This is a genomic window from Erythrobacter sp. NE805, assembly GCF_046452355.1.
In the GTDB taxonomy this organism is placed as follows: domain Bacteria; phylum Pseudomonadota; class Alphaproteobacteria; order Sphingomonadales; family Sphingomonadaceae; genus Erythrobacter.
The window spans coordinates 109,266-164,134 of sequence record NZ_JBKFDI010000001.1; the positions used below are offsets into that span (position 1 = coordinate 109,266).

Here is a 54,869-nt window from a genome sequence, read left to right on the forward strand (position 1 = left end):
GCGACCGGCTGGCCAAGGGCGCGATCGAACTCGCGCTGGTCGGCGATCTCGACGAGGCGGCGGCGATCGCCGCGGTCGCCTCGACCCTCGGCGCGCTTCCGCCGCGCGAGCCCGCCTTCAACCCGCGGCCCGAAAGCCGCACCCGCAGCTTCACCGCCACCCGGGGCGAGCACCGCATCACCCACAAGGGCGAGCCCGACCAGGCGCTGCTCCAGTGGGTCTGGCCGACCCGCGACGACCGCGATTTCGCCGAGGCGCAGCGGCTCGACCTGCTGGCGCGGATCGTGCGGCTCGAACTCACCGAGCGGCTGCGCGAGAAGCTCGGGCAGGCCTACTCGCCTTCGGCCGGGTCGACCCTCAGCCACTATTACCCCGGCTACGGCACTTTCACGATCTCCGCCGCGGTCGCCGCCGACAAGGTCGGAGAGGCGCGCGCCGCCATCGATGGGTTGGTCGCGGACCTCAGGAAGGCCCCGCTCGATCCCGACGTGATCGCGCGCGCGCGCAAGCCCTGGGTCGAGGAATACAACAACATCCTCAAGGACATCGGCGGCTGGCTGGCGCTCGCCGCGCGCGCGCAGAGCGAGCCCGAGCGGATTGACCGCTTCCTCGCCGCGCCGGGGGTGATGACGGCGATCACGCCCGAGGACCTCCACCAGACCGCCTTGCGCTACCTCGTGCCGGAGGGTGCGGTCACCTTCGTCGTCGTCCCCGAGGCCGCCGCCGGTCCGCAATAGAAGAAGGGCCGGCAGGTCGCCTCCTGCCGGCCCTTCCAAGTGATCGGCTGGGTCCCCCGCTCAGGGAGACGCAGCGCCGGCTCAGTACTTGACGCTGAACATCGCGCCGATCACGCGCGGATCGTTCACGAAGGCGGTGTTGTTGTTGAAGTCGATCACCCCGAGCACGTTGTCCTCGTCGGTGATGTTGCGCGCGAAGGCGGCGAGTTCCCACTGCCCGTTGCCGCCCGAGTAGCCGACCTTGAGACCGCCTTCGAAGCGGCTGGAGGCGTTGAACTCGCGGCTGGTGTAGAGCAGGAAGTTGGTGTCGCCGAGGTAGACCCAGTCGGTGAAGATGAAGAACTCGCCCGACTTGCCGACCGGCACCGAATAGCGCGCGGTCAAGTCGCCGCTCCACTCGGGCGCGTTGGGGAAGGGGTTGCCGTCGATCCGGGCGAAGCGGCTGACGCTGCCGTCCGGGTTGTTCACCGATCGGAACGGATCGGTGATCGTGCATTGGCGGCAGGCGCCCACTTCGAGCGTGGCGTCCTCGATCTCGGTGTTGTTGTAGGCAACGCCGAGGGTGACAAGAAGGCGCGGCGTGACCTGGAAGGCACCGTCGAATTCGAAGCCCCAGCCGGTGCTCTTGTCGGCGTTGATCAGGCGGACGAGGTTGCCCGCGCCGCCCACGGCGGTGAACTGCGGATCATCGACGGTGTAGTAGTAGGCCGCCCCGTTGAGGCGAACGCGGCGATCGGCGAGCTCGGTCTTGAAGCCGACTTCGTAGGAGGTGATGTTCTCCGACTGGGCGACCGAAGGCGCCGAGAAGAAGGCGACGTCGCGGCCCTGGATGGTCGGCCCGCGGAACGAGTTCGCCGCCTTGGCATAGACGCTCGCGTCCTCCGACAGGTCGGCGAAGAGGCTGATATCCCAGTCGACGTTCTTGTCGCCCACGCTGCGCGGCTGGCGCGCCGCGCCCGACTTGACGAAGAAGTCCTTCTGGTCGTCGGTGTAGCGGATGCCGCCGGTGGCGCGCAGGGTCTCGGTCAGCTGGTAGCTCACCTGCCCGAACAGCGCCCAGGCCTCGTTCTGGTGGTTGACCACGGCTCGCGGCGGGAAGTTGAAGCCGACCGTGCCGACATCGAAGTTGCTGCTGAAGTAGAAGCCGCCGACCTGCCAGGTGAGCGGGCCGTCGCCGTTCGAGGCGAGGCGCACTTCCTGCGTGGTCTGCTTGAGGTCGATCGAATCCTGCGTGTCCGAAGGGAAGGGAATGAAGCCCGGCCCGCGGGTGAGGCTGCCGCCGTCGATATCGCCGCGGCCATTGCCCTCGCTGGTCCAGTGGCTGGTGATTGAGGTCAGGGTGGCGCCGTCGAACTCGTAGCTCGCGGTCAGGGTCGCGCCGAACTGCTGGTATTTCGCCTGGTTGCCGCCGCCGCCGTCGTAGAAGACGGTGCCACGGTCATAGTTGTTGTTGAGCTTGTTGGTGTTGTTTGGCTGCGCGGTGGTCCGCCCCAGCACGTTGGCGCGGAAGATCGTGGTCGAACCGTCGAGGTCGCGGAAGTTGACCGCGGCGAGGAAGCTCGCCCGCTCGCTCGGGGTGTAGAGCAGCTGGGCGCGCGCCGCGATGTCGGCATAGCCGCCGAGCACGTTGGCATCGCCGGTGAAGCCGTTGTCGACCCAATCGCCGCGGCGCTGAAGCTGGGCCGAGGCGCGGAAGGCAAGCACGTCCTTGACGATCGAGCCGCCGACCGCACCCGAAAGGCCGATCGTGTCGAGGCTGGCGAAGGACAGCGAGGCGCTGGCCGAGGTCTCGTGGCTCGGCTTGACGCTGGTGATCTTCACCGCGCCGGCGGGGGTGTTGCGGCCGAACAGCGTGCCCTGCGGCCCGCGCAGCACTTCCACCCGCTCGACATCGAAGATCGGGAAGCTCTTGAGGGTCACGTTCTCGAGCACGACGTCATCGAGCAGCACCGAGACCGGCTGCGAGGCGGCAAGGTCGAAGTCGGTGTTGCCGAGGCCGCGGATGTAGAAGCGCGGGGCGACGCGGCCGTTCGAGCTCTCGACGTTGAGGCCCGGGACCGTGCCGGCGAGCGCGGTGATGTCGGCGGTGCCGCTGAAGACCGCGGTGACGCGCTCCTGGTCGAGGATGTCGGCCGAGACGGGCACGTCCTGGAGGTTCTCCTCGCGGCGGTTGGCGGTGACGATGATCGTCGAGAGCCCGCCGTCGGCCGTGTCGGCGGCGGCGGCGTCCTGCGCGGCGGCGGGAGCGGCCAGCCCGAAGGCGGCCGCGGCGAGCATCGTTGAGCCGGCCAGTGCGGCGCGGACGGTGGAGAAGCGGTGAGACATCGGACAAGCCCCTTTATTGTTGTCGGATGGAGGTGGTCGAGGACCTGCGCGGTGCCATTTCGCAACGATTCGCGCGAGTTCGCCGAGCCGCTTCGTCCCCTCCGAAGCGAGCTTCCCTGACTATCTTGCCGGAGCTGTTGCAACAAGGTTACAAACCTGCGTCCTTGACGACAGTCATGTGACACTCGCGGCCTCGCCAGCGTGCCACGCCGCGCGGTCGAGAAGTGCCAAGTCGGCGATTGCGTGCGCGTCGCCGGACGCTATAGCGGCTCCGCGGCGCCCGGGGCGCCACCCGAAGACATGACGGAGCAAAGTGGCCATGCAAGTGCGCGTCCTCGTTAGGTTGAAGCCCGGCGTGCTCGATCCGCAGGGCCGCGCGGTGCACCACGCGCTCGAGGGGCTCGGCTTCACCGGGGTCGAGGACGTGCGGATCGGCCGCCTGATCGAGCTCGACCTTGCCGAGGGCACCGACGAGGCGACGATCCGCCAGATGTGCGAGAAGCTGCTCGCCAACACGGTGATCGAGAGCTTCACCGTCGAGAGTATCGGCTGATGGCCTTCCGGGCGGCGGTCATCACCTTCCCCGGCTCGAACTGCGACCGGGACATGGCAACGGCGCTCGAGGCGGTGTCGGGCAACGCTGCGATCCGCGTCTGGCACGCCGATGCCGACCTGCCCGAGCGGCTCGACCTGATCGCGCTGCCGGGCGGGTTCTCTTACGGCGATTACCTGCGCTCGGGCGCGATGGCGGCGACCAGCCCGATCATGCGCGCCGTGGTGGCGGCGGCCGAGCGGGGCGTGCCGGTGCTCGGCGTGTGCAACGGCTTCCAGGTGCTGACCGAAGCACGGCTGCTGCCGGGCGCGCTGCTGCGCAATGCCGGGCAGCGCTTCGTGTGCCGCACCGTGGCGCTCACGGTCGCAAACGCGAGCGCGCCCTTCACCGCGGGCTATGGCGAAGGCGAGACGATCCGCATTCCCGTAGCGCATCATGACGGCAACTACTTCGCCGACGCCGAGACGCTCGACCGGCTCGAGGGCGAGGGGCGCGTCGCGTTCCGCTATGCGGAAGGCTGCAACGGCTCGGCGCGCGACATCGCCGGGGTGCTGTCCGCGAACGGACGGGTGCTCGGCATGATGCCGCACCCCGAGCGCGCGATCGAGCCGGCCGCGGTGCCCGCGCTCGGCGGTGCGGACGGACGGCGGTTGTTCGAAGGCCTGCTGGCGAGCTTCGCGACCGCCTGAGGCGCCTCAGGCGCGGCGGGTGTGCAGCATCCGGAACAGCGCCCGCGCATCGGCGGCAGGCATCGGGCGGCCGAAGTAATAGCCCTGGATCTTGTCGCAGCCGAGGTTGCGGATCAGCTCGGCCTCCTCGCTCGTCTCGACCCCTTCGGCGGTGGTGGTCATGTGCAGGCTGCGCGCCATCGCCACCACGGCGTTGATGATCGCGAGGCTTTCCGCGCTCCCCTGCGCCGCCCCCTGCACGAAGGTCCGATCGACCTTGATCGTCGAGAACCTGAGCTTCCTGAGGTAACCGAGCGAGGAATAGCCGGTCCCGAAATCGTCGAGCGCGACCGAACAGCCCAGCGCCATCACCTGTTCGAGCGCCGAGCGCGCGATGCTCGCATCGCGCAGGAAGATGCTCTCGGTCACCTCGATCTCGAGCCGCTCGGGCGCGAGGCCGGTATGGGCGAGCGCCTGGACGACCTCGCTGTGGAAGCCCGGCTCGAGCAGCTGCTCGGGCGAGACGTTGACGTTGACCTTGACGTGCTCGGGCCAGTTGCGCGCCTCCTCGCAGGCCTTGCGCATCACCCACTGGCCGATCGGCACGATCAGGCGGGTGTCCTCGGCAAGCGGGATGAACTTGCCGGGGCTCACGAAACCGTGCTCGGCGCTGTTCCAGCGCACCAGCGCCTCGAAGCTGACCACGCTCTCGCTGCGCGCATCGACCACGGGCTGATAGTGGAGCTCCATCTCGTCGCGGCCCAGCGCCTTGCGGAGCGCCACCTCGAGCTGGCGGCGCTCTTCCGCCGAGGCATGGAGCACCGGCTCGAAGCGGCAATGCTCGCCCCCGCCCGCATCCTTGGCGCGGTAGAGCGCAAGGTCGGCGTTGCGCATCATCTCCTCGACCGTGGCCCCGTCGCGCGGGCCCTCGGACGAGCCGACGCTGGCGCCGACATAGAGCGTGTGGTGATCGACCTGGTAGGGCTCGGAGAGGCGCTCGATCACGCGCTCGGCGAGATCGCGGACCACACCGGGCGCGCTCGCGTCGCGGATCACGATCGCGAACTCGTCCCCGCCGAGGCGCCCGCACAGCTGGTTCTCGCCCATCAGCGTCTGGAGCCGAGCGGAGACCTGCGCGAGCAGCTTGTCGCCGGTCATGTGCCCGAGCGAATCGTTGACTGCCTTGAAGCGGTCGAGGTCGACCATCAGCAGCGCGCAGCGGGTGCGCCACTGCTGGGCATAGCGCAGCGCCTCGCCCAGCGCCTCGGTGAGCTGGAGGCGGTTGGGCAGCTGGGTGAGCGTGTCGAACCGCGCGAGGTAGGCGATCTTCTCGGAGGACTTGCGCTGCTCGGTCACGTCCGAGCCCACGCCCCTGAAGCCGATGAAGCGCCCCTGCTCGTCGCGCACCGGGGTGCCCGAAAGCTCCCACCACCGCTCCTCGCCGAGGATCGCAACCTGCACCAGCATGTTCGAGAAGTTCTCGCGGCTCTTGAGCTTCTCGGCGAGGTCGTGGAGGCTCGCCGGGAACTGCCCGCTCGCCCAGCCGCGCCCGGCGATCAACTCGAGCAGCGGCTTGCCCTCGACCTCGGCCTGCGACTGGCCGAGCGCATAGGCGAACCGCGGCGAGACCGAACGCAGCTTGCGGGCGGGATCGATCTCCCACAGCCAGTCGGCCTCGTTCTCCTCGAACTCGCGCAGCAGCAGCGAGACCACCGCCTCCTTCTCGGCGACCGCCGCCTCGGCGAGCCGCGCCTTCACGAAGGTGGTGCGCACCTCGATCGTCGCGACGAGGCTGGCGATGGTGAAGAGGATCGCACCGCCCGCCGCCTGCCATTCGGCGCCGAGCGCGAGGCTCAGCGCCACGCCCACGCCGAGGATGGCGTTGTAGACGAGCACGCTCAGCGGCGAGGTCGAGAAGACGAAGGTCGAGGAGATCATCAGCACGAGGATGATCAGCAGCAGGGTGATCGCCTGCGCCCCGCCGGACAGCCACGGGAACAGCAGCAGCGCTCCCACCCAGCACAGGGCGGCGGCGATGGCGTTGAGGTTCTGGCGGCGTTCGAGTTCGGGGGGTCCGGCACTCTTCGCAGGATCGACCAGCTCCATGTCGGTCTGGCGCGTGCGCCACAAGACGCAGCCCAGCAGGATCGCCCAGGGGCCGACCACGACCAGCCCGATCAGCGGCGCGAAGGCCGCGGCGATGAAGGCCACCAGCAGCGCATTGGCGAGCATCCGGTGGCGGCTCGCCTGCGCCACCCCGGCGAATTCGTCCCCCCTCAGGCGCGTCGGTTCGAAGGCCGGATTGCGCGACAGGCCGAGCACGTCGGCGATCGGCAGCACGGCAGGAACCGTCGCAGGCGGGGAGGCGGGTTTGTTGGCCACGCCGTCAACATAGCGGCGAATGGTTAGGCTGCGGTAAAGGAGAGCGCGGATTCGCCCGCTTTCCGGGGCTCCGGACCAGGCCTCCGGCTACTCGACGGTCACCGACTTGGCGAGGTTGCGCGGCTGATCGACGTCGGTGCCCTTCAGCACCGCGACGTGATAGGCGAGCAGCTGCACCGGCACGGCATAGACCAGCGGCGCGATCAGCGGGTGGACCACCGGCATCTCGATGGTCGCGATGCACCCCGCGCCCGCCTCGGCGATCCCCGCGGCATCCGAGATCAGCACCACCTGCCCGCCCCGCGCGCGCACCTCCTCCATGTTCGAGACGGTCTTCTCGAAAAGCGGGCCGGAGGGGGCGATGACGACCACCGGAACGGCGTCGTCGATCAGCGCGATCGGCCCGTGCTTCATCTCGCCCGCGGCATAGCCCTCGGCGTGGATGTAGCTGATTTCCTTGAGCTTGAGCGCCCCTTCGAGCGCCAGCGGATAGTCCTGCCCGCGCCCCAGGTAGAGCACGTCGCGTGCCGGGGCGACGAGGTGTGCCATCGCGGCGATGTCGTCGTCATGCGCGAGCGCGGCGTTGAGTGCGGCAGGGGTCTCGAGAAGGTGACGGACGATCTCGGCTTCCTCCTCGCGCGACAGGCGCCCCTTCCTCACCGCCATGTGCGCGGCGAGCGCGGCGAGCACCGCGAGCTGGCAGGTGAAGGCCTTGGTCGAGGCGACCCCGATCTCCGGCCCGGCATGGGTGGGCAGCAGCAGATCGGCCTCGCGTGCCATGGTGCTGGTCGGGACGTTGACGACCACGCCGATGGTCTGGCCGTTGGCCTTGCAGTGCCGGAGCGCCGCGAGCGTGTCTGCGGTCTCGCCGCTCTGCGAGATGAAGAGCGCGAGCCCGCCCTCCTCGAGCACCGGCTCGCGGTAGCGGAACTCGGAGGCGACATCGATGTCGACCGGGACGCGGGCGAATTGCTCGAACCAGTATTTCGCGACCATCCCCGCGTAGAACGAGGTTCCGCAGGCGACGATCGTCAACCGGCGCACGGTGGAGAGGTCGAAGTCAATCTGCGGCAGCGCGACCGAGTTGTCCGACAGGCGCAGGTAGGAGCCGAGCGTCTGCGCCACCACGGTGGGCTGCTCGTAGATCTCCTTCTGCATGAAGTGGCGGTAATTGCCCTTCTCGACCATCGCCGCCGAGGCGCCCGAGGTCTGAATCTCGCGCGTGACCGGATTGTTCGCAGCATCGAAGATGTCAGCCGAACCGTGACGGATCACCACCCAGTCGCCTTCCTCGAGATAGGCGATCCGCTGGGTGAGCGGGGCGAGCGCGAGCGCGTCGGAGCCGAGATACATCTCCGCCTCCGCGCCCCCCTCGCCGTAGCCCACCACCAGCGGCGAGCCGAGCCGCGCGCCGATCAACAGGTCGGGATGCGAACGGAACGCGATGCCGAGCGCGAAGGCGCCGCGCAGCCGCGGCAGCACGGCGCGCACGGCGGTCTCGGGATCGGCGCCGTGCTCGACTTCCTCGGAGATCAGGTGCGCGACCACCTCGCTGTCGGTCTCGCTCTCGAACACCCGCCCCTTGGCGGCGAGCTCGGCGCGCAGCTCCTTGAAGTTCTCGATGATCCCGTTGTGGACGATCGCCACTTCGCCCGTCGCGTGCGGGTGAGCATTGTTCGCGGTCGGCGCGCCGTGGGTCGCCCAGCGGGTGTGGGCGATGCCCACGCTGCCGGGCGCCGGGTCGTCGGCCAGCACGCTGACGAGGTTGGCGAGCCGGCCCTCCGCGCGGCGCCGCACCAGCGCCCCGCCGTCGAGTGTGCAGATCCCGGCGCTGTCGTAGCCGCGGTATTCCATGCGCCTCAACCCGTCGACCAGCCGGTCGGCCACGGCCCTGTCGCCCACGATCCCGATGATGCCGCACATAAGCCTTCGTGTCCCTGGAGTTGCGCCGCCCCTCCTCTAGCCGCACCGCTCCGAACGGCAAGCCCCCGAGGCGCTCGCCCCCGGCAAGGCCGGCGCTGGGGCAAGGTTTAGGAAAAAACAACCATTCCCTTTTAATCAGCTTTTTTCGAGATGCACCAAGCGCTTCCCACCGCGCGGCGTGCGTCGCCCGATTCATGGATTGAGAGCCGCGGGGGCTGGGAATGAGCGCATTCGGCAAGAAGGGCAATGCTGGCGGGATGAAGCCGGGCGCACGGCCCGCCTTCGGCGTCGCACGGCCCATGAAGGGCTCCGGCGTGCCCATGCGCGGCGGCGAGCAGTTCCCGCCGCTCCCGGGCGAGCCTGCACCGCCGCGGCCCGCCCCGGCCCCCTCGCAATCCGCCGCGCGCCCCGCCTCGACCTCGGAGGCGATCGACCGCCTCAACGAGCGCATGGCCGCGGTCAGCGAAGCCAATTCCGAGGTCGGCGGCTTCGAGGCCAGCGTCCACAAGATCAAGGAACAGGTGCTCCCCCGCCTGCTCGAGCGCGTCGATCCCGAAGCGGCCGCGACCCTCTCCAAGGAGGAGCTCTCCGAGGAGTTCCGCCCGATCATCATGGAGGTGCTGGCCGAGCTCAAGGTCACCCTCAACCGGCGCGAGCAGTTCGCGCTGGAAAAGGTGCTCATCGACGAGCTGCTCGGATTCGGGCCGCTCGAAGAGCTGCTCAACGACCCCGACGTGTCCGACATCATGGTCAACGGGCCGGACCAGACCTACATCGAAAAGAAGGGCAAGCTCCAGCTCGCCCCGATCCGTTTCCGCGACGAGCAGCACCTGTTCCAGATCGCGCAGCGCATCGTCAACCAGGTCGGCCGCCGCGTCGACCAGACCACCCCGCTCGCCGACGCCCGCCTCAAGGACGGCTCGCGTGTGAACGTGATCGTGCCCCCGCTCAGCCTGCGCGGCACCGCGATCTCGATCCGCAAATTCTCCGAAAAGCCGATCACCATCGACATGCTGCGCGACTTCGGCTCGATGTCGGACAAGATGGCGACCGCGCTCAAGATCGCGGGCGCGTGCCGAATGAACATCGTCATCTCGGGCGGTACGGGTTCGGGTAAGACGACCATGCTCAACGCGCTGTCCAAGATGATCGATCCGGGCGAGCGCGTGCTGACCATCGAAGACGCGGCGGAACTTCGCCTCCAGCAGCCGCACTGGCTGCCGCTCGAAACCCGCCCGCCGAACCTCGAAGGCCAGGGCGCGATCACCATCGGCGACCTCGTCAAGAACGCGCTGCGTATGCGCCCGGACCGCATCATCCTCGGCGAAATTCGCGGCGCGGAGTGTTTCGACCTCCTCGCGGCGATGAACACCGGTCACGACGGCTCGATGTGCACGCTCCACGCGAACTCCCCGCGCGAGTGCCTCGGCCGTATGGAGAACATGATCCTGATGGGCGACATCAAGATCCCCAAGGAAGCCATCAGCCGCCAGATTGCCGAGTCCGTCGACCTCATCGTCCAGGTCAAGCGCCTGCGCGACGGGTCTCGCCGCACCACCAACATCACCGAGGTGATCGGGATGGAAGGCGACGTGATCGTGACGCAGGAGCTGTTCAAGTTCGAATATCTCGACGAGACCGACGACGGGAAGATCCTTGGCGAGTTCCGGAGCTCGGGCCTGCGCCCCTATACGCTGGAGAAGGCCCGCCAGTTCGGCTTCGACCAGGCGTATCTCGAGGCCTGCCTCTGACGGGACAGCCTCGCGGCTAACCCCTCAGCACCACGGGCAGGCTCATCGCGAGGCATCCTGCGCCGAGCAGCGCGGCGAGCATGAACAGCCCGGTCCACGGCACCCAGCCGATCGCCTCGAGCCGCGCGAGGTCGCGCTTGCGGCGGCGGGTGCGGCGCCATTCCATCAACGCGAAGACCGCCGCGAGCGCCCACAGGCCCGCCCCGATGACGGCCACCTGACCGGCATCGCTCAGCAATTCATATCGTTCGATCAGGCCCATGGCCCCCGCATGTAGAGCCCGCCACGGCTTGCGCAATCCCCGGCGCTCGGCCAAGCGAGGGGCGATGGATGGCTCGATCGCCCGACCCCGGCCCCTGCTCGCGCTGCTCGTGCGGCTGCTGGCGGCCTTCGCGCTGGCGACGATGGGCATGCTGGTGAAGCTCGCAGGGGAGCGCGGCGCGCACCTCATGGAGCTGATCTTCTGGCGCCAGGCGCTCACCGTCGTGCTGCTCGGCGCGGGGCTCGCGCTCACCGGCCAGCTCGCGCTGCTGAGGACCCGGCGGCTCGGCGCGCAGGCGCGGCGCGCGGCGAGCGGGCTGTTCGGCATGGTCTTCACCTATGGCGCGGTGCTGCTGCTGCCGCTCGCCGAGGCGACCACGCTCGGCTTCACCGCTCCGGTTTTCGCGGTGCTGATCGGCATCGTGCTGTTCGGCGAGAAGGTCGGCCCCTACCGCTGGGGCGCGGTGGCGATGGGCTTTGCGGGCGTGCTGGTAGTGATGCAGCCCTTCGCTGGCCTCCACGAGGGCGTGACCGTGGCCGGCATCGCGGTCGGGCTCGTCGCGCCCTTCATGGTGGCCGTCATCAGCTACCAGCTTCAGGACCTCAACACGACCGAGAACCCGTGGAGCATCGTCTTCTGGTTCGCGGCGCTTACTACCCCGGTCGCGGCCCTCGCCCTTCCCTTCGTCATCGCCGCGCACGATCCGCTGACCTGGGCGCTGATCCTCGGCATGGGCCTCGTCGGCGCGGCGGCGCAGATGCTGCTGACGACCTCGCTGCGCTTCGGCTCGGCGGCGGTGATCCTGCTGATGGACTACACCGCGCTGCTGTGGGCGAGCTTCTACGGCTATGCGATCTTCGACCGCGCCGCGCCCGCGAGCCTGTGGCTCGGCGCGCCGCTGATCATCGGGGCGGGCCTCCTCATCGCCTGGCGCGAACGGCAACTCGCCCGGTCCCGGGTGCATTCCGCCGAATAGCATGGACCTTCGCGCGCGCAGGCCGGGTTGAGGCTGTCAGGTTTGCACAAAGGAGCACCCTGACATGACCACTCCCAAGCTCATCGCCACCATCGCGCTCGGCGCCATCGCGCTTGCGACCGCCGCCTGCAACACCGTCGAAGGTGCGGGCGAGGACCTCCAGTCGGCCTCGCGCGAGGTGAAGAAGGAAATCTGACGCGCACTTCGGCGCAGGTGCGCTTCGGCTCGCCGCAAGGTCTGTAAGAATCGCGGGCATTCCTCGGCATTGATCGGGTTCGATCACTGCAAGGGAATGCCCGTTGATGCTTCGCCAGATGCTTGCCGCCGCCGCCCTCGCCGCGCTGACCCTCGGCGCCGCCGCCTGCAACACCGTCGAGGGCGTGGGCGAGGACATCAAGTCGGTCGGCCGCGCCGGCAAGCGCGCGATCGATTAGGCGGCTCCATACACCAGCATGATGTTGTTCGCTGGCAGCGCATGGCGTGCTGTCCGGGCCATTCCGTGCGCCGCGGCGACGGCATCGAGAGCCTCGGCCTCGCGCAGGCCCCACAGGGGGTTGCGCGCCTTAAGGCTCTGATCGAATGCGAGGTTCGAGGGCGCGGTCTCCACCCCCTGCTCACAAAACGGGCCGTAAAGGATCAGCGGTCCGTCGCTGCTGCCCAACAAGCGCGCAGCCCCCCGGAACAACCCGAGGGTCGCCTCCCAGGGGCTGATGTGGACCATGTTGATGCACAGGATCGCCGCTGCCTCAGCAATGGGCCATGCCTCCGGATCGGCGGCATCGAGCCGCAGCGGCGGCGCGAGATTGTCCCCCGCATAGTCCGCGCGATAGGCGGCGATCGAGGCGAGCGCCTCCTCGGAAGGGTCGGTCGGCTGCCACGAGAGCGCCGGGAACCTCGCCGCGAAGAACGCCGCGTGCTCGCCCGTCCCGCTGGCGATCTCGAGCACCGTGCCGCTTGCCGGAAGCGCGCGCGCGAGCACCTCCGCGATCGGCTCGCGGTTGCGCGAGGTGGCGGGCGCGTGCTGCTTCACCTTGCGAGACCTGCCGCTAGCCGACCTGCCGTTCCTGCCCCTCCCAATAGGGCGCTCGCAACTCGCGGCGCAGGATCTTGCCTGAGGCGTTGCGCGGCATGACCGAGATCACGTCGACGCTCTTCGGCGCCTTGAAGGCGGCGATCCGCTCGCGCGCCCAGGCGATCACGTCGGCCGCGTCGACCTCGGCACCGGGCTTCGCGACCACAACGGCCTTGACCTCCTCGCCCCACTTGGCGCTCGGCACGCCGATCACCGCGACCTCGGCGACCGCCGGGTGACCGTAGATCGCGCTCTCGACCTCGGCGGGGTAGACGTTCTCTCCCCCTGAGATGATCATGTCCTTGATGCGGTCCTGGATGTAGACATAGCCGTCCGCGTCCATCACCCCCGCGTCCCCGGTGTGGAGCCAACCGTCCGGGTCGATGGTCTTGGCGGTCGCCTCGGGGAGCTTCCAGTAGCCCGCGGTGTTCGAGGGCGAGCGGATGCACACCTCGCCGATCTCCCCGCGCGGCACCTCCTTGTTGTCGGGCCCGCGCACCTCGATTGCGACCCCGGGCAGCGCCTTGCCGGCCGAGCGCATCCGCTGGTTGCCCTCGAGGGTGTGGTCCTCGGGCGGGAGGATGGAGACCGTGCCGGTGGTCTCGGTCATGCCGTAGGCTTGCAGGAACTGGGTGTTGGGCATGGTGACGACCGCCTGCTTCAAAAGCTCGAGCGGCATCGGCGCAGCGCCGTAGATGAGGTAGCGCAGGTTCGTGAAGTCGGTCTCGGCTGCGCGCGGATGCTGGATCACCATCTGGAGCGCGGCGGGGACGAGGAACATGTGGGTGGTCCCCGCCTCGATCGCCTCGAGCACGCCCGCCGGAGTGAACTCGCTCTCGAAGCGGCAGCGGATGCCGGCGATGATCGCGAGGCTGAAGGTGCCGGTGCCGCCGATATGCGCGATCGGCATCGCCACCATCATGCAGTCGCCCGCCCGGTAATCGGTGTAGTAGGTGAGCCCCGCCGCGATCCCCTCGACGCGCAGCCGGGTGAGGTTGGCGTTGGAGAGCACCACGCCCTTGGGATGACCGGTGGTGCCGCTGGTGTAGAGCTGGAGGACAGGATCGTTCTCGCCGCAGGGGGTGAAGGCCGCGGGCTCGTGCGCGCGCGCCTCCTCGAGCATCGCCGTGTCGGCGAGGCGCTCCGGCGGGCTGGCGAGCTCGGCCATCGCCTTGGCGGCAAGCTCCATGAAGTCGGGCGCGGCGACTAGCAGCTTCGCTTCCGTGTCGGCGAGGATATAGGCGATCTCGCGCGGGGCGAGCCGCCAGCCGATCGGCGCGATCACCACCCCGGCGCGCGCGCAGGCGCAGTAGAGGAGACCGTAGGTGGGCACGTTCCTGCCGAGAAACGCGACCCGGTCGCCCGGGGCGATGCCGCGCGCCGCGAGGAGGGCGATGATCTGGCGCGAGAGCCGCTCGAGCTCGCCGTAGCTGATCGTCTCCCCCCCGCCCTCGATCGCCGGCGCATCGGGCTGCGCGGCGGCCCAATGGGTGAGGATGCGGTCCATCGTGAGGAACTGGTGCTGCGCGATTGCGGACATGGCGGTCTCTCCCCTGGGGCCTTTTTGCCCGGGAGAATAGCCCGCTCGCGGGCCTCGTCCAGCCCTCGTTCTAGCGGAACCGCCCCTGGCGCCGCGCGGCAGGCTCGCGGATCAGCAGCCACAGGCCGAGCCCCAGCGGGCCGGCGAGAAAGGTCGCGAGCAGGATCGGCGCCTGGAGGAAGCGCGAGATGTTCTTGGCGTCCGCGTCGCGCGCGATCCACAGGCCGACGAAGAGGTCGAAGGCGAGGTAGTGCGTCCAGCCGATCGCCACCCCGGCATCACTCGCGAAGATCGCGCGCACCCCCGCGATGGTCGAGAAGTCCGCCCCGCCTCCTCCCGCATTGGGGATGAGGCCGCTGAGGAGACCGATGAGACCGGTGGCATAGGTCAAGCACAGGATGCCGACGCCGAGATAGAGCACCGCCGAGAGCAGCGCGGGCCAGCGCGGCAGCAGGATCAGCATGGCCCATGCGACGAGCGCCAGCGTGTTTGTGGCGCTGAACACCAAAGCCCATCCGTTCATGCCATCTCCCCGCTCTCGCCGACCCGGCGCCATTCGCGCGCGGCGCGGCGCATCGCCTCGTTGTCGTGGGTAAAGCGCCCGCCCGCCCGGCGCAGCGCGAGGCCGAGCGCGGCCTCGGCGACCAGCCCGGCATCGACCGAGCGATAGCGCTCCCACGATCCCGACAGCAGCGGGTCGATCAGCGGCGCGGCGATGAGGGCGGCGCGCTCGGCAAAGCGCAGGTCGCCCTGCCGCTCGCCGCGGAGCAGGCCGGGGTGGAGAATGTCGAGCCGCTTGAAGCCGATCCGGGTCAGCGCCTCCTCGGTCTCGCCCTTGACCCGCATGTAGAAGCTCTTGGAGCGCGGGTCGGCCCCGGCGGCGCTGACCAGCACCATGTTGGGCACGCCCGCACGCTTCGCCGCCTCGGCGGTGGCGAGCACGAGATGCTGGTCGACCGCGCGGAACGCCTCCTCGTCGCGGCCCGCCTTCTTCCACGTCGTCCCAAGCGCGCAGATCAGCGCGCGCGGGCGAACTGCGTCGAGCACGTCGCCCCACTTCTCGGGCGCCGAGACGAACATCTCCATCCGCGCGCCGAGCGGCAGCGGCGCCTCGCGCCGGGCGATGCCGAGGATGCGCACCTCGTCGCCCGCGCTGGCGATTGCGATCACCCGCCGCCCGACAAGGCCGGTCGCACCGACCAGCGCCACCCGCACCGGGCCGGTCACGCGCGGCTCATACATTGATCAGCCCCTCCGGCGCCGAACCGTAGATCCGGCTGACCGCCTGCATGGCGAAACGGTCGCTCATGCCGGCGATGAAGTCCGCGATCACCCGGGCACGCTCCGGATCGCGGGCCGGAAGCCGCGCCTGCCAGTCCTCGGGCATCAGTCTCGCATCCTCGGCATAGGCCGCGAACAGTCGCGCGACGACGTCGCGCGCGCGCTCGGCGGCGGCGACCTGTTCGGGGTGATAGTAGAGGCGTTCGTACATGAAGCTCTTGAGGCGCCGCTCCTGCGCGGCCATCGCGGGCGAGAAGCCGGCGAGCCGGCGCCCCGCCGCGCGCACCTCGGCGACCGAACCGAGGCCCCGCACCTCGCGCGCGGTGTGCCCCAGCACGTCGTTCACCATCAACCCGATCTGGTCGCGCACCATCTCGCGCAGCAGACGCTCGCGGGAGGCGCGGGGAAAGCGCTTTTCGACCGCCCGCCACTGGTCTGCGAGGAAATCGAGCGCGAGCAGGTCGTCGAGCTGGAGGAACCCGGCGCGCAGCCCGTCGTCGATGTCGTGGTTGTCGTAGGCGATGTCGTCGGCGATCGCCGCGACCTGCGCCTCGAGCGAGGGCCAGGTGTCGAGCGCGAGCGGGAAGGCGGCATCGAGCTCGGCAAGCGCCCAGTTCGGCGCTGCGACGGGCCCGTTGTGCTTGGCGAGACCCTCGAGCAGGTCCCAGGTGAGGTCGAGCCCGTCGTGCTCGGGATAGGGGCACTCGATCCGCATCACCGTGCGCAGCGCCTGCGCGTTGTGGCAGAAGCCGCCGTGGCGCTCCATCGCCTCGGACAGCGCGGCCTCGCCGGCATGGCCGAAGGGCGGGTGGCCGAGATCGTGGGCGAGACACAGCGCCTCGGTGAGGTCCTCGTCGAGCCCCAGCGCGCGGGCGATCACCCGGCCGATCTGCGCGACCTCGAGGCTGTGGGTCAGGCGGGTGCGGTAATGGTCGCCGTCGGGGGCGATGAACACCTGGGTCTTGGACTTCAGCCGCCGGAAGCTCATCGAGTGGATGATGCGATCGCGGTCGCGCTGGAAGGCACTGCGCGGGCCGCGGCGCTCGCCCTCGGAGGGACCGCCGAACTCGCGCAGTACGCGGGCCTCGGGATCGGCAGCATAGGGGGCGCGGAACATCACGGCGAAGCGATTAGGGGAGCGCGCGGCGCGGCTCAACCGGAACAGGTCGGGAACCTTGTGGGGAGCGCGGGAAAACCTGCGGGCCTCAGGGTTATGGGACCGCTCTCCGGTGATTGGGGGGGAGGAGCGCGGTCCCACGGGCACATCGGTGCGACCCGAGAGCCCGGAGCCTGTCTGGTGACAGGGTCCGCGGGTCAGATAAGGCCATGTTGCGAGGGGTGCAATGCAACAAAAGAGCAAAACGCGACGAACCGAGCACTAGGCGACGCTTTCCTGCCCGAGGATCCAGTTCGCCGCCGCCTCGCAGTGGATGCGGGTGCTGTCGAAGATCGGCAGGACGTTCGCGTCGACGTCGACCACCATCTCCAGCTCGGTGCAGGCCAGCACCACCGCCTGCGCGCCTTCCTGCGCGGTGTTGGTGATGATCGTCTTCATCCGCCGCTCCGCATCCCGCGTGACCTTGCCGACCATCAGCTCGTCGTAGATGATCCGGTCGAGCATCTCGACATAGGCCATGTCCGGCGGGAGCAGGTCGATCCCGTGGGCGACGAGGCGCTTCCTGTAGAAGCTCTCGGTCATGACATTGCGCGTGCCGAGCAGAGCGGCGCTGGTCGTGCCCGCCCGCTTCATCGCGAGGCCGACATATTCGGCGATGTGGAGGATCGGGATGTTCACCGCCGCGGCGACTTCGTCGTAGAGGCGGTGCATCGAGTTCGCGCCGATGATGAGGCCCTCGGCCCCCGCCCCCTCGAGCCGCTTGGCGCTCTCGGTGATGACGGTGCCGGCGCGCTGCCAGTCGCGCTCCTCGACGAGCGCGTAGAGCTGGCAGAAGTCGAGGCTCTCGATCAGCAGCGGGGCGCTCGCCATCGGGGCGGCGCGCTTCTGGACGATGCGGTTGATGCGGTCGTAATAGGTGGCGGTCGACACCCAGCTCATGCCGCCGATGATCCCGAGTTTGCGCAAGGCGGCGTCGCCCCTTCATTTTCCTGTTGCGGATGCGAACGGCTCTAGGGCGCAAGCGTTCCTCGCGTCCAGAGGGCGCGCGCTCATGGGCTAGGTTGTCGGGACTTTGGCGGCGCGGCGTGTTCCACAAGCCACGGTTCGAGCGCGGCGAGGGTCTGCGCGGCCGCCTCCTCCTGCGGCAGGTGGCCGATCTTGGGGTAGGTGACGAGGGTATTGTTCGGCAGGGTCTTCGCCAGCCAGCGCCCCGCCTCGACCGGGATCAGCCGGTCCTCCTCGCCCCACAGGATGAGGGTCGGCACCCGGACCTTTGCGATGTCGCCCTCGGCAAGCGCGTCGTAGGGCTGGCTGAAGCGCTTGAGGGTCGCGCGGCGGTTGCCGGGATAACGCAGCAGCTCCCAGTAGCGGTCGACCATCGCCGGGGTGACGATCGACTTGACCGACACCGACTGCTCGAGGCTCTGCGCGATCAGCGGGCGCGGGGTGATCTGCTCGACCAGCAGGTTGACCCCCGGCATCCGCGCGATCGTGAAGCCGATGTTGCCGCTGCCCTTCTTCTCGTCCTTGGCGGCGAGCTTGAGCATCGGCCCGCCGCTGCCGTCGACCAGCACGAGGCCGGTGAGCCGCTCGGGGTGGGCAATGGCGAAGGCGAGCGCGTGCTTGCCGCCCATCGAATTGCCGCCGAGGACGAAGGTCTTCACCCCCAGCCTGTCCGCCACTGCGCCGATGTCGGCGACGTAGTTGGCGGTCGAGTAGTCGTCCTTGGGGTCCGGCCCGGTGAGGCCGTGGCCGACCTGGTCGAAGCGGATCACCCGGTAGCGCCCCTTGAGCGCCTCGGCCCACGGCTCCCAGGTGTGGAGATCGGCGTTGGAGCCGTGGAGGAGGATGATCGCGGGCGCATCGCGCGGCCCCTCGTCGCGTAGGTGGACGGTGACGCCGTCGCCGATGTCGACGAACTGCGAGGGCGCCCCGCCGTACTTGGCGCGCATTGCGGCCGCGTCGGTGTCGGGGGTGCGGAAGATCAGGAAGGCGATCACCAGCACCGCGACCAGCACCAGAAGCCCGCGCCAAATCCACTTCATCACGGCCTCATCTCCGCAATCCAGCGCCGCACCACCGCGACGCCCTCCCTGTCGATGCTGCTCTTGCCGAGCTCGGGCATGGCGATGCCGGGCTCGGCGCTGTCCATGCGGTAGAGCAGGATCGACTGCTCGGGGTGGCCGGGGACGATCGAGAAGTCGTTGCCCCCCGCCCCGCGCCCCGCGGCGACCGGGCGCTTCATGATGCCGATCGCGTGCGGGTCCGCCTGCTCCCAGCGCAGGTCGAGCCCCGAGTTCGACGCCCCGCCGCCGGGCTGGTGGCAATGCGCGCAGTTCGCATCGAGATAGGCGCGGGCGAGCGGCCCGGCCGGGTCGGAGGCCTTGCGTGCGCTCCAGACCGGCAAGGTGCCCGCCCCCTGCGGCACCCGGTCGAGCGCGCCCTGCTTCACCATCTCGGCGAGCCACTTGACCGAAAGATTGCGCGCCTTGGGGCCGATCGGGATGACCTGCCCGTCCCTGCTATGGCAGGTCTTGCACTGGTTCTTGTTCGGGATCGCGTAGGAGATTGCCTCACCCGCCGGGGTGGTGAGGTCCACGCGCCCGCCGGCGAGCGCGAGCGTCGCGTCGGTCTGTTCGGCATTCCAGCGATAGGGGAGCGCCACCCAGCCCTCGGCGCGGTGGAGCAGCACGCGGGTCTCGATCAGCCGCCGCCCGGCGCCCTCGCCGAAAGCGAAGGTCTTGATGATCGCGGCGCCCACCGGGAATTGCAGCAGGCCCGCTCCGGCCGCAGTCAGCTGCGTGCCGTCGGGCAGGTAGATGAAGCGCAGCTTCTCCGCCCCGTCGGACCACAGCGGGGTATTGAGCGCATAGGGGTGGACGCCGAGGTTCGGCACCTGCTCCCTCGCTTGCGTGAAGAAGCCGTAGTCCGAGAGCTTCGCCGGAAAGCCGCTCCCGGCGATCGCCGCGTCGGCGACCGGGGGCGCCGCGAGCCGCGCGTTCGCCATCACCCCGCCGAGCGTCGCCAGCGAAAGCGCGAGGAGAGCGCCCGCGAGCCTCACTTCAGCCGCGCCTCCAGCGCTGCGGGGGCGCCGACCTCGGGGAAGGTCCAACTTGCGACGGGGGTGAGCGTCAGCGGACCGGGCTTCGCTTCGGCGAGGCTCTGGCCGGGCTTGGTGAGGCCGAGCGTCCAGCCGGACACGCCCCTGGCGATCCTCAGCCCCGTGTCCCCCTCGGCGATCCCGTCCCACAGCACTGGGGGCAGCGCACCGCCGAAGGCCGCGAGCAGCATCTCCTTGCCCTCGAGCTGCGGATCGTCGCCGCCGCGCCCGAAGGCGTTCTCGCCGACGATCACGTTGCGCGCGTAGGGGTTGTAGCGCGGATCGTCGAAGGGCTGGAGATAGGCGACCACCATCACGTGGGCGGTGGGGTTGTTCTCGAAGGCGTTGCCCTCGACCAGCACGCCGTCGTTCGCCATCACCAGCACGCCCGTCCCGCGCCGGACGGAGGCGACAATATTGCCCTTTGGCGCGAAGTTGGGGGTGTCGTTGTCCTTCACCAGGTTCTCGCGCAGGATCACGTTGCCCCCGCCCATCACCGGCAGGCCGGGGAGGTCGAACACCAGCAGCCCCCCGGTGTTGCGGCTCGCGATGTTGCTGGCGACGAGCGCGTTGCGGCTGTTCTCGATCTCGATGCCCGCGACGTTGAAGGTGACGATGTTGTCCTGCACCGTGATGTCGCGGCTCTGGCCGACATAGATCCCCGCGTCCGACGCGCCCGAGACCTTGGAGTTGACGACCAGCACCCCGGTGCTCTCGACCGGGTAGATGCCGTAGGCGCCGTTGGTCTCCTTCGGACCGCCGGTCCATTCGACGCGGATGCCCGAGTAGACGATGTTGTCGGCGCCCTTCGACTTGATCCCGTCGCCCTTGGGGTTCTCGACCGCGAAGTCCCGCAGCGTGACGTTGTCGCTGGTGACCAGCAGCCCCTCGCCCGCGCCCTGCTGGCCGGTGAAGTCTAGCACGGTCCGGTCCATCCCCGCGCCGCGCACCGTCACCCCGTCGACGTCGAGGCTCAATCCGTCGGTGAGCGTGAAGCGCCCCTCGCCCAGTTCGATCGTGTCGCCCGGCGCGGCGAGGATCAGCGCCTCCTGCAAGCGCTCGGCCCCGCCCTCGCCGGGCGCGACGCGGTGGGTTGCGGCGGCGAGCGGCGCGGCCGTGCAGAACAGCGCGGCGGCGAAAGCGATGCGGTTCATGGTAATCTCCCTCTCCGCCGCCGTTGTGGCGCATCGGGGGGCGGCATGGCAAGATTCTCTCCCTTCCCCTTGGGAAGGGGCCAAGGGATTCACCCGATACCCAGTGCGCAAAGCCCCGCGCTGGTGGTGAGCACCGCGACCGCCTCGCCGTCATCGACGCGGCGCAGGCGCTTGACGAGTTCGCCGAGGCCGTAGCCCTCCTCGGGCTCGTCACCTCGCGCGGCCATGCCCTGACGCAGTTTCCACAGCTGGCCGAGGGTGAGCCGGTCGACCATCCGCTCGGCCATGCATTCGGCGCGCTCCTCGCCGATGCCGGATTCGACCAGCGCGCCCTTGACCTGCATTGCCACGAGCGGGTTGGCGAGGCCGGTGAACAGCGCCCCCGCCCCCAGAACCGCGACCAGCAGCAGTCCGATAACGAGCTTCCGCATCAAGAATCTCTATGTTGTCGCATCAACTTGTCCGAAAACCGGTTCCCACTTTTCGGGTTGATGCGATCAGTCGAGCGACTTGACGATTTCCTCGACCATCTTCTTCGCGTCGGCGAGCAGCATGACGGTCTGGTTCATGTAGAACACGTCGTTGTCGACGCCCGCATAGCCCACCCCGCCCATCGAGCGCTTGATGAAGAACACCTGCTTGGCCTTGTCGACGTCGAACACCGGCATCCCGAAGATCGGCGAGGACTTGTCGGTCTTGGCGGCGGGGTTCACCACGTCGTTCGCACCGATGATGAAGGCGACGTCGCACTGGGCGAACTCGGAGTTGATGTCCTCGAGCTCGAAGACCTCGTCATAGGGCACGGAGGCCTCGGCGAGGAGCACGTTCATGTGCCCCGGCATGCGGCCCGCGACGGGGTGGATGGCGTACTTCACCTCGACGCCCTTTTCCTTGAGCTTGTCGGCCATTTCGCGCAGCGCGTGCTGGGCCTGGGCGACCGCCATCCCGTAGCCGGGGATGATGATGACCTTCTCGGCCTGCTCGAGCATATAGGCGGCGTCCTCGGCGCTGCCCTGCTTGTAGGGCCGCTGCTCGCGCGCGCCTCCCGCTCCGCCGCCTGCACCCGCGTCGGCGCCGAAGCCGCCCGCGATCACGCTGAGGAAGCTGCGGTTCATCGCGCGGCACATGATGTAGCTGAGGATCGCCCCCGAGGAGCCGACCAGCGCGCCGGTGATGATCATCGCGGTGTTGCCGAGGGTGAAGCCCATCGCCGCCGCGGCCCAGCCCGAGTAGGAGTTGAGCATCGAGACGACCACCGGCATGTCCGCGCCGCCGATCGGGATGATGAGCAGAAAGCCGATCAGGAAGGCGAGCACCGCGACCGCGATGACCATCCAGCCCTCGCCCGCCGCGCCCTGCGGCGAGACGGTGTAGAGCGCGATCAGACCGAGGATTGCGGCGAGCGTGCCGAGGTTTATCACGTGCCGGCCCGGCAGCATGATCGGCGAGCCGCTCATCCGGCCCGACAGCTTCATGAAGGCGATGACCGAGCCGGAGAAGGTGATCGCCCCGATGGCGATGCCGAGGCCGAGTTCGATGCGGCTCACCGCGAGGATCTGCCCCGCGCCGTCGACGATCCCGAAGGACTGCGGATCGAGCCACGCGCCGAAGCCGACGACGACCGCCGCAAGGCCCACCAGCGAGTGGAAGCCCGCGACCAGTTCGGGCATCTGCGTCATGGCGATGCGCCGCGCGACCACCACGCCGATCGCGCCGCCGATGCCGACCGCGATCAGGATTTCGGCGATATTGGCGATGTCATGGGTGACGAGCGTGGTCGCGACCGCGATTCCCATCCCGATCATGCCGTTGCGGTTGCCGGTGCGCGAGGTGGCGGGGCTCGACAACCCGCGCAGCGCGAGGATGAAGAACACGCCCGCGACGAGATAGGCGAGCATCGCCCAGGCCGGCGTGCCGCCGCCGTGGGCGGCCGCGGCGGAGAGAAGCGAGAAGGTCATGACTTACTTCTCCTTCTTCTTGTACATCGCGAGCATGCGCTCGGTCACCGCGAAGCCGCCGAAGATGTTGATGCTCGCGAGCACCACGCCGAACAGGCCGAGATACTTGGCGATGGGGCTGTTCGCCTCCGCGCTGGCGATCAGCGCGCCGACGATGATCACCGAGGAGATCGCGTTGGTCACCGCCATCAGCGGCGTGTGCAGCGCCGGGGTCACCGACCAGACGACGTAATAGCCCACGAAGCAGGCCAGCACGAAGATGCTGAGAATTGAGATGAAGTCCATCGGGTCAGGCCCCCTGAAGCCGTTCGTTGACGACCTTGCCGCCCTGCGTGAGCCGGATCGCATTGCCGATTTCCTCGTCGAGCACGGGCTTGCCCTGCTCCTTGTCCCAGAAGGCGCTGAGGAAGTTGTAGTGGTTGCGCGCGAACAGCGCCGAGGCGTCGGCGGGGAGGTGCGCGGGGGTGTTCGAATAGCCGATGATGCTGACGCCGTGGCGGACCACCACCTCGTCGGCCACCGAGCCCTCGACATTCCCGCCCTGCGCCACCGCGAGGTCGAAGATCACGCTGCCGGGCTTCATCGTCGCGATCTGCGCGTCGGTGATGAGCCTGGGGGCAGCGCGCCCCGGAATCAGAGCCGTCGTGATGACGATGTCCTGCTTGGCGATGTGGCTGGAGACCAGCTCGGCCTGCGCCTTCTGGTATTCCTCGCTCATCTCGGTCGCGTAGCCGCCCGAGCCCTCGCCCTCGATCCCGGCGACGTTCTCGACGAAGATCGGCTTGGCGCCGAGCGAGAGGATCTGCTCCTTGGTCGCCGAGCGCACGTCGGTCGCCGAGACCTGCGCGCCCAGCCGCCGTGCGGTCGCGATCGCCTGGAGGCCCGCGACGCCGACGCCCATGATGAACACCCGCGCGGCCTGCACCGTGCCGGCCGCGGTCATCATCATCGGGAAGGCGCGCCCATAGGCGTCCGCCGCCGCCAGCACCGCCTTGTAGCCCGCGAGGTTCGACTGCGAGGACAGCACGTCCATCGACTGCGCGCGGGTGATGCGCGGCATGAACTCCATCGACAGCGCCTCGAAGCCGGCGGCGGCATAGGCCTCGACCAGGTCCTTCTTCGCGAAGGGATCGAACAGCGCCGCCACCCACGCCCCGGGCTTCGCGCCCTTCAGGAGCTTGACCTCCGGCGCCTGGATGCCGAGCACGATATCGGCATCCTTGACCGTCGCCGCGGCCGTGCCGACGCTCGCGCCGGCCTCAGCGTAGGCGGCGTCGGGACACGAGGAGACGACCCCCGCGCCCGCCTCGACCGCGACCGCAAGGCCGAGCGCAGCGAACTTCTTCACCGTTTCCGGCGTGGCGGCGACGCGCGTCTCGCCCGGGGCGCGCTCCTTCAGGATGGCGATCTTCACGTGTGGGCCGTCAGCTGGCGATCATCGCGACGACGGCGAAGGCGATCACGAAGATCACCGGGACGGCCCATTTGAGCGTGCCCATGAAGCCGCTGTAGGTGGCCTGGGCCTTTTCCATGTCGTGAACAGTCATCTTGTGTTTCCCCTTGGGCCCCGAACGCTCGGGCGAGCGATTGGTTGCCGCGTGGCTTGAGAAAAGTCGGGACGGATTGCCCCCTGCCGGCTCACGTATCGAAGCTGCGAGGCGATTCCAAGTCACCTTTAGTGAGAGGAACGCCGCCGTCCCCCGCCCGCGCATTTCTCCCCGACTGTCCCGCAGCGGCACAGTCTTAATCCCGTCTTTACCTGCCGCCCCTATGCAGGACCGATGTCGGATCGGGGGCCGCCGCCCCCAAGAGGACGAGGGAACAGCGAGCAGCAGCACCGATGGCCGAGATGGACAGCCTCCCCCACGCCGAACAGGACGCGCGAATCGTCATGCTGATCGACGACGAGCCCGCCCAGGGCCGGCTCATCACCGCGATTGCCGCGCGCGACGGGTGGCGCACCATCGTCGCCCCCGATGCCGAGACCGCCATCGCCATGCTCGGCACCCGCGAGGGGATGCAGCTCTCCGCGATCCTGCTCGACCAGTGGGTGCCGGGCGACGATGCCTGCGCGCTGATCGCCGAGCTGAAGTCGCGCCGGCCCGCGCTCCCCATCCTGATGCTGACCACCAGCGCCTCGCCGCTGCTCGCCGTCGAGGCGATGCGCGCGGGCGCGTCGGACTATCTCGTCAAGCCCGTCTCCCCGGGCCGGCTGATGGAGGCGCTGCGCTCTGTCACCACCCGCGAGGCCCCACGCGACGAGCTCGCCCCGCTTACCGAGAAGATCGCCGCGCATCTCGATTTCGACGCGATGATCGGCACCGCGCCCAGCTTCCGCGCCGCGCTCGCCCAGGCCGCCAAGGCGGCGCGCGGGCACGGCCACGTCCTCATCGAGGGCGAGAGCGGAACGGGCAAGGAAATGCTGATGCGCGCGATGCACGGCGCCTCCCCGCGCGCCAAGGAGCCGCTCAGGATCGTCAACCTCGCCTCGATCCCGCCCGGCTCGATCGATTCGGTGCTGTTCGGCCACGAGCCCGGTTCCTTCCCCGGCGCCTTCGACCGCCAGATCGGTGCCTTCCAGCATAGCGACGGCGGCACGCTGATCCTCGACGAGATCGACCGCCTCACCCCCGCGACCCAGCAGCGCCTCGCCGATGCGCTCGAGAGCGGGATCATCCGCCCGGTCGGCGCGAGCTACGGCTTCCGCGTCGACGTGCGCCTGCTGGTCACCTGCAATGTCGGGCTCGACCGCCTGCTCGCCTCGGGCCAGTTCGATGCGGGGCTCGCCGCGAAGCTCTCGGCGACCCGCATCCACCTGCCGCCCCTGCGCGAGCGCACCGGCGACATCCCCGCCCTCACCCGCCACTTCCTCGCCCGGATCGGCGAGCAGCCGGGTTTGAACCACCTCTCGATCTCGGAGAGCGCGCTGGCGCTGCTCGCGGCCTATGACTGGCCGGGCAATGTCCGCCAGCTGCAATCGGTGCTGTTCCGCGCGGCGGTCTATTGCGAGGGCAATTCGCTCACCGCCGACAGCTTCCCGCAATTGTCGGAAATGCTCGGCGAGCAGGACTTCGGCCCGGTCACCTCGGCCCACGAGGGCGTGGGCATCACGCTCTACACCCCCGACGGCAACCTGCGCCCCCTGGAAGAGATCGAGGCCGACGTGATCCGCCTCGCCATCGGCCATTACCGCGGACGCATGACCGAAGTCGCGCGCAGGCTCGGCATCGGCCGCTCGACCCTCTACCGCAAGCTCTCCGACCTCGGGATCGACAACGCGGCTTGAGGCGACGGCCCGATCGTCCTAGCGCGCGACGCATGACGATCATCAACGATTTCGCGGGGCGCTCGGCGCTCGTTACCGGGGCGGCTTCGGGCATCGGCGCGGCCTGTGCCAGGGCGCTCGTGGCGCGGGGTGCCACCAAGCTGGTGCTGGTCGATGTCGACGGGGCGGGGCTCGATGCGCTCGATCTTCCCGGCTGCGAGGTCCACCGCATTACCGGCAGCGTCGCCGACGAGGCGCTCTGGGTTGGTCTGGACCCCCTCTTGGCCGGTCTAGACCATGCCGTGGTCAATGCTGGCATAGGGTCAGGGGGCCCGATTTCGGCGGTTTCGCTGGCCGAATGGCGCCGCGTGATGGCGGTCAATCTCGACGGAGCGTTCCTGACGCTCGCCCATTCCTTGCGGGCGATGGAAGGCAAGGCGGGGAGCGTCGTGGTGGTCTCCTCCACCACCGGCCTCAAGCCGGTGCCGGGGATCGGGCCTTACGGCGTCTCCAAGGCGGCAGTCGCCCACATGGCGCGCATCGCCGCGGCCGAGAACGCGCGCAAAGGTATCCGCGTCAACGCGATCGCGCCCGGCGGGGTCGACACCGCGATTTGGGAAAGCGGCGCGGATTTCCAGGCCTCTGTTGCCGCGATCGGCCGCGAGGCGACGCTGAAGGCGATGGCCAAGACCACCCCTTCGGGCCGCTTCGCCTCCTCCGACGAGATCGCCGACAGCATCCTCTACCTGCTCGGCGACGGGGCGGCGAACGTCACCGGCCACGTGCTCGTATCGGACGGCGGCTTCACGCTCTGAGCCTTGACAGCGCGCGCCGCCCGCGACAAAGGCGCGCGCCTCAGGCAGGAGTGGGTCAAGTGAACAAGCGTAACCGCTAAGGCGGCAACAGCGATACCGGGTGCGGCTCAGTGCCCGCGTCCTCACGTTCACTTCCCATCCTCCGAGGTTTCCCCATGCCCAGACTTCAAGGCGCGTTCTGCGTCGTCACCGGCGCTGCCCGCGGCATCGGCCGCGCCATTTGCGCCGCCTTCATTGCCGAGGGCGCGCGCGTCCTCCTCACCGACATCGATGACGAGGCGGGCCGCGCGTCGGCTGCCGCGCTCGGCGCCGATTACCTTCACCTCGACGTCCGCTCCGAGGCCGGTTGGGAGGCGCTTTTCGCTCGCCACCCGGTCGCCGACGTGGTCGTCAACAATGCCGGGATCACCGGGTTCGAGGGCGGCATGGTCCCCCACGATCCCGAGCACGCGCGCCTTGCCGACTGGCGCGCGGTCCATGCGGTCAACACCGACGGCACCTTCCTCGGCTGCCGCTATGCCCTGCGGGCGATGCGGGAGCGGCAGCGAGGCTCGATCATCAACATCTCGTCCCGGTCGGGGCTGGTGGGGATTCCGGGAGCGGCGGCCTATGCGGCGTCGAAGGCGGCGATCCGCAACCACTCGAAGTCCGTGGCGCTCTACGCCGCGCAGCAAGGCTGGCAGGTGCGCTGCAACTCGGTCCACCCCGCCGCGGTGCTGACCGGGATGTGGGAGCCGATGCTCGGGCAAGGGCCGGAGCGCGAGGCGAACATGGCGGCGCTGGTCGCCGACACGCCGCTGAAGCGCTTCGGCACGCCGGAGGAAGTCGCCGCCCTGTGCGTCTTCCTCGCCAGCGAGGAGAGCGCCTACATGACCGGCGCGGAGCTGACGCTCGACGGTGGTTTGCTGGCAGGAAGCGCGGCCTCGCCGGGCTGAGGCGGCGCGGGAACGGGGGTGCGTGAGGCCAGGCGGGCTCCACACCCCCTCTACCCCCCCGCTTAGACCCGCTTTAGCCCCGCCCAAGTGCGGTGCAGACCCCGCTTGGAGGAGGCGTCAGAGGCGGTTTTGGCGATGTTTCACGTGAAACATTCGCCGCAGCGGTCATGCCTCGGGGAGCGTGCTGAAATCGGTCAAAGCTGAGTCCCGCAGCCCCCGCCACACGTTCCGCGCCTGCACCGTCTCGGAGACATCGTGGACCCGCAGCAGGTGGACGCCCGCCTCCATCCCCCTGAGCGCCAGCGCCAGCGAGCCCGCGAGCCGGCGGTCGGCAGGCTCCTCGCTCGACAGCGCGCCAATCATCCGCTTGCGGCTCGCGCCCAGCATGAGCGGGCTTCCGAGCGCGTGGAACAGCGGCAGGGCGTTGATAAGGCTGAGGTTCTCGGCGAGCGACTTGCCGAAGCCGATGCCCGGATCGAGGATGATGCGGCTCTCTTCGATCCCCGCAGCCACCGCCCGGTCCCGCGCGGCGGCGAGGAAATCGAACACCTCGCTGACCACATCGGTATAGGTGCCGCCTGCGTGTAGATCCTCGCCCGCGCCGGGGGCGTGCATCAGGATCACCGGGCAGCCCCGCGCCGCGACGACCTCGATCGAGCGGGGGTCATAGCGCAGCGCCGAAACGTCGTTCGCCATATGCGCGCCCGCGTCCAGCCCCGCAGCAAGCACGCCCGCGCGGCGGGTATCGAGGCTGATCGCGGCGCCCATTCCGGCGCAATATTCCACAGCGGGGCGGATGCGGCCGATCTCCTCGTCCTCGAAAGTGGCCGCGGCGCCCGGGCGGGTGCTCTCCCCGCCGATGTCGATGATCGCCGCGCCTGCCTCCAGCATCGCGGCGGCGTGGGCACGCCCCGCCTCGAGGGCGTCGTGCTGGCCGCCGTCGGAAAAGCTGTCGGGGGTCACATTGAGGATGCCAACCACCTGCGGCTGATCGAGCCGGATCGTGCGGCTTCCAAGTTCGAGCGGAGGGTGGACCCGCGTGAGGTTGTCCCATTGCCGCGCGGCTTGTGCGGCGAGCCCTGAAGGAAGCCGCGCGATCGCCGCCCGGGTTTCATCGGGCGTTCCTACAGAGCGCGCGCGAACTTCACCCCCCTCGCGCACCACCAGCGCGAACTCGCGGGCATAGGCCATCGAGCCGCCCAATCGCACCGCCGCGCCGTCCACCGCCTGCGGGCCGGAGACGAGCGTGAGCGGGTGGATATAGACCTTCTGGTCCATGCCGCGCGTCCGTCAGTCCTCCGCCGCGAGGAGGTAAAGCTGGCGCGCGGCGTCGATCGGCTGGACCTCGCCGCCCTGCTCGTAGTGCCAGAAGGTCCAGCCGTTGCACGAGGGCGCGCCTTGCAGGTCCTTGCCGAGCCCGTGGATCGAGCCCGTCTGCCCGCCGCAGTCGAGCGAGCCGTCGGCGCGCACCGTCGCCACCCAGCGGCGCTTGCGGTCGAAGATCTGCGAGCCCGGCGGGATCAGCCCGGCCTCGACCACCGCGCCGAAGGCCACCTTGGGCGCACTGCGCGGCGACTGCATCGTGGTCAGCGCGCTCTCGTCGAGCGGCAGCTCGCGGGCGATGCGCTTCTCGGCGACGGCGCGGTAGAAATCCTCGCGCTCGCAGCCGATCCACGCGCGCCCCAGCCGCTTCGCCACCGCGCCGGTCGTGCCCGTGCCGAAGAAGGGATCGAGCACCACGTCGCCCTTCTCGGTGGTCGCCAGCAGCACGCGGTAGAGCAGCGCCTCGGGCTTCTGGGTCGGGTGCGCCTTCCTCCCGTTCTCCTTCAACCGCTCGCCCCCGGCGCAGATCGGCAGCACCCAGTCCGAGCGCATCTGGAGCTCGTCGTTCAGGGTCTTCATCGCGCGGTAGTTGAAGTGGTAGCGCGCCTTCTCGCCCATGCTCGCCCAGATCAGCGTCTCGTGGGCGTTGGTGAAGCGCGTGCCCTTGAAGTTGGGCATGGGGTTGGTCTTGCGCCAGACGATGTCGTTCAAGATCCAGAAACCGAGGTCCTGGAGGATCGAGCCGACGCGGAAGATGTTGTGGTAGCTGCCGATCACCCACAGCGCGCCGTCGGGCTTGAGCACACGGCGCGCCTCGGTCAGCCATTTGCGGGTGAACGTGTCGTAGGCGGCCATGGAATCGAACTGGTCCCAGTGATCGGTCACGGCATCGACATGGCTGCCGTCGGGGCGGTTCAAGTCGCCGCCGAGCTGGAGGTTGTAGGGCGGATCGGCGAAGACGAGGTCGACCGAGGCGGTGGGCAGCGAGCGCATCGCCGCGATGCAGTCGCCCGGCAGGATGCGGCCCAGCGGAAGAGCGGACGCGCGCGCGGTTTCCTGCGCTTTCTCAACGCGTTTCGCGCGCGTCTTCACCTTTTCCATCACACTCGCCACGGGAGCCTCGCCTGTCATGTCCGCTGATTTATCCACAGGCATGAGTCTTCGAGGAGTCCGCGTCAAGCCCCTCATTTCGCGCGGGGTTTGGTGTGCGACGGGGCGCGGCGGCGGAACGAAACGAGTCCGGCACAAGATGTTGAGTCCGCGCCGCGCTGGGGGACTCCGGATGTGGGGGTGTGGCGGGGAGGACTCAGTTCACCTCAACTTGTCATCCCAGCGAAAGCTGGGACGTAGGGCCGCAAATGCTGCTCCGCGCGGCTCTAGGCCCCAGCTTTCGCTGGGGTGACGAGACGAAGAGGATCGCGACCTAGATCAGCACCAGTTGCGCGACCGGCGCGAAGCTGCGGCGGTGAAGGGGGCTGGGGCCGTGCAGCCGCAAGGCCTCGAGGTGCTCGGCCGTGCCGTAGCCCTTGTTGCGCTCCCAGCCGTAGTGCGGGTGGGCCTCGGCGTATTCGCACATCAGCCGGTCGCGCCATTCCTTGGCGATGATCGAGGCGGCCGAGATGCACGGTTCGAGCGCGTCGCCGCCGACGATCGGGCGGGCGGGCCAGCACCAGCCCTCGCAGCGGCCGTGGGGGGTGAGGTTGCCGTCGATCAGCACCTCTTGCGTCTCGCAGCCGAGCACCTCGGTCAGCCGGGCGACCGCGCGGGTCATCGCCAGCATCGTCGCCATGAAGATGTTGACCCGGTCGATCTCCTCAGGCTCGACCACCGCCACGGCCCAGTCGCAGCCCTCGCGCAGCGCCTTGTCGAGGCTCGCGCGGCGGGTGGGCGAAAGGCGCTTGGAATCGTCGATCCCGGGCGGTATCGCCCGCCCCAGCACCACCGCCGCGGCCACCACCGGCCCGGCGAGCGGACCGCGGCCCGCCTCGTCGACCCCGATGACGACGCGCTCGCGCCCGACCTTGGAACCCGGAGTGACCCCTAGCATGACCCGTTCTGCCCGATTGCTCGCCGCTCTTTCGACCCCAGCGCTGCTGCTGGCAAGCTGTGCCAACGCCGAAACCGGGGAAAGCGCCGCCGGGAGCGAGGGCGAGATCGTCGCCACCACCGGGCCCGCCACGCCCTTCAGGACGAGCGCGGTCGGCACCTTCGAGGAGCCCTGGGCCATCACCTTCGCGCCTGGCACCGCCACCCTGTTCGTCACCGAGAAATCGGGCAAGCTGAAGTTCGTCGACACCGTCACCGGCACGGTCGGCACGGTGAGCGGGGTGCCCGCGGTCGACTACGGCGGCCAGGGGGGCCTCGGCGACGTGGCCTTCCTGCCGGGGGAGACTTCGGCGACTTTGGGCGGGCGGACGATCTACCTCTCGTGGGCCGAGGCCGGCGAGGGCGACACCCGCGGCGCGGCGGTGGGACGCGGGAAGCTGGTGTGTCCGCAGCCGACCGCCTGCGCGCTCGAGGGCTTCTCGGTGATCTGGCGCCAGACCCCCAAGGTGACGGGGCGCGGGCACTATTCACACCGCCTCGCCTTCTCGCCCGACGGCAAGTATCTCTTCGTCGCGAGCGGGGAGCGGCAGAAGATGGCCCCCGCGCAGGACACCGCGGTGACGCTCGGCAAGATCGTGCGCCTCAATCCCGACGGCACGCCCGCCGCGGGCAATCCGCTTGCCGCCAAGGGCGGGGTCTCGGCGGAGATCTGGTCGATGGGGCACCGCAATATCCTCGGGATCGACTGGGACGCGGCGGGGCGGCTGTGGGAGGTCGAGCACGGCCCGGCGGGGGGCGACGAGCTCAATCTCGTCAAGCCCGGCGCGAATTACGGCTGGCCGGTGCGCTCGAACGGCGAGCACTACAACGGCGACCCGATCCCCGATCACGAGCCGTCGGACGGTTTCGCCCAGCCCGCGCTGAGCTGGACCCCGGTGATCGCGCCGGGCGACATGCTGATCTATTCGGGCGCGCTCTTCCCCGCCTGGCAGGGCCATGCGCTGATGGCAGGGCTCGGCTCGCAGGCGCTGGTCGACGTCGCGCTCGACGGGGAAAGCGCGCGCGAGGCGGCGCGCTACGGTTTCGAGAAGCGCCTGCGCGCGCTCGCGCAGGGGCCGGACGGGGCGGTCTATGTCGCCGAGGACGGCAAGGGCGCGCGGCTGTTCAGGCTGACCCCGCGCTGATGGCGACCCCCTCCCCCCTCGCGGCGAGCGCCACCATCATCCCGCTCGAGGCGGTCGATCCGGCGATGGTCGAGGAAGTGCTCGACCGCGCCTTCGGCCCCGACCGCTTCGCGCGCACCGCCTACCGGATCCGGGCGGGGATGGACTGGCTGCCGGGCCTGAGCCTCGCCGCCCTCGACGAGGACGACATGCTGGTCGGCACGATCCAGTGCTGGCCGATCGGGCTCCAGACGAAGGAGGGCCAGGTCCCGCTGGTGATGGTCGGGCCGGTCGCGGTGGTCCCCGAGCGCCAGGGCGAGGGCTTCGGCATCGGCCTCATGAGCGCGATGATCGCCGAGGATGCGCGGCTCGCCGCGACCGGCGGGCGCTTGTCCTCAAGCAGCGAAGCGGTAGGACAGCAAGGACTCCCGCAGGTGCTGATCGGTGACGCCGAGTATTACGGCCGCTGGGGCTTCTCGGCGGCGATGACCGGCGGGTGGCGCTGTCCGGGGCCCTATGAACAGCACCGCCTGCTCGCGCGCGGCCACGGCCTTGCCGCCATGCCCGCCGACGGGATGCTCGGCCCGTGGGGTGGTGCGTAGCCTTACCCCCTTCACCTCGCAGTCCGCATCTGCCATCCCCTGGGATCTCATGCCCTATGAACCGCCCCCGCATCTCGCCGGCCTGACCCTCGCCCAGATCGCCGCGCTGGTCGAGGAGCGCAAGCTCCCGCCGGTCGAGACCTGGACCCCGGAGAAGGCGGGCGAGAGCCACATGCGCATCGCCGCCGACGGGACGTGGTTCCACGAGGGCGCGCCGATCCGCCGCGAGGCGATGGTGCGCGCCTTCGCGAGCCTCTTGACCCGCGACGGCGCGGGGCAGCACTGGCTCGTCACCCCCTTCGAGAAGCTCGGCATAGAGGTCGAGGACGCCGCCTTCATCGCCGTCGACTGCGTGCGCGCCGAGGATGCGCTGGCCTTCCGGCTCAACACCGACGACCTCGTGATCGCCGGTCCCGACCACCCCCTGCGCGCCGAGGGCGAGGCGGAGAACCCCGCCGTCTACCTCATGGCGCGGCGCGGCTGCGAGGCGCGCCTCAACCGCTCGACCTGGGCGCAGCTCGCCGAGATCGCGCTCGCCGAGGGCGCCGAGGCGAACGGCTGGCAGGTCGCCAGCAAGGGCGCGCGCTTCCGCCTCCTCCCATGACGCCGCCGCCGCCGCCGAGCCTCCACGACGCGCTCGCCCGCGCCTTTGCCGAGGGCCATGCGCGCGAGGTCGAGGGGCTGCTGAGCGACGCGCAGTTCGCCACCGACGGCCGCGCCACCCCTGCCGCGGTGCTGATCGCGATCACCGATGTGCCCGACGACCCGCAGGTGATCCTCACCCAGCGCCCCCGCGGGATGCGCGACCACCCCGGGCAGGTCGCCTTCCCCGGCGGCAAGATCGATCCCGGCGAGGACGCGGTCACCGCCGCCCTGCGCGAGGCCGAGGAGGAGCTCGCCCTCCCCCGCTCCGCCGTGCAGGTGATCGGCACCAGCGACATCTACCACACCGGCACCGGCTTCCTGGTCACGCCCGTCGTCGGCCTCGTCCCGCCGGGGCTCGAGCTGAGGCCCAACCCGACCGAGGTCGAGGCGTGGTTCGAGGCGCCGCTCGGCCTGCTCTTCGATCCGGCAAGCTGGACCGCCAACGCGGTGTTCTGGCGCGGCGCGACGCGGCGCTATCTCGAGATGGAATGGCAGGGCTTCCGCATCTGGGGCGTGACCGCGGCGATCATCGCCAACCTGTCGAAACGAATCCGGATGGAGGATCTCGAACTCCCGGTCCGTTCGGCCTGAACAGGCCCAGGGCAGGCTTGTCGAAGCCCTGCCTTTTCTTCTAGCGCTGAATCGAGGTTGAAGGACGACCCTTCGACAAGCTCAGGGTAAACGGGGTTGGTTCTGAAGTCGCTGCAATCTGCCGAATGGACCCGCCGCGAAGGCCTCGCGCGTCTCACGGAGGCGCTCGGCGCGGAGAACCTGCGCTGGGTCGGCGGGGCGGTGCGCGACGGGCTGCTCGGCGTTCCTGTCAACGATGTTGACGCCGCCACCACGCTCCTGCCCGCCGAGGTGATCGCCGCCTGCGCGCGCGCCGGGATCCGCACCGTCCCGACCGGCATCGAGCACGGCACCGTGACCGCAGTCCTCAAGGACGGCCCGGTCGAAGTCACGACCCTGCGCCGCGATATCGCCACCGACGGGCGGCGCGCGACGATCGCCTTCGCGGCCGAATGGCGCGAGGATGCCGCGCGGCGCGACTTCACGATCAACGCGCTCTACGCCCACCCCGAGACCCTCGCCATCGAGGACTTCTTCGGCGGCCGCGACGACCTCGCGGCGGGCCGGGTGCGCTTCATCGGCGCGGCGCGCGCACGGATCGCCGAGGATCACCTGCGCATCCTGCGCTACTACCGCTTCCAGACCCGCTTCGGCGCCGACCTCGACCCGGAGGCCGAGGACGCCTGCGCCGAACTTGCGCACACCCTCAAGGGCCTGAGCCGCGAGCGCATCGCCGCCGAACTCCTCGCGCTGCTCGCCCTGCCCGACCCCCACGCGACCATCGCCCGGATGCGCGCGCGCGGCGTGCTCGGGGTGATCCTGCCCGAAGCCTGCCCCCCGCAGGTCGCGCTGCTCGGCCGCGTCATCGCCGCCGAGGCCGCGCAGGGCTTCGCGCCCGATCCCGTTCGGCGGCTCGCCGCGCTGCTCCCCCCCTCGCCCGAGGTCGCCGAGACCGTCGCCGCGCGCCTCAGGCTCTCCAAGGCGCAGCGCGCCCGCCTCGTCGCCGCCGCCGAGCGCCGCGCCGAGGACGCGGTGCATCCCAAGGGCCTCGCCTATCGCCTGACGCCCCCGGTCGCCATCGACCGCCTGCTGCTCGGCGGGGCGGAGGCGGCGGCGCTCAAGGGCTGGGAGGTTCCCGCCTTCCCCCTGAAGGGCGGCGCGGTGGTCCGCCGCGGCGTCACCGCGGGACCGGCCGTGGCGCGCATCCTCCAGGCGGTCGAGGCGCGCTGGATCGCCGAGGACTTCCCGGAGGAATCGCGCATCGAGACGCTGCTCACCGAGGAACTCGCCCGCGCGGGTGCGTGATCGCGGTTATCGCGCCTGCTTCGGGCTGAACGGGGCATCATGCGCGGTGGCGTGCCGTCGGACGGGTTGTCTCAGGTAAGTCACACAGCTTAGATTCGCCTGCATCGGCGGACACATAGGTCCGCACTCGGCCACAGGCTGCGCGGGCCGCGCCACGGGATCGGCGGAGCGCCAGCGGGCCTCGAGCAAAGGGACGACTTCGCAATGATACCGATGATCCGCGCAGGCCTCGCCGGCGCGCTGGCCTTCACCTCCGCCGCCGCCCTCGCGCAGGACGTCGGCACCACCATCTACGGCGCCGACGGCAAGCCCGTCGGCACGGTCGCCGAGGCGGGCGCGCAGGTGGTGGTGATCGACACCGGCAAGCACAAGGCGCCGGTCCCCACCAACCTCCTGTTCGACGGCCCGAGCGGCAAGAGCGTCAACGCAACCCGCGACCTCGTCGACGCGATGATGGACGAGCGCATCGCCGAGGCGATCGTGAAACGCGACGCGAAGCTCGTGCAAGGCGCGGCGGTGATCTCCGCCGGCGGCCGCTCGGTCGGCACGCTGACGGCGGTCGACCTCGCCGCCGACGCCATCGTGCTCGAGGGCCCGCAGGGGCCGGTGCGGCTCAGGAAGGAGCACTTCGCGGTGAGCCCGCAGGGCGAGCTGATGGTGCTCTACAGCCGCGACCAGATCGCCGAGGCCGCCGCGGGCAAGCTCGCGCAGGCGAGCGACGCGGGTCGCTAGACAGGCCCGAAACCCTCAGCCGAACTTGCCCGACTTCGGGAAGCCCTGCGGCGGCATCCGCCCGGCGGCGCCGCGGGCGACCTTCCACATCCGGATTTCGGTTTCGGTGCGGGTGCGCTCGCCCGAGCCGCCCATCTGCCAGCTGAGCCCGTCGGCGAGGACGAAGGTGGTCGCGTCGGACAGCCCGCCGTCGCGGTAGCGCTGGAGCTGCACCCCCTGCCCGCGCGACATGACGGGCAGCTCCTCGAGGTTGAAGACCACGAGCTTGCGGTTGTCGCCGACCACCGCGACGTGATCGTGCGTGTCGCCGATGGGACGGATCACGGCGAGCTTCGCCCCGTCCTTGAGGTTGACCACCTGCCGCCCCTTGCGGGTCTCGGCGAGGAGCTCGTCGAGCAGCGCGACGAAGCCCTTGCCGTGGCTCGAGGCGAGCAGCAGCTTGCCGCCCGGTTTGTGGACCATCATCGCGCAGACGCTCGCCTCGCTCTCGAGGTCGATCATGGTGCGCACCGGCTCGCCGAAGCCGCGCGCGCCGGGGAGCTTGTCGCAGCCCAGCGTGAAGAACCGTCCGTCGCTGGCGGCGAGCAGCAGCTTGTCGGTGGTCTGCGCGTGGCAGATGAAGGCGAGGCCGTCGCCCTCCTTGTACTTGAATTCCTGGTCGAGCGGCACGTGGCCCGATGCCGCGCGGATCCAGCCCTTCTGGCTGAGGATCACCGTCACCGGCGCCTTCTCGATCATCGCGTCCATGCTGAAGGCGATCGTCGGCGCGGCCTCGGCGATCAGCGTGCGGCGGCGGCCGAGCGGGGTGTCCTCGGCATAGGCCTTGCGCAGGGTGCGCAGGTCCTTCTTGAGGCGGGTGCGCTGGCGGGCCGGGCTTTCGAGGAGCTTCTCGAGCTCGTCCTGTTCGGCGAGAAGCTCGTCCTGCTCCTTGCGCAATTGCATCTCCTCGAGCTTGCGGAGCGAGCGCAGCCGCATGTTGAGGATTGCCTCGGCCTGCCGGTCGGTGAGCTCGAACTCGGCCATCATCACCGGCTTGGGCTCGTCCTCGGTGCGGATGATTTCGATCACCCGGTCGAGGTTCAGAAAGGCGATGATGTAGCCGCGCACCAGCTCGAGCCGGTCGGCGATCTTCTCGAGCCGGTGCCTGGCGCGGCGCTGGAGGATGTCGATCTGCGCGAAGGTCCAGCTTTCGAGCAGCTCCTTCAGCCCCATCACCATCGGCGTGCGCCCGAAGCCGGGGCGCGCATCGAGGACGTTCATGTTGAGGCTGAAGCGCGTCTCGAGGTCGGTGAGCTTGAACAGGCTCTCCTTGAGGAGCTCGGGATCGACGTTGCGGCTCTTGGGGACGATCACGATGCGGATCGCCTCGTCGCTCTCGTCGCGCACGTCCTCGAGGATGGGGAGCTTGCGGTCGGCGATGGCCTGGGCGATCTGCTCGATGAGCTTGCCCTTGGGCACCTGGTAGGGGATCTCCGAGATGACGAGCTGCCACTGGCCGCCGCCGAGGCGCTCGATCCCCGCCGCGATGTCGGCCTCGTCCTTGGCCTCGGGCGCGCGGAAGCGGCCGCGCAGGCGGAAGGCGCCGCGCCCGGTGCGGTAGGCCTCGGAGATGACGGCGGGGCTGTCGATCACGTGGCCGCCGGTCGCGAAGTCGGGGCCGTGGAACAGCTCCATCAGCCGCTCGTGGGTCACCGAGGGGTTGTCGATAAGCTCTAGCGTCGCGTCGATGACCTCGGCGACGTTGTGGCTGGGGATGCTCGTCGCCATCCCCACCGCGATCCCGCTCGCGCCGTTGGCGAGGAGGTTGGGGAAGAGGCCGGGGAAGATCTCGGGCTCGATCTCTTCGCCGTTGTAGGTCGGGAGGAACTCGACCGTGCCCTCGTCGAGCCCCGCCATCAGCTCGAGCGCGGTGCGGGTCAGGCGGGCCTCGGTGTAGCGGTAGGCGGCGGCGTTGTCCCCGTCGACATTGCCGAAGTTCCCCTGCCCCTCGACCAGCGGGTAGCGCAGGGAGAAATCCTGCGCGAGGCGCACCATCGCGTCGTAGACCGAGGCGTCGCCGTGGGGGTGGTACTTGCCGATCACGTCGCCGACCACGCGGGCGGACTTCTTGAAGGCGTCGTTGGGGTTGAGCTTCAGCTGCCGCATCGCCCAGAGCAGGCGGCGGTGCACGGGCTTCAGCCCGTCGCGCAGGTCCGGGAGCGAGCGCGCGGTGATCGTCGAGAGCGCATAGACGAGATAGCGCTCGGAGAGCGCCGCATCGAAGGGCGCATCGACGATCGCGTCGAAGCCGTCATCCGGGGTTTCGGGGGGCTCGTCGGTGGTGGTGGGCGCGGCCATGCCCCCCCTTACCAATCCGCGCGCCGCCGAGGGAGAGGGGTTTCCACAGGGTTGCGAAATAAAGGCGCTGCCGTCACGCCACCGTGAATGAGGCGAAATTGTGGTTGGATTGTGGCGAAAATAAGGCACAAATGGGGCGAAGCCGACGCGGAGCACGTGAGTCGCGCCTCCACCAGTCCGGCTTCACGAGGAGAGACCCATGCGTAAGACCCTGATTTGCGCCGCTTCCCTGACCGCCCTGATGCTCACCGCCTGCAGCAAACCGGCCGACGATCCAACCGTTGCCGAGGCGGCGACCGAAACCGCTGCCCCACCTGCCGCCACACGCCAGGCAGACACCTTCAAGACCCTGCCGAGCCTCGAGAAGCTCCCCGTCACCCTCCCCCAGCTCGCCTATGCCTACGACTACCGCTGGGAATTGCCCGCCGACGCGATCGGCGCGCTCCAGCGCCGCCACGCGAGCCTGTGCGAGCAGCAGGGCCCCGCGATCTGTCAGATCACCGGCATGACCAAGACCGGCGAGGCAGAGGGCGAGGTGACGGGCGAGCTCCAGATGGCGGTCGCCACCCGCCAGGCGCGGGCCTTCGGCGCGCTGCTCGAGGACGAGGCCGAGGACGCCGGCGCCACGCAGATCGCCGCCGAGATCGCCTCGGAGGAGCTCTCCAAGCAGATGGTCGACACCGAGGCGCGGCTCGCCACCCGCATCGCCCTGCGCGACCGGCTCCAGGAGGTGCTGCGCACCCGCAAGGGCAAGCTCGAGGACCTGATCGCAGCCGAACGCTCGGTCGCTGCCGTCAACGAGGAGATCGACCAGGCGAGGAGCTGGATGAAGGAGATGCAGGGCCGCGTCGCCTACAGCCGCGTCACCGTCCGCTACGAGACCGGCGGGGCGGCGGCGCGCGACTTCATGGCGCCGGTCAGGGGCGCGCTGTCCTCCGTCGGATCGATCCTCGGCTTCCTCGCCGCGGTGCTGATCCTTGGGCTCACGGTCGCGGTGCCGGTCGGCGGGGTGTGGTGGAGCGCGCGGGTCCTGCGCCGCCGCCTCGCCGATGCCGCGCCCGATCCGCAGTAACCGCAAGGACCCCGCGCGGGGGAGGGCCGACCCGGCTTTCCCCCGCCGCTCCTTCCTGTTACGCGTGCATCGGGGCGCTTCAGGGGGGAGAGACAAGGCTATGCGATACACTTGGTTGGCGGCGCTCGCCCTGCTGGGCGCAGCGCCCGCGGCGGCGCAGAGCGCGGGCGAATTGCGCGCGCAGCTCGAGGAGACCAAGGCGATGCTCGCCCAGGGCGAGGCCGCAGGGATGGACGCGAGCGTCCTCTCGACGCTGCGCGAGACCCTCGCCATGCTCGAGGAGACGATCCGCGAGATGGAGGCCGAGGAGGGCGCCGCCTCCCCCGCCCCCGCCGCCGAGGAGCCGCTGAACGCGCCCTATCCGGTCAAGCCCAACCTCGCCGCGACCGAGGCCTGCGCGGGCTTCACCGAGCAGAACTACCGCAGCCGCGCGCTCGCCGCGGGGAGCGACGTGCAGCTCGACACGATGTGCGCGCAGGCCTTCGAATACTACGCGATGTACAAGCGCGCGATCGCGCAGGGCTATTCCGAGGCCGACGCGAACCGCACCTACGACGCGCACAGCAAGTCGGCGCTGGTCGCCAACGACTTCTACGCCAACAACCGCGCCGACTAGCCGTCCCGTCACGCCCCGCCGCGCGCCGCTCGCGCCCTGCCCCGCCCGGCGGAACCCGCGCCGGGCCGGGCGGCTATCCCTGTCACACCCCGTGACAGGAGAGCCCCATGCAGCGCGTCCTCATCATCGCCACCGACGGCTTCGAGCAGTCCGAACTCGTCCAGCCCCGCGACCTCCTCGCCGAGGCCGGCGCCGAGGTGACCATCGCCAGCCTCAAGCGGGGCGAGATCCGCGGCTGGGACCAGAAGGACTGGGGCGAGAGCGTGCCGGTCGACTGCACGCTCGATCAGGTCAATGCCGAGGACTTCGACGCCCTGCTGCTCCCCGGCGGGCAGATGAACCCCGACGTGCTGCGCACCGAGCACAAGGTCATCGACATCGTGCGCGAGTTCGACGCCGCGCAGAAGCCGATCGCGGCGATCTGCCACGCGCCCTGGCTGCTCGCCGAGGCCGACATCATCGAGGGGCACACGGTAACCGGCTGGCCCTCGATCCGCACCGACCTCTCGAACGCCGGCGCGGCGGTGGTCGACGAGGAGGTAGTGGTCGACGGCAACCTCATCACCAGCCGCAAGCCCGCCGATATCCCCGCCTTCGCGCAAGCGCTGATGAGCGCGCTCAACATGGAAGGCGCGGACGGCTGACGCGGCGGCGGGGCTACATCCGCCTGAGGTCGTTGCTCTCCGCAGGGACGCTGACGGTGAGGCCGTCGAGTTCGGGCGTCAGTTCGACCTGGCAGGACAGCCGCGAGGTGCGCCGCGCGCCGGCGGCGAAGTCGAGCATGTCCTCCTCCTCCTCCGAGGCCGGGGGCAGGCGCTCGAACCACTCGGCGGCGACGATCACGTGGCAGGTCGAGCAGGCCATCTGCCCCTCGCAGGTCCCCTCGAGCGGGAGGCCTGCCGCCTGGCCGACGCGCAGCAGATTGTCGCCCGGCGCGGCGGTCGCGGCGACGCTCCTGCCCCGCGGATCGACGAAGGTGACGGTGATGCTCACGAGGCCTGGCTCCTTGCGGCGGCGTTGATCGCGGCGGCGGCGGCCACGATGTCGTCCTCGTTCGTATAGCGCCCGAATCCGAGCCGGATAGAGGACTTCGCCTGGGCCTCGGAGAGCCCGATCGCGCGCAGCACGTGGCTCGGCCGGCCCGACCCGCTGGCGCAGGCCGATCCCGCGGAGAACATGACCTGGCGGCAGTCGCTCATCAGCCGGGCGACGTCGAGGCCTTCCCGACGGATGTTCAGATTGCCGGGCCAGCGGTGTTCGGCGCTGCCGTTCAGTTCCCAGTCCGCGAAGGCCTCCCGCGCGACGTTCCACAAATGTTTCACGTGAAACATTTCGCGCTCCGTGTCGACGGCCCGGCAAGCGACTCCGAAGCCGGCGCAAAGGGCGGGCGAGAGGGTGCCTGACCGGAGGCTGGCCTCCTGTCCGCCGCCGTGAAGGAGGGGCTGGAGCGGGCCTGCGTCCGGCCCGATCCACAGCGCGCCGATACCCTTGGGACCGTGGATCTTGTGCGCCGAGACGGCGATGTAGTCGGGGGCTAGAGGGGGTCTAAGGGGGGCCTGGGAGGGGTCTAGGGGCACCCTGCCGAAGGCCTGGACGGCATCGACGAGCACCTGCGCGCCGCCTGCGCGGGCGATGGCGATGGCCTCCTCGAGCGGATGCACCACCCCGATCTCGTTGTTGACCGCCATGATCGCGACAAGGCCGACCTGCGGCGTCATCGCGGCTTTCAGAGCTTCGAGGTCCGCGCGCCCGTCGAGGAGCACCGGGAGCACCGTGAAGCGCCGCCCCTGCGCCGCGACCGCGCGGGCGCAGTCGAGCACCGCGGCGTGCTCGGTGGCGAAGGTGAGGACGTCGCCCCCGGTCCCGAGCAGCACGGTGTTGAGCGCTTCCGTGGCGCCCGAGGTGAACACCACCCGCCCGCCCGGCGGCATCAGCGCGGCGACGTTCTCCCGCGCCGCCTCGATCGCGGCGGCGGCCATGCGGCCCATGCGGTGCGGCGAATGCGGGTTACCGAAAGTGTCGCTGTCAGGCCCGCCGAGCCAGCGCAACATCGCCTCGCGCGCTTGCGGAGCGAGGGGGGTGGTGGCCTGGTAGTCGAGGTAGATCATGCTTCTTCCCTCGTCATTGCGAGGAGCCAAAGGCGACGCGGCAATCCATGGACCGCCATCGCGACAGGCCGCAAGATCTGGCCATGGATTGCTTCGCTGCGCTCGCAATGACGAACTAGCACAGCGACCTCCAAGCCTCGGCAAACCGCTCCAGCTCCTCCGGCGTCGTCGACCACCCGAGGCTCACCCGGATCGTCCGCGCGGCGACGTCGTCGGGCACGCCAAAGGCGTCGAGCACCCGGCTCTTCTTGAGCGTGCCGGAAGAACACGCGCTCCCCGCCGAGACGGCGAAGCCCATGGCGTCGAGGCGGATGAGGAGGGCCTGCGCGCTCATCTTGGGGTGGACGACGGCGAAGATGTGCGAGCATTGCCAGCCCGGGGAGAGCACTTCGCCATCGCGATAGAGCGCATCCTTGAAGGCGGATCGGTGGTCTGTTGTGGTCGCCCAACTATCCCGGTCACCGGCTTCCAGCGCGGCAGCCATGCCCAGAGCACCGGGCAGGTTCTCGGTTCCCGGGCGATAGCCACGCTCGTGTCCGCCCGCAGGTTCGAGCATGGCGAAGTCCCGCACCAGCAGCGCACCCGTCCCGATCGGCCCGCCGAATTTGTGCGCCGATATCACGAGCATGTCCGCGTCCGGCAACGTGATCTTGCCCGCGCTTTGCGAGCAATCGACGAGGAGAAGACCCCCGCGTTCGTGGACCCACTCCCCAATGACATTTCGCACGAAGGGGAGAAGTCCCGTGCCGGTCTCCGAATTGAGGTGTTGAACCGCGACCAAGGCACCGGCGCAATCCCCGAGCGCTTCGAGATCGATGCCTTTCTTCTTCCGGTCGAACGGCACCACCTCGGCATCCGGCGCTGCGCGGAACACCGCGTCATGCTCGACCGCGCTGACGATCCGGCGCTCCACCTTCGCCCGGTTGAGGGCGATCCACAGCGCCTCGCTCGCCCCGGAGGTGAAGATCAGCTCGCCCTCCCAGCCGAGCGCGCGCTTGATCCGCTCGCGCGCGTCCTCGAGTGCCGCGCGCGCCTTCCTCCCCTCGGCATGGGGGCTCGAGGGGTTGGCCCATAGCCGGAACCCCTCCTCCATCGCCGCCTTCGCCTCGGGGCGCAGGGGGGAGGTCGCGGCGTGGTCGAGATAGACCCGTTCAGGGATGGCTCATTCCTCGAATAAATTGCGAATTGCTCGGCGGCGCCTATATAGGCGCGCAATGCCGAGCGCCACCCGGCGCCGCCTCACCTCGTTTGCGATTGGGTCAACCGATGCCGTCCGTGATCTTTCCCGGCCCCGAAGGCCGCCTCGAAGGCCGTTTCTCCCCGCCCCCGCGCCCGCGCGCGCCGGTGGCGATGATCCTCCACCCGCACCCGGAAGGCGGCGGGACGATGAACGACCGGATCGTGCAGCGGCTCTACAAGACCTTCGCCGACCGCGGCTTCGCGACGCTGCGCTTCAACTTCCGCGGCGTCGGGCGCTCGCAGGGGAGCTTCGATTCCGGCGTGGGCGAATTGTCGGACGCGGCGAGCGCGCTCGACTGGGTGCAGTCGATCCATCCCGAGGCGCAGAGCACCTGGATCGCGGGCTATTCCTTCGGCGCGCTGATCGGCATGCAGCTGCTGATGCGCCGCCCGGAAGTGCGCGGCTTCATCTCGGTCGCGCCGCCCGCCAACATGTACGACTTCTCCTTCCTCGCCCCCTGCCCGGCGAGCGGCATCTTCCTTCAGGGCGCGGCGGACACGGTGGTGCAGCCGGGCGCGGTGCAGAAGCTCGTCGACAAGCTGCGCACCCAGAAGCACATCACCATCCACCACGAGGAAATCCCGCGCGCCAACCACTTCTTCGAGAACGAGCTCGAGGAGCTGATGCGCGCGGTCGACAACTACCTCGACTTCCGCCTCTCGCCGGACTGCCCGATCAAGTGACGGTGTGAGGGCCACGCGCGGGCGGGCGGGTCCGGCCGGGCGGCGGCCTGCCCGGTCACTTCTTCGCGGCGGCACACAGGGCCGGAAGCTGCGTCTTCGCTTCCGCGAGCTCGGCGGCGATGTCCTGCGCCTTCCGGGCGGCGTCTGCACGCGGGCCTTCGAGGGCGAGACGCGTGGCGAGCCTTTCGGATTTCCGGTAGTCCGCCAGAAGCGCTTCGACGCGCCGCAGGTAATCGGGCAGGATCGTCGCACAGGCCTCGGCACGGTCGGTCTGCCACAGCGACTCGAGGTCGAACCGGAGGGCGGAGAGTTCCTCCTCCGCAGCGGCGATACGGTCCTGCGTGATCGCGTGCTCGAGCAGATAGTTATCGGGCTGCTGCGCGCGGGCGGGAAGGTGTCCCGTCAGCGCGGCCGCGGCGAGAAGAACGGCTGATCGTGTCGTCGGAGCAACTTTCATTTCCCGGCTCCCCTCTCGCCGTTCCCGCGGCCAGCGCCTCTGATTTGGCCGACAGGACTAGTCGTCTCGTCGCCGAACAACAACCGGTACATGGCACCGATGTGGTTCGATGCACGCTCCGGCGCGAGCAGCAATCGCTTCTCAACTGAATTGATTGAAAAAAATACGGTATTGAATTGCAACGCGAAATCCCTTCGCCCCTAGCAGTCTTCATAGTACCATCGCGGACGAGCGGGCCGGAGGTCCGGCTTGCGACAGGTGCTCCGGCCACCGCTCCCACGTGATGGAGAGAGGAGTGTCTGCATGAACTACGCTTCTGCCAGTCGAAGACCCAACCCCGCGGCCCTCGCCGGGGCGCTCGGCATCCCCGGGGCGCTCGGCGCGCTCATGGTGGTCGGGCTCGCGGTGACGGTGGCGACCGAACCGCCGGTCCCCCCGCTCATCGGCGAAACGATCACCGAGACTGTGCTGCCCCCGCCCCCGCCGCCGACCCCCGACAAGCCACAGCCCGAGGCCAAGGCGACGAGCACCACCACGCTCGATCCCCTCGCCCCGCCGCGTCCGAGCGTGCCGCCCACCGAGTTCACCCTCGGCGAGAACTTCACCGTGCCCCTCGGCACGGGCGAGACGTCCGGCACCGGCACGGGCGAGATCGGCATCCCCGCGCCGACCTTCACGCCCTCGCTGTTCGACCCCGTCGGCGCGCGGCCCAAGGGCAATGCCGGGCGCTGGGTGACCAACGCGGACTACAAGCCCCGCTGGATCATGGAGGAGATGGCGGGCACCGCGCGCTTCACCCTCGCGATCGACGCGGCAGGCAAGGTGACGGGCTGCACCATCACCCGCTCGACCGGCCACGGCCCGCTCGACGCGGCGACCTGCCAGCTGGTGAGCAAGCGCGCCCGCTTCGAGGCGGCGCGCGACAATACCGGCAAGCCCGTCGCGGGAAGCTACACCGGGACGATCACCTGGAAGATACCAGAATGAGGAGGCGCGCCCGTCCGGGCGCGCCGATCCTCGCTCATGCGACCTGAAGGTCGCGTCGCTGCGGGGCGGCCGCGTGGCCTTGCGACGCCTGCGGCGTCGATGGTCTCGATCATGGCGTCGCCGGGGGAGCGCGTTCAGCCTTCCCCGGCGGCGGCCTTGACCTGGTCGATCGGCGCCTCGCCGGTCCTCGTCGGCAGCGTCCAGATCAGCACGTTGACCACCGCGACCGCCGCGAGCAGCACCATCAGCGCGGGGTTCCTGACCTCGCCGGTGCGCCGCCACAGCACCACCGCCCCGGCGACCAGCGCGAGGGCGGCGAGCATCACGATCGACAGCACGGTCTCCATCATGCGTTAAGGCGCTCCCTCGCTGGCCGGAACAGGGCGGTGGGACAAGCGGCAACAGGCCGCCGCGCACCGCACGAGGGAGGCTATGATGGGTATCTTCGCGTCGATCAAGAACGCGATCTGGCATTCGGACCGGGACCACGCCGAGGAGAAGGCCAAGCCCACCGGCGACCCCTACCCCGCCGCCCCCGCGCCAATGGCCACGCCCTCCGCACCCCGGCCAGCTCCCGCCGCCGCCGAGCCCGAGCCGATCAGCCAGGCCGCGATGGAGGCGCGCATCGCCCGGATGCCGGGGGCCGAGGGACGCAACTGGCGCACCTCGATCGTCGACCTGATGGCCGTGGTCGGGGTCGATCCCAGCTACGAGAACCGCAAGGAACTGGCGGGCGAGCTCGGCCTCACCGACTACTCCGGCACCGCCGAGCAGAACATCGCGCTCCACCACGCGGTGATCAACCTGCTCGCGGCCGAGGGCGGGGCGATGCCCGGTATGCTGCGCGACTGACCGGCGATGCCCGGTGCGATTGACTCGGGGGTGGGCCATCGCCAAACCGCTCGCATGAGAGAGAGCACCCCCACCGTCACCCGCCGCCAGACCCTCAAGGGGATCGGCGGCGTCTCCGCCCTTGCGCTGCTGCCGGCCTGCGCCGCGGACACCCCTGAGCCCGCCGCCGCCAGCGCCTCGATCAAGGGCCTCGCTCCCGACGCCGCGCTCGACCGGATCGCCTACCGGATGCTCGCCCACGAGCCGGGCCGCGCGACCGGGCTCGGCGTCGACGTCGGCGAATACGCCGCCTGGCGCTCGACCTTCGGGACGACCGGCGAGGCCGGGCGCAGCGCCTACGAGGCAACCCTCCGCGACATCGTCGCCGAGGTGCGCGCCTACCCGAAGGAGGGCCTGACCAGCGACCAGCAGATCGGCTTCGAGGTGGTCGAGACCGCCTTCACCCGCGCATTGGAGGGCATGGCCCTGCCCTATGGCGAGGTCGCGGTCGGCAGCTGGCGCAACTCGCCCTATTCGGTGATCCAGAACGTCGGCGGCTATATCGACATGCCGAACTTCTTCGGCGCGACCCAGCCTCTGAAGACCCCCGCCGACATCGGCCCCTACATGGACCGCCTTGCCGAGGTCCCCGCGATCCTCGACGCCGAGTGCGAACGCATCCGCGCCGCGCGCGGGCTGGGCGTGGTGCCGCCCGCCTTCCTGCTCGACAAGGCGATCGCGCAGATCGGCGTGGCGATCAGGGCGGCGAGCGAAAGCTACGCCGGCCCGCTCGCCGCAGCGAAGATCGACGGCAGCGACGTCGCCGCCGCGCAGGCCGAGCGGATCGTCGCCAGCGGGATCGTCCCCGCACTCGAACGCCAGCTGGAGGAACTGCGGACCGAGCGCGGCGTGGCGAAGGACCTCGCCGGGGTGTGGTCGCAGCCGCGCGGCGAGGAATATTACGACTGGGCGATCCGCGCCTCGACCACCACCCGCCTCACCCCCGACGAGATCCACCACCGCGGCCGCGAGGAGCTGAAGGCCCTCCACGCCCGGATGGACGCGATCCTCAAGGAGATCGGCTACACCAACGGCAGCGTCGGCGAGCGGATGCGCGCGCTTTCGGCCGATCCGCGCTACCGGTTCGCGGAAGGCGATCCGGGCCGCGCCGAGATCCTCGCCTTTATCGATGACCGCCTCAAGTGGATCAGGGCGCAGATGCCGCGCGCCTTCAACACCCTCGTCGATCCCAACATGGAGGTGCGCCGCATCGCGCTTGCCGAGGAGCCCGGCGCGCCGGGGGCCTATGGCGGCGCGGGGAGCAAGGACGGCAGCATCCCGGGCCGGTTCTGGATCAACCTCAGGACCACCGACCTTCACCGCAAGTATGACCTCGCCGACCTCACCTTCCACGAGAGCATCCCCGGCCACGTCTGGGAGGGCGAATTCTCGAACCGCCTGCCGCTGATCCGCTCGATCCTCGCCTTCAACGCCTTTTCCGAAGGCTGGGCGCTCTATGCCGAACAGCTCGCCGACGAATTGGGCGCCTACGACGAATTCAAGGTCGGACGGCTGGGATACCTCCAGTCCCTCGCCTTCCGCGCCTGCCGGCTGGTGGTCGACACCGGCCTTCATTCCAAGCGCTGGACCCGCGAGCAGGGGCGCCAGTTCTTCGTCGAGGAGAACGGCTCGAAGGTCGAGGAGGTCGCCTCCGAGGTCGACCGCTATTGCTCCTGGCCGGGGCAGGCCTGCGGCTACAAGATCGGCCATTCCGAGATCGTCCGCCAGCGCGCCCGCGCCGAGGCCGAGCTGGGCGCGAAATACGACCTCAAGGCCTTCAACACCGCCGTCGTGCTCGGCGGCAATGCGCCCTTGAGCGTGATGGCGAACACGGTCAGCCGCTACATCGCGCAGGCGAAGGGGTGATGCTGGAGGCCCCCTCCTCTTCAGAGGAGGGGGGTCCGGTTTCGCCAAGCCGAAAGCAGCAATCCCCGCACATCCTCGCGCTTCCCAAAGCGCTACCCCGTCCCCATCTTGCAATCTTTCGCGCATTAGGAGACTGCATGGAGACGCTGGGACAAGACCTTGAAACCATGCGCCGGGTGCCGCTCGCGCCGGCCCATGTCGATGCGATCTGCGCGATCGGGGGCGAGAAGTTCTATCCCGCCGGCTCCATCGTCATGGACATCGGCGATCCGATGGACCGATTCGTCTACATCCTTGAAGGCGAGATCGAGGTCGTGAACCCCTACACCGGCGAGCGGCTGCTCAAGTCGGCGCTCGGCCCGACGCAGTTCATGGGCGAGATCGCCTTCCTCAACCGCGGCACCAATTACCTCAGGATGCGCGCGAGTATGGACACCCGCGTCATCGAGGCGCCGCGCGGGCCGATGCTCGAACTGATGAGCCGCGTGCCCGAATTGTCCGACCACCTCATCACCGTCTTCGCGGCGCGGCGGCGCAAGCAGTTCGAGCTCGGCAATGCCGCGGTCAAGGTGATCGGCGCCGACCGCGATGCGCGCGTCCAGGCGGTCGAGCGTTTCCTGTCGAGGAACCGCATTCCCTTCAAGAGCTTCGACCTCGACGCGACCGACGCGCAGACGCTCGAGGTGTGCTCGGTGGTCGGCAAGGAGCCGGCAGTGCTGATCGGCACCGGCCAGCGGCTCGAGGACCCGACCCCGCGCAAGGTCGCGCAATATTTGGGGCTCGACCTCGATATCTGCTCGCGGCGCACCTACGATCTGGTGATCGTCGGCGGCGGCCCGGCGGGGGTGGCGGCGGCGGTCTATGCGGGCTCGGAGGGGATCGAGGCGCTGGTGGTCGAGGACACGGCCGTCGGCGGACAGGCGGGCACGTCAAGCCGGATCGAGAACTACATGGGCTTTCCGACCGGCATCAGCGGCACCGACCTCACCTGGCGGGGCCAGGTGCAGGCGATGAAGTTCGGCACCCGCTTCGTCATGCCGCGCCGCGTCGAGGCGATGAGCCGGCGCGAGGACGGGGCCTATTGCCTCACACTGGATGACGGGGACGAGCTGTGCGCCCGCGCGGTGCTGATCGCGACCGGGGTGCAGTATCGCCGCCTGCCGATCGACAATCTCGAGGCGCTCGAGGGCGCCGGGGTGTTCTACTCGGCGACCGAGATGGAGGCGCGCTTCTGTTCGCGCACCGAGGCGGTGGTGATCGGCGGCGGCAACTCGGCCGGGCAGGCGGCGATGTACCTCAGCCGCGCCGCGAGCCACGTGCACCTCGTCGTGCGCTCGGGGAGCCTCGCCGCCTCGATGTCGAGCTACCTGATGCAGCGGCTCGAGGCCGATCCGCGGGTGACGATCCACTACCACTCCGAGGTCACCGCGCTCCACGGCGAGCACTGGCTCGAGGGGATCACGCTCAGGACCGGCGAGAGCGAGCGGCGGATCGACACACGGGCGCTGTTCATCATGATCGGCGCGGCACCCAACACCCACTGGCTCTCGGGCCTCGCCGCGACCGATTCCAAGGGTTTCGTGCTCACCGGCGCGGCGGCAGGGCAGACCGACGACTACGCCACCACCGCTCCCGGCATCTTTGCGGTCGGCGACGTGCGCAGCGGTTCGGTCAAGCGCGTCGCGAGCGCGGTCGGCGAGGGCTCGGTGGTGGTCAGCCGCATCTGGCAATATCTCGAGGACACGCTAAATTCTGGGGGGCTGAAAATCCCCCCAGACCCAGGTTGATTCTAGGATTGAGATCGAGCGAACACACCAAAGAGTTGCATTCACATGTTTATTCTTTCGATCATGTGTTGCAGCAACGTGAAGCATCGAAATTCAATCACGGTTTTCTAAACGGGTTGGGAACTTCCACGATCTCGCACTCCGGCGGCTCGCAAAAGATAATAATTGGGTCTTGTGGCAGGCGAGGCGGGCTGGGTGTCACGATAATGATCGGCTCATCCCCAGGCGATGGCGAAGGCGGCGGCGGCGGCGGCTGCTGTTGAGCAGAGAGCGGAGAACAGCAGAACCCAAGAGCAGCCGCCGCGATTGGCAATCTAGATTTCATCACTTTTTCTCCTTACATTAGAGATCGATAGGCTAAGTCAACCTGTGGCTTTCTGCAAGATCTAAGATCCCGATGTTTAAGCCCATCACAGACAGCCGGCTTGCGTCGGCAGCGCTTTGCCATGCCGCGCTGGCTGGGCGGAGGGGCGGCGGAGTTGTTGCGATGGGGACCACTTAGGAAGTTGGAACCCTGCTCATCGGCCGCCCAGCACCGCGCCGGCGACCTCGCCTTCGCCGACCCGGTCCACGTGCGCGAGCTGCTCGATCCGGCGCTCTACGAGCAGAAGAAGGTTAGGGGCTATGACGGCTTCTACGCCAAGAGCTGGCTGTTCTATCACTACCTGAGGTTCAACAAGGAGCGGCAGCCTCAGCTGAGCGCCTACCTGAAGAACCTCGTCGACGGCATGGACCAGAAGACCGCGGGCGAGAAGGCCTTCGGCGACCTTGACGTGCTCGAGAAGGAGCTCAGGGCCTATTCGCGCCAGTCGCGGATGTTCACCTACGTGCTCAAGCCCGAACAGCTCACCACCGGCAGCCCGATCACCCTGCGCAAGCTCTCGGCGGGCGAGGCGGCGATCATGCCGCTCCAGATCCGCTCGCAGCGCGGGGTCGACGAGGCGGAGGCCGCGACCATCGTCGCCGAGGCGCGCACCGTCGCGGCGCGCTTCCCCGAGGATGCGGGGGTGCTCGCCGCGCTCGCCGAGGCGGAATACGACGCGGGCAACGATGCCGCCGCGATCGCCGCCGCGGACAAGGCGATCGCGCTCGATCCGGCGCGCACCAACCCCTACGTCCAGAAGGGCTATGCGCTGTTCCGCCAGGCCGGCGAGGCCGAGGACAAGCGCGCCGCCTATGCCGCCGCGGTCAAGCCCTTCATGGCGCTGAACGCGATCGAGAACGATCACCCCCTGCCGCTGATCTATTTCTACCGCGCTCAGCTCGAGCGCGGCGTCGAGCCGAGCGAGAACGCGCGCGCCGCGCTCGAGCGGGCGGCGGTGCTCGCGCCCTTCGACCACGGCTTGCAGATCAATGCCGGGATGATGCTGATCGGCGAGGGCAAGCTCGAGATCGCGCGGATTTTCCTCGCGCCGGTCGCGGCCAACCCGCACGGCGGCGGCGCGGCGGCGCGGGCGAAGCAGCTGATCGCCGCGATCGCCGACAAGCCCGACGGCGAGAAGGTCGACTTGAGAAACCTCCCCGAGCCGGTCGAGACCCCCGAAGTGGCGGTCTCGGGGGGCTGAGGCTCAGCTCCCGCCGAACAGCCCCTTGGCCATGCCGAGGGCGTCGTTCACCGGGTTGCCGTCCCCGTCGCGGTCGATCAGCGCGGCGAACTGCGTCAGCGAGCCCTCCCCGCCGATCGCGGCGACCACCTGACCCAGGATCTCGGGGCTGAGGCCGGTCTTCTCGGCGGCGAGCTGCACCGTGTCGCCGTCCATCTGGTGCGTCCGCCCAAGCGTCGCGATCGCCTGCTCGGCGATGGCGGGATCGATCCCGAGCTGCCGGGCGAGGTTTGCCACGTCGTCCGGCGCGCCGCCGATGTTCCTGAGGATGCCGTCGAGAATGCTCATGGCCGTGTCTCCTTGCAGCCGAGTCCGCCCTGGAGTGTGCCTCAGCCGTGCGACAGATCAACGAAAAAGCCCCGCTCCGGTCTCAGGACCGGGCGGGGCTCCCCTCTCCAACCGGTGAAAGGTTCAGGCGGCGACGGCGGGCGCCGGGGCGGCCTGGCGCACGCCCTCGTCGACATGCGCCTCGAACTGCGCGAAGTTGTCGATGAAGAGCTGGACGAGCTTCTGCGCGGTCGCATCGTACTCGGCCTTGTCGGCCCAGGTCGCGCGCGGGTCGAGGATCGTCTGGTCGATCCCGGCCTCGGCGAGCACCGGCACATGGACCGGCACCTCGAAGCCGAAGTTCGGATCGCGGCGGAACTCGACATCGTCCATCTTGCCGTCGAGCACCGCGTTCAGGAGCGCGCGGGTCGCCTTGATCGGCATACGGCTGCCGGTGCCGTACTTGCCGCCGGTCCAGCCGGTGTTGACCAGCCAGCACTGCACGTTGCCCTTGGCGATGCGCTCCTTCAAAAGGTTGCCGTAGACCGAGGGGTGGCGCGGCATGAAGGCGGCGCCGAAGCAGGTCGAGAAGGTCGCCTCGGGCTCGGTCACGCCGATCTCGGTGCCCGCGACCTTGGCGGTGTAGCCCGAGAGGAAGTAGTACATCGCCTGGTCGGCGGTCAGCCGCGCGATCGGGGGCAGCACGCCGAAGGCATCGGCGGTGAGCATGATGACATTGGACGGCGCGGGGCCGAGGTTCTTCTCGGAAGTGTTGGGGATGAACTCGATCGGATAGGCGCCGCGGGTGTTCTCGGTCTTGCTGCCGTCGGTGAAGTCGAGCTCGCGACTTTCCTCGTCCATCGTCACGTTCTCGAGGATCGTGCCGAACATCTTCGTGGTGGCGTAGATCTCGGGCTCGCCTTCCGCCGAGAGGTTGATCATCTTGGCATAGCAGCCGCCTTCGAAGTTGAAGACCGCGGTGTCCGACCAGCCGTGCTCGTCGTCGCCGATGAGGGTGCGGCTGGCGTCGGCCGAAAGCGTGGTCTTGCCGGTGCCCGACAGGCCGAAGAAGATCGCGCTCTTGCCGTCGGCGCCGATATTGGCCGAGCAGTGCATCGGCATCACGCCCTGCGCGGGCAGGAGGTAGTTGAGGAGGCCGAATACGCCCTTCTTCATCTCGCCCGAATATTCGGTGTTGCCGATGAGGATCAGCTTCTCGGTGAAGCTCACCGCGATCACCGTGTCGCTGCGGCAGCCGTGGCGCTCCGGGTTCGCCTTGAAGCTCGGCAGGTTGATGATCGTGTATTCGGGGACGAAGTCGGCGAGTTCCTCGGCGGTGGGGCGCACCAGCAGGGTGCGGATGAACAGGTTGTGCCAGGCGAGCTGGTTGATGACGCGCACGTTGACCCTGTATTCGGGCTGCGAGCCGCCGAACAGGTCGGCGACGTAGAGCTCCTCCTGACCTTCGAGATGGGCGAGGAAGTCGGCCTTGAGCGCGGCGAAATGCGCCTCGCTCATCGGCTGGTTGATCGTGCCCCAGTTGATCGTGTTTTCGGTCTCGGCGTCGCGCACGACGTACTTGTCCTTGACGCTGCGCCCGGTGAAGCGGCCGGTGTCGACCAGCAGCGCGCCGTGCTTGGTCAGCCGGCCCTCGCCCTTCTTGAGCGCGTGCTCGACCAGCGCGGCGGTGCCGAGGTTGGCGTGGATCGTCGCGCGGGTGGCGAGGTTCTGGGCGGCCAGCGGGGTTGCGAGCGAGGTCAAGGTAGCGTCTCCGGGCGAAGGCGGCAGGGCATGGTTCACGAGGAAGGGCCGACCGGTCGAGCCTGCGAATCCGCCCCTTCCGGTTCCATCCCGTAGCAGGTGCGCATACGTATGCAACCTCAGGCGCGGCGGACTGCCACAACCGATATATCCCTCGGCGTGAGCCCTTAAATCGCGCGTGCCGCAAGGTCAAACCGGCAAACGCCTGACATAGGTGAGCTTCTCGCGGGCTGCGCCTTCCCGCTGGCGTTGCGGCCTTGCGAGGATCACGCTAACCCTGCCCCGGCCACGCGCCGCCGGACGGGAGACGAGAGCATGGAGGGCAGCACCACCGAAGCCGCGCTCGAAGGCGCAGGGGCCGAAACGCGCAAGCTCCAGATCGCGCTGGTCGACGATGATCGCAACATCCTCACCACCGTCTCGATCGCGCTCCAGGCCGAGGGCTTCGCGACCCGCCTCTATTCCGATGGCGAGACGGCGCTGAAAGCCCTGCTCGACAATCCGCCCGACCTCGCCGTCTTCGACATCAAGATGCCCAAGATGGACGGGATGGAGCTGCTGCGCCGGCTGCGCGCCCAGTCCGCGCTGCCGGTGATCTTCCTCACCAGCAAGGACGACGAGAGCGACGAGGAGGCGGGGCTGGAGCTGGGCGCGGACGACTACATCGCCAAGCCCTTCTCGCTGCGGCTGCTGATCGCCCGCATCCGCGCAATCCTGCGCCGCGCCGAGCCGCTCGTCGCCGGCGCGGCGCCCGCCGCCTCCCCGGAAGAGCCCCAGCCCGCGAGCCTCACCCGCGGGCGGCTGTTCATGGACCCGGCACGCCACCAGGTCACCTGGGGCGGCCAGAGCGTCAGCCTCACCGTCACCGAGTTCCTGATCCTCGAGGCGCTCGCGATCCGCCCCGGGGTCATCAAGAGCCGCAACCAGCTGATGGACGCCGCCTACCCCGACGACGTGTTCGTCGACGACCGCACCGTCGACAGCCACATCAAG

The 54,869-nt window shown here is 69.4% G+C and carries 55 protein-coding genes (2 of these 55 cut by a window edge); 26 read left to right on the forward strand and 29 right to left on the reverse strand.

The annotated features are described in order from the left end of the window. Window positions 1–737 carry the final stretch of a M16 family metallopeptidase gene (locus ACLBKU_RS00555; protein WP_410177580.1) on the forward strand. It extends 2,161 nt beyond the left edge of the window, so the window shows 737 of its 2,898 coding nt (coding positions 2,162–2,898); the start codon falls outside the window, past its left edge; its stop codon occupies window positions 735–737. Window positions 738–818: 81 nt separating this feature from the next. Here the strand turns inward: ACLBKU_RS00555 and ACLBKU_RS00560 are convergent, their stop codons facing one another. Further along, window positions 819–3,062: a TonB-dependent receptor gene (locus tag ACLBKU_RS00560; RefSeq protein ID WP_410177581.1), complete on the reverse strand. Its 2,244-nt coding sequence runs from the start codon at window positions 3,060–3,062 to the stop codon at window positions 819–821. A gap of 319 nt (window positions 3,063–3,381) precedes the next feature. On the opposite strand from ACLBKU_RS00560, the gene purS reads away from it, so the two are divergent. After that, complete coding sequence (gene purS, locus ACLBKU_RS00565) at window positions 3,382–3,615, forward strand: phosphoribosylformylglycinamidine synthase subunit PurS (protein WP_410177582.1); 234 nt, start codon at window positions 3,382–3,384, stop codon at window positions 3,613–3,615. After that, window positions 3,615–4,304, forward strand: coding sequence for a phosphoribosylformylglycinamidine synthase subunit PurQ (purQ, locus tag ACLBKU_RS00570; protein ID WP_410177583.1), 690 nt, complete (start codon window positions 3,615–3,617; stop codon window positions 4,302–4,304). The genes purS and purQ overlap by 1 nt, the downstream gene beginning before the upstream one ends. Window positions 4,305–4,310: 6 nt before the next feature. Here purQ and ACLBKU_RS00575 read toward each other — a convergent pair whose 3' ends face one another. Continuing rightward, window positions 4,311–6,665, reverse strand: coding sequence for a putative bifunctional diguanylate cyclase/phosphodiesterase (locus ACLBKU_RS00575; protein WP_410177584.1), 2,355 nt, complete (start codon window positions 6,663–6,665; stop codon window positions 4,311–4,313). Between the two features lie 87 nt (window positions 6,666–6,752). Next, window positions 6,753–8,588: a glutamine--fructose-6-phosphate transaminase (isomerizing) gene (gene glmS / locus ACLBKU_RS00580; protein ID WP_410177585.1), complete on the reverse strand. Its 1,836-nt coding sequence runs from the start codon at window positions 8,586–8,588 to the stop codon at window positions 6,753–6,755. Between the two features lie 221 nt (window positions 8,589–8,809). Here glmS and ACLBKU_RS00585 point away from each other — a divergent pair, with 221 nt between their 5' ends. Beyond that, a complete protein-coding gene (locus ACLBKU_RS00585; protein WP_410177586.1) occupies window positions 8,810–10,339 on the forward strand; it encodes a CpaF family protein in 1,530 nt (509 codons plus the stop codon). A gap of 16 nt (window positions 10,340–10,355) precedes the next feature. On the opposite strand, the gene ACLBKU_RS00590 is transcribed toward ACLBKU_RS00585, so the two are convergent. Further along, on the reverse strand, window positions 10,356–10,601 hold the full coding sequence (locus ACLBKU_RS00590; protein WP_410177587.1) for a hypothetical protein: 246 nt from the start codon (window positions 10,599–10,601) through the stop codon (window positions 10,356–10,358). A gap of 64 nt (window positions 10,602–10,665) precedes the next feature. Between ACLBKU_RS00590 and ACLBKU_RS00595 the strand changes: the two genes are divergently transcribed. From ACLBKU_RS00595 to ACLBKU_RS00605, 3 genes are all read left to right on the forward strand, one after another. Further along, window positions 10,666–11,577, forward strand: coding sequence for a DMT family transporter (locus ACLBKU_RS00595; RefSeq protein WP_410177588.1), 912 nt, complete (start codon window positions 10,666–10,668; stop codon window positions 11,575–11,577). Between the two features lie 64 nt (window positions 11,578–11,641). Next, window positions 11,642–11,773 carry a hypothetical protein gene (locus ACLBKU_RS00600; RefSeq protein ID WP_410177589.1) on the forward strand — a complete coding sequence of 44 codons (132 nt, stop codon included), beginning with the start codon at window positions 11,642–11,644 and terminating at the stop codon, window positions 11,771–11,773. A 106-nt stretch (window positions 11,774–11,879) separates the two neighbouring features. Continuing rightward, window positions 11,880–12,011, forward strand: coding sequence for an entericidin A/B family lipoprotein (locus ACLBKU_RS00605; protein ID WP_410177590.1), 132 nt, complete (start codon window positions 11,880–11,882; stop codon window positions 12,009–12,011). On the opposite strand, the gene ACLBKU_RS00610 is transcribed toward ACLBKU_RS00605, so the two are convergent. From ACLBKU_RS00610 to ACLBKU_RS00675, 14 genes are all read right to left on the reverse strand, one after another. Beyond that, window positions 12,008–12,607, reverse strand: a complete 600-nt coding sequence (locus ACLBKU_RS00610) for a DUF938 domain-containing protein (protein ID WP_410177591.1) — start codon at window positions 12,605–12,607, stop codon at window positions 12,008–12,010. The genes ACLBKU_RS00605 and ACLBKU_RS00610 overlap by 4 nt on opposite strands. A 16-nt stretch (window positions 12,608–12,623) precedes the next feature. After that, window positions 12,624–14,189 (reverse strand): long-chain-fatty-acid--CoA ligase, encoded by a 1,566-nt coding sequence (locus ACLBKU_RS00615; protein WP_410177592.1) that lies wholly within the window; start codon window positions 14,187–14,189, stop codon window positions 12,624–12,626. A 70-nt stretch (window positions 14,190–14,259) separates the two neighbouring features. Further along, a complete protein-coding gene (locus ACLBKU_RS00620; RefSeq protein ID WP_410177593.1) occupies window positions 14,260–14,694 on the reverse strand; it encodes an ABA4-like family protein in 435 nt (144 codons plus the stop codon). A gap of 14 nt (window positions 14,695–14,708) precedes the next feature. Further along, complete coding sequence (locus ACLBKU_RS00625; protein WP_410177594.1) at window positions 14,709–15,431, reverse strand: NAD(P)H-binding protein; 723 nt, start codon at window positions 15,429–15,431, stop codon at window positions 14,709–14,711. After that, window positions 15,424–16,587: a deoxyguanosinetriphosphate triphosphohydrolase gene (locus ACLBKU_RS00630; protein WP_410177595.1), complete on the reverse strand. Its 1,164-nt coding sequence runs from the start codon at window positions 16,585–16,587 to the stop codon at window positions 15,424–15,426. The genes ACLBKU_RS00625 and ACLBKU_RS00630 overlap by 8 nt, the downstream gene beginning before the upstream one ends. Before the next feature lie 261 nt (window positions 16,588–16,848). Then, complete coding sequence (locus ACLBKU_RS00635; protein ID WP_410177596.1) at window positions 16,849–17,553, reverse strand: aspartate/glutamate racemase family protein; 705 nt, start codon at window positions 17,551–17,553, stop codon at window positions 16,849–16,851. Window positions 17,554–17,636: 83 nt separating this feature from the next. Then, window positions 17,637–18,632, reverse strand: coding sequence for an alpha/beta fold hydrolase (locus ACLBKU_RS00640; RefSeq protein WP_410177597.1), 996 nt, complete (start codon window positions 18,630–18,632; stop codon window positions 17,637–17,639). Then, window positions 18,632–19,648, reverse strand: a complete 1,017-nt coding sequence (locus tag ACLBKU_RS00645) for an SO2930 family diheme c-type cytochrome (protein WP_410177598.1) — start codon at window positions 19,646–19,648, stop codon at window positions 18,632–18,634. Before ACLBKU_RS00645 ends, ACLBKU_RS00640 begins: the two co-directional genes overlap by 1 nt. After that, window positions 19,645–20,841, reverse strand: coding sequence for a parallel beta-helix domain-containing protein (locus ACLBKU_RS00650; protein ID WP_410177599.1), 1,197 nt, complete (start codon window positions 20,839–20,841; stop codon window positions 19,645–19,647). The genes ACLBKU_RS00645 and ACLBKU_RS00650 overlap by 4 nt, the downstream gene beginning before the upstream one ends. Before the next feature lie 89 nt (window positions 20,842–20,930). Continuing rightward, window positions 20,931–21,272 (reverse strand): hypothetical protein, encoded by a 342-nt coding sequence (locus ACLBKU_RS00655; RefSeq protein ID WP_410177600.1) that lies wholly within the window; start codon window positions 21,270–21,272, stop codon window positions 20,931–20,933. A gap of 66 nt (window positions 21,273–21,338) precedes the next feature. Continuing rightward, window positions 21,339–22,799, reverse strand: a complete 1,461-nt coding sequence (locus tag ACLBKU_RS00660; RefSeq protein ID WP_410177601.1) for an NAD(P)(+) transhydrogenase (Re/Si-specific) subunit beta — start codon at window positions 22,797–22,799, stop codon at window positions 21,339–21,341. Window positions 22,800–22,802: 3 nt separating this feature from the next. Continuing rightward, complete coding sequence (locus tag ACLBKU_RS00665; protein ID WP_410177602.1) at window positions 22,803–23,084, reverse strand: NAD(P) transhydrogenase subunit alpha; 282 nt, start codon at window positions 23,082–23,084, stop codon at window positions 22,803–22,805. 4 nt (window positions 23,085–23,088) lie between these two features. Further along, window positions 23,089–24,213, reverse strand: a complete 1,125-nt coding sequence (locus ACLBKU_RS00670; protein WP_410177603.1) for an NAD(P) transhydrogenase subunit alpha — start codon at window positions 24,211–24,213, stop codon at window positions 23,089–23,091. Window positions 24,214–24,223: 10 nt separating this feature from the next. After that, on the reverse strand, window positions 24,224–24,346 hold the full coding sequence (locus ACLBKU_RS00675; protein WP_410177604.1) for a hypothetical protein: 123 nt from the start codon (window positions 24,344–24,346) through the stop codon (window positions 24,224–24,226). A 302-nt stretch (window positions 24,347–24,648) separates the two neighbouring features. Between ACLBKU_RS00675 and ACLBKU_RS00680 the strand changes: the two genes are divergently transcribed. The 3 genes from ACLBKU_RS00680 (at window position 24,649) to ACLBKU_RS00690 (ending at window position 27,814) form a co-directional block, all read left to right on the forward strand. Then, complete coding sequence (locus tag ACLBKU_RS00680) at window positions 24,649–26,085, forward strand: sigma-54-dependent transcriptional regulator (protein WP_410178977.1); 1,437 nt, start codon at window positions 24,649–24,651, stop codon at window positions 26,083–26,085. A gap of 32 nt (window positions 26,086–26,117) precedes the next feature. Continuing rightward, window positions 26,118–26,879, forward strand: coding sequence for an SDR family NAD(P)-dependent oxidoreductase (locus ACLBKU_RS00685; protein ID WP_410177605.1), 762 nt, complete (start codon window positions 26,118–26,120; stop codon window positions 26,877–26,879). A 155-nt stretch (window positions 26,880–27,034) separates the two neighbouring features. Continuing rightward, entirely contained in the window at window positions 27,035–27,814 is a 780-nt protein-coding gene (locus tag ACLBKU_RS00690; RefSeq protein ID WP_410177606.1) for an SDR family oxidoreductase, read from the forward strand. Between the two features lie 165 nt (window positions 27,815–27,979). Here ACLBKU_RS00690 and folP read toward each other — a convergent pair whose 3' ends face one another. From folP to ACLBKU_RS00705, 3 genes are all read right to left on the reverse strand, one after another. Further along, window positions 27,980–29,092 carry a dihydropteroate synthase gene (folP, locus tag ACLBKU_RS00695; protein WP_410177607.1) on the reverse strand — a complete coding sequence of 371 codons (1,113 nt, stop codon included), beginning with the start codon at window positions 29,090–29,092 and terminating at the stop codon, window positions 27,980–27,982. Between the two features lie 12 nt (window positions 29,093–29,104). Next, window positions 29,105–30,238, reverse strand: coding sequence for a site-specific DNA-methyltransferase (locus ACLBKU_RS00700; protein ID WP_410177608.1), 1,134 nt, complete (start codon window positions 30,236–30,238; stop codon window positions 29,105–29,107). Between the two features lie 322 nt (window positions 30,239–30,560). Beyond that, complete coding sequence (locus ACLBKU_RS00705) at window positions 30,561–31,184, reverse strand: ribonuclease HII (RefSeq protein ID WP_410177609.1); 624 nt, start codon at window positions 31,182–31,184, stop codon at window positions 30,561–30,563. Here ACLBKU_RS00705 and ACLBKU_RS00710 point away from each other — a divergent pair. From ACLBKU_RS00710 to ACLBKU_RS00735, 6 genes are all read left to right on the forward strand, one after another. Then, window positions 31,183–32,367, forward strand: a complete 1,185-nt coding sequence (locus ACLBKU_RS00710; protein ID WP_410177610.1) for a PQQ-dependent sugar dehydrogenase — start codon at window positions 31,183–31,185, stop codon at window positions 32,365–32,367. The two genes, ACLBKU_RS00705 and ACLBKU_RS00710, sit on opposite strands and share 2 nt — an antisense overlap. Then, window positions 32,367–32,948: a GNAT family N-acetyltransferase gene (locus tag ACLBKU_RS00715; RefSeq protein ID WP_410177611.1), complete on the forward strand. Its 582-nt coding sequence runs from the start codon at window positions 32,367–32,369 to the stop codon at window positions 32,946–32,948. The genes ACLBKU_RS00710 and ACLBKU_RS00715 overlap by 1 nt, the downstream gene beginning before the upstream one ends. 49 nt (window positions 32,949–32,997) lie before the next feature. Beyond that, window positions 32,998–33,552 carry a DUF1285 domain-containing protein gene (locus ACLBKU_RS00720; RefSeq protein ID WP_410177612.1) on the forward strand — a complete coding sequence of 185 codons (555 nt, stop codon included), beginning with the start codon at window positions 32,998–33,000 and terminating at the stop codon, window positions 33,550–33,552. Continuing rightward, window positions 33,549–34,184 carry a CoA pyrophosphatase gene (locus tag ACLBKU_RS00725; protein ID WP_410177613.1) on the forward strand — a complete coding sequence of 212 codons (636 nt, stop codon included), beginning with the start codon at window positions 33,549–33,551 and terminating at the stop codon, window positions 34,182–34,184. Before ACLBKU_RS00720 ends, ACLBKU_RS00725 begins: the two co-directional genes overlap by 4 nt. A gap of 102 nt (window positions 34,185–34,286) precedes the next feature. Next, entirely contained in the window at window positions 34,287–35,468 is a 1,182-nt protein-coding gene (locus ACLBKU_RS00730) for a CCA tRNA nucleotidyltransferase (RefSeq protein ID WP_410178978.1), read from the forward strand. A gap of 204 nt (window positions 35,469–35,672) precedes the next feature. Next, a complete protein-coding gene (locus tag ACLBKU_RS00735; RefSeq protein ID WP_410177614.1) occupies window positions 35,673–36,200 on the forward strand; it encodes a hypothetical protein in 528 nt (175 codons plus the stop codon). Window positions 36,201–36,215: 15 nt separating this feature from the next. Here the strand turns inward: ACLBKU_RS00735 and parC are convergent, their stop codons facing one another. Further along, window positions 36,216–38,537 (reverse strand): DNA topoisomerase IV subunit A, encoded by a 2,322-nt coding sequence (parC, locus tag ACLBKU_RS00740; RefSeq protein WP_410177615.1) that lies wholly within the window; start codon window positions 38,535–38,537, stop codon window positions 36,216–36,218. A 199-nt stretch (window positions 38,538–38,736) separates the two neighbouring features. On the opposite strand from parC, the gene ACLBKU_RS00745 reads away from it, so the two are divergent. The 3 genes from ACLBKU_RS00745 to ACLBKU_RS00755 all read left to right on the forward strand — a co-directional run bounded on the left by ACLBKU_RS00745 (window position 38,737) and on the right by ACLBKU_RS00755 (window position 40,869). Continuing rightward, window positions 38,737–39,609 (forward strand): DUF4349 domain-containing protein, encoded by an 873-nt coding sequence (locus tag ACLBKU_RS00745; RefSeq protein WP_410177616.1) that lies wholly within the window; start codon window positions 38,737–38,739, stop codon window positions 39,607–39,609. Between the two features lie 100 nt (window positions 39,610–39,709). Beyond that, the gene (locus ACLBKU_RS00750) at window positions 39,710–40,225 is read left to right on the forward strand and encodes a hypothetical protein (RefSeq protein ID WP_410177617.1); all 516 of its coding nucleotides are present in this window, start codon (window positions 39,710–39,712) and stop codon (window positions 40,223–40,225) included. Between the two features lie 107 nt (window positions 40,226–40,332). Then, a complete protein-coding gene (locus ACLBKU_RS00755; protein WP_410177618.1) occupies window positions 40,333–40,869 on the forward strand; it encodes a type 1 glutamine amidotransferase domain-containing protein in 537 nt (178 codons plus the stop codon). A 13-nt stretch (window positions 40,870–40,882) separates the two neighbouring features. On the opposite strand, the gene ACLBKU_RS00760 is transcribed toward ACLBKU_RS00755, so the two are convergent. The 3 genes from ACLBKU_RS00760 to ACLBKU_RS00770 all read right to left on the reverse strand — a co-directional run bounded on the left by ACLBKU_RS00760 (window position 40,883) and on the right by ACLBKU_RS00770 (window position 43,426). After that, entirely contained in the window at window positions 40,883–41,218 is a 336-nt protein-coding gene (locus ACLBKU_RS00760) for a 2Fe-2S iron-sulfur cluster-binding protein (protein ID WP_410177619.1), read from the reverse strand. After that, window positions 41,215–42,333 carry a cysteine desulfurase family protein gene (locus ACLBKU_RS00765; protein ID WP_410177620.1) on the reverse strand — a complete coding sequence of 373 codons (1,119 nt, stop codon included), beginning with the start codon at window positions 42,331–42,333 and terminating at the stop codon, window positions 41,215–41,217. The genes ACLBKU_RS00760 and ACLBKU_RS00765 overlap by 4 nt, the downstream gene beginning before the upstream one ends. A 115-nt stretch (window positions 42,334–42,448) precedes the next feature. Next, a complete protein-coding gene (locus tag ACLBKU_RS00770) occupies window positions 42,449–43,426 on the reverse strand; it encodes a cysteine desulfurase family protein (RefSeq protein ID WP_410177621.1) in 978 nt (325 codons plus the stop codon). Between the two features lie 173 nt (window positions 43,427–43,599). On the opposite strand from ACLBKU_RS00770, the gene ACLBKU_RS00775 reads away from it, so the two are divergent. Further along, on the forward strand, window positions 43,600–44,256 hold the full coding sequence (locus ACLBKU_RS00775) for an alpha/beta hydrolase (RefSeq protein ID WP_410177622.1): 657 nt from the start codon (window positions 43,600–43,602) through the stop codon (window positions 44,254–44,256). A gap of 55 nt (window positions 44,257–44,311) precedes the next feature. Here the strand turns inward: ACLBKU_RS00775 and ACLBKU_RS00780 are convergent, their stop codons facing one another. Continuing rightward, window positions 44,312–44,713: a hypothetical protein gene (locus ACLBKU_RS00780; RefSeq protein ID WP_410177623.1), complete on the reverse strand. Its 402-nt coding sequence runs from the start codon at window positions 44,711–44,713 to the stop codon at window positions 44,312–44,314. A gap of 303 nt (window positions 44,714–45,016) precedes the next feature. Between ACLBKU_RS00780 and ACLBKU_RS00785 the strand changes: the two genes are divergently transcribed. Then, window positions 45,017–45,700 carry an energy transducer TonB gene (locus tag ACLBKU_RS00785; RefSeq protein WP_410177624.1) on the forward strand — a complete coding sequence of 228 codons (684 nt, stop codon included), beginning with the start codon at window positions 45,017–45,019 and terminating at the stop codon, window positions 45,698–45,700. 134 nt (window positions 45,701–45,834) lie between these two features. Here ACLBKU_RS00785 and ACLBKU_RS00790 read toward each other — a convergent pair whose 3' ends face one another. Next, window positions 45,835–46,050 carry a hypothetical protein gene (locus ACLBKU_RS00790; RefSeq protein ID WP_410177625.1) on the reverse strand — a complete coding sequence of 72 codons (216 nt, stop codon included), beginning with the start codon at window positions 46,048–46,050 and terminating at the stop codon, window positions 45,835–45,837. An 85-nt stretch (window positions 46,051–46,135) separates the two neighbouring features. On the opposite strand from ACLBKU_RS00790, the gene ACLBKU_RS00795 reads away from it, so the two are divergent. The 4 genes from ACLBKU_RS00795 (at window position 46,136) to ACLBKU_RS00810 (ending at window position 51,809) form a co-directional block, all read left to right on the forward strand. Beyond that, window positions 46,136–46,552, forward strand: coding sequence for a DUF3597 family protein (locus tag ACLBKU_RS00795; RefSeq protein ID WP_410177626.1), 417 nt, complete (start codon window positions 46,136–46,138; stop codon window positions 46,550–46,552). A gap of 54 nt (window positions 46,553–46,606) precedes the next feature. Beyond that, a complete protein-coding gene (locus tag ACLBKU_RS00800; protein ID WP_410177627.1) occupies window positions 46,607–48,457 on the forward strand; it encodes a DUF885 domain-containing protein in 1,851 nt (616 codons plus the stop codon). Between the two features lie 137 nt (window positions 48,458–48,594). Then, window positions 48,595–50,244, forward strand: a complete 1,650-nt coding sequence (locus ACLBKU_RS00805) for an FAD-dependent oxidoreductase (RefSeq protein ID WP_410177628.1) — start codon at window positions 48,595–48,597, stop codon at window positions 50,242–50,244. 506 nt (window positions 50,245–50,750) lie between these two features. Beyond that, window positions 50,751–51,809 carry a hypothetical protein gene (locus ACLBKU_RS00810; RefSeq protein ID WP_410177629.1) on the forward strand — a complete coding sequence of 353 codons (1,059 nt, stop codon included), beginning with the start codon at window positions 50,751–50,753 and terminating at the stop codon, window positions 51,807–51,809. A 3-nt stretch (window positions 51,810–51,812) separates the two neighbouring features. On the opposite strand, the gene ACLBKU_RS00815 is transcribed toward ACLBKU_RS00810, so the two are convergent. Next, complete coding sequence (locus ACLBKU_RS00815; protein ID WP_410177630.1) at window positions 51,813–52,136, reverse strand: hypothetical protein; 324 nt, start codon at window positions 52,134–52,136, stop codon at window positions 51,813–51,815. A gap of 123 nt (window positions 52,137–52,259) precedes the next feature. After that, window positions 52,260–53,876, reverse strand: a complete 1,617-nt coding sequence (locus ACLBKU_RS00820; RefSeq protein WP_410177631.1) for a phosphoenolpyruvate carboxykinase — start codon at window positions 53,874–53,876, stop codon at window positions 52,260–52,262. 315 nt (window positions 53,877–54,191) lie between these two features. On the opposite strand from ACLBKU_RS00820, the gene ACLBKU_RS00825 reads away from it, so the two are divergent. Next, window positions 54,192–54,869 carry the 5' portion of a response regulator gene (locus ACLBKU_RS00825; RefSeq protein ID WP_410177632.1) on the forward strand. The gene runs 90 nt beyond the window's last position, so only the first 678 of its 768 coding nucleotides appear in the window; the start codon lies at window positions 54,192–54,194; its stop codon lies off the right edge, out of view.

Bases quoted from the DNA above. Each gene is read 5' to 3' on its own strand.
- ACLBKU_RS00560 (WP_410177581.1), bottom strand. From the start codon at position 3,062: ATGTCTCACCGCTTCTCCACCGTCCGCGCCGCACTGGCCGGCTCAACG.
- purS (WP_410177582.1), top strand. From the start codon at position 3,382: ATGCAAGTGCGCGTCCTCGTTAGGTTGAAGCCCGGCGTGCTCGATCCG.
- purQ (WP_410177583.1), top strand. From the start codon at position 3,615: ATGGCCTTCCGGGCGGCGGTCATCACCTTCCCCGGCTCGAACTGCGAC.
- glmS (WP_410177585.1), bottom strand. From the start codon at position 8,588: ATGTGCGGCATCATCGGGATCGTGGGCGACAGGGCCGTGGCCGACCGG.
- ACLBKU_RS00585 (WP_410177586.1), top strand. From the start codon at position 8,810: ATGAGCGCATTCGGCAAGAAGGGCAATGCTGGCGGGATGAAGCCGGGC.
- ACLBKU_RS00590 (WP_410177587.1), bottom strand. From the start codon at position 10,601: ATGGGCCTGATCGAACGATATGAATTGCTGAGCGATGCCGGTCAGGTG.
- ACLBKU_RS00595 (WP_410177588.1), top strand. From the start codon at position 10,666: ATGGATGGCTCGATCGCCCGACCCCGGCCCCTGCTCGCGCTGCTCGTG.
- ACLBKU_RS00600 (WP_410177589.1), top strand. From the start codon at position 11,642: ATGACCACTCCCAAGCTCATCGCCACCATCGCGCTCGGCGCCATCGCG.
- ACLBKU_RS00605 (WP_410177590.1), top strand. From the start codon at position 11,880: ATGCTTCGCCAGATGCTTGCCGCCGCCGCCCTCGCCGCGCTGACCCTC.
- ACLBKU_RS00615 (WP_410177592.1), bottom strand. From the start codon at position 14,189: ATGTCCGCAATCGCGCAGCACCAGTTCCTCACGATGGACCGCATCCTC.
- ACLBKU_RS00625 (WP_410177594.1), bottom strand. From the start codon at position 15,431: ATGTATGAGCCGCGCGTGACCGGCCCGGTGCGGGTGGCGCTGGTCGGT.
- ACLBKU_RS00630 (WP_410177595.1), bottom strand. From the start codon at position 16,587: ATGTTCCGCGCCCCCTATGCTGCCGATCCCGAGGCCCGCGTACTGCGC.
- ACLBKU_RS00640 (WP_410177597.1), bottom strand. From the start codon at position 18,632: ATGAAGTGGATTTGGCGCGGGCTTCTGGTGCTGGTCGCGGTGCTGGTG.
- ACLBKU_RS00650 (WP_410177599.1), bottom strand. From the start codon at position 20,841: ATGAACCGCATCGCTTTCGCCGCCGCGCTGTTCTGCACGGCCGCGCCG.
- ACLBKU_RS00655 (WP_410177600.1), bottom strand. From the start codon at position 21,272: ATGCGGAAGCTCGTTATCGGACTGCTGCTGGTCGCGGTTCTGGGGGCG.
- ACLBKU_RS00660 (WP_410177601.1), bottom strand. From the start codon at position 22,799: ATGACCTTCTCGCTTCTCTCCGCCGCGGCCGCCCACGGCGGCGGCACG.
- ACLBKU_RS00665 (WP_410177602.1), bottom strand. From the start codon at position 23,084: ATGGACTTCATCTCAATTCTCAGCATCTTCGTGCTGGCCTGCTTCGTG.
- ACLBKU_RS00675 (WP_410177604.1), bottom strand. From the start codon at position 24,346: ATGACTGTTCACGACATGGAAAAGGCCCAGGCCACCTACAGCGGCTTC.
- ACLBKU_RS00680 (WP_410178977.1), top strand. From the start codon at position 24,649: ATGGACAGCCTCCCCCACGCCGAACAGGACGCGCGAATCGTCATGCTG.
- ACLBKU_RS00685 (WP_410177605.1), top strand. From the start codon at position 26,118: ATGACGATCATCAACGATTTCGCGGGGCGCTCGGCGCTCGTTACCGGG.
- ACLBKU_RS00690 (WP_410177606.1), top strand. From the start codon at position 27,035: ATGCCCAGACTTCAAGGCGCGTTCTGCGTCGTCACCGGCGCTGCCCGC.
- folP (WP_410177607.1), bottom strand. From the start codon at position 29,092: ATGGACCAGAAGGTCTATATCCACCCGCTCACGCTCGTCTCCGGCCCG.
- ACLBKU_RS00700 (WP_410177608.1), bottom strand. From the start codon at position 30,238: ATGGAAAAGGTGAAGACGCGCGCGAAACGCGTTGAGAAAGCGCAGGAA.
- ACLBKU_RS00710 (WP_410177610.1), top strand. From the start codon at position 31,183: ATGACCCGTTCTGCCCGATTGCTCGCCGCTCTTTCGACCCCAGCGCTG.
- ACLBKU_RS00705 (WP_410177609.1), bottom strand. From the start codon at position 31,184: ATGCTAGGGGTCACTCCGGGTTCCAAGGTCGGGCGCGAGCGCGTCGTC.
- ACLBKU_RS00715 (WP_410177611.1), top strand. From the start codon at position 32,367: ATGGCGACCCCCTCCCCCCTCGCGGCGAGCGCCACCATCATCCCGCTC.
- ACLBKU_RS00720 (WP_410177612.1), top strand. From the start codon at position 32,998: ATGCCCTATGAACCGCCCCCGCATCTCGCCGGCCTGACCCTCGCCCAG.
- ACLBKU_RS00725 (WP_410177613.1), top strand. From the start codon at position 33,549: ATGACGCCGCCGCCGCCGCCGAGCCTCCACGACGCGCTCGCCCGCGCC.
- ACLBKU_RS00735 (WP_410177614.1), top strand. From the start codon at position 35,673: ATGATACCGATGATCCGCGCAGGCCTCGCCGGCGCGCTGGCCTTCACC.
- parC (WP_410177615.1), bottom strand. From the start codon at position 38,537: ATGGCCGCGCCCACCACCACCGACGAGCCCCCCGAAACCCCGGATGAC.
- ACLBKU_RS00745 (WP_410177616.1), top strand. From the start codon at position 38,737: ATGCGTAAGACCCTGATTTGCGCCGCTTCCCTGACCGCCCTGATGCTC.
- ACLBKU_RS00750 (WP_410177617.1), top strand. From the start codon at position 39,710: ATGCGATACACTTGGTTGGCGGCGCTCGCCCTGCTGGGCGCAGCGCCC.
- ACLBKU_RS00755 (WP_410177618.1), top strand. From the start codon at position 40,333: ATGCAGCGCGTCCTCATCATCGCCACCGACGGCTTCGAGCAGTCCGAA.
- ACLBKU_RS00765 (WP_410177620.1), bottom strand. From the start codon at position 42,333: ATGATCTACCTCGACTACCAGGCCACCACCCCCCTCGCTCCGCAAGCG.
- ACLBKU_RS00770 (WP_410177621.1), bottom strand. From the start codon at position 43,426: ATGGAGGAGGGGTTCCGGCTATGGGCCAACCCCTCGAGCCCCCATGCC.
- ACLBKU_RS00775 (WP_410177622.1), top strand. From the start codon at position 43,600: ATGCCGTCCGTGATCTTTCCCGGCCCCGAAGGCCGCCTCGAAGGCCGT.
- ACLBKU_RS00780 (WP_410177623.1), bottom strand. From the start codon at position 44,713: ATGAAAGTTGCTCCGACGACACGATCAGCCGTTCTTCTCGCCGCGGCC.
- ACLBKU_RS00785 (WP_410177624.1), top strand. From the start codon at position 45,017: ATGAACTACGCTTCTGCCAGTCGAAGACCCAACCCCGCGGCCCTCGCC.
- ACLBKU_RS00790 (WP_410177625.1), bottom strand. From the start codon at position 46,050: ATGATGGAGACCGTGCTGTCGATCGTGATGCTCGCCGCCCTCGCGCTG.
- ACLBKU_RS00795 (WP_410177626.1), top strand. From the start codon at position 46,136: ATGGGTATCTTCGCGTCGATCAAGAACGCGATCTGGCATTCGGACCGG.
- ACLBKU_RS00800 (WP_410177627.1), top strand. From the start codon at position 46,607: ATGAGAGAGAGCACCCCCACCGTCACCCGCCGCCAGACCCTCAAGGGG.
- ACLBKU_RS00805 (WP_410177628.1), top strand. From the start codon at position 48,595: ATGGAGACGCTGGGACAAGACCTTGAAACCATGCGCCGGGTGCCGCTC.
- ACLBKU_RS00815 (WP_410177630.1), bottom strand. From the start codon at position 52,136: ATGAGCATTCTCGACGGCATCCTCAGGAACATCGGCGGCGCGCCGGAC.